The organism is uncultured Cocleimonas sp. (assembly GCF_947495625.1).
In the GTDB taxonomy this organism is placed as follows: domain Bacteria; phylum Pseudomonadota; class Gammaproteobacteria; order Thiotrichales; family Thiotrichaceae; genus Cocleimonas.
In genome coordinates, this window is record NZ_CANLZW010000008.1 from 57,672 (window position 1) to 115,342 (window position 57,671).

Annotated in this window: 45 protein-coding genes, 4 tRNA genes and 1 pseudogene (1 of these 50 only partly in view); 28 read left to right on the forward strand and 22 right to left on the reverse strand. The window is 38.5% G+C overall.

Features of this window, described 5'->3' with window-relative positions; all coding sequences use genetic code 11:
- Nucleotides 1-67: 67 nt before the first annotated feature.
- The 5 genes from ligA (at nt 68) to Q1A31_RS06240 (ending at nt 2,967) form a co-directional block, all read left to right on the forward strand.
- On the forward strand, nt 68-2,125 hold the full coding sequence (gene ligA / locus Q1A31_RS06220) for an NAD-dependent DNA ligase LigA (RefSeq protein WP_299873897.1): 2,058 nt from the start codon (nt 68-70) through the stop codon (nt 2,123-2,125).
- Between the two features lie 75 nt (nt 2,126-2,200).
- Nucleotides 2,201-2,276: transfer RNA gene (locus Q1A31_RS06225), tRNA-Gly, on the forward strand.
- Between the two features lie 254 nt (nt 2,277-2,530).
- Nucleotides 2,531-2,603 (forward strand) — tRNA-Cys (locus tag Q1A31_RS06230).
- Nucleotides 2,604-2,726: 123 nt separating this feature from the next.
- Nucleotides 2,727-2,800: transfer RNA gene (locus Q1A31_RS06235), tRNA-Cys, on the forward strand.
- A gap of 80 nt (nt 2,801-2,880) precedes the next feature.
- A tRNA-Leu gene (locus Q1A31_RS06240) sits at nt 2,881-2,967 on the forward strand.
- A gap of 122 nt (nt 2,968-3,089) precedes the next feature.
- Here the strand turns inward: Q1A31_RS06240 and Q1A31_RS06245 are convergent.
- From Q1A31_RS06245 to Q1A31_RS06260, 4 genes are read right to left on the reverse strand one after another with little or no spacing between them, the layout of a single operon-like run.
- Nucleotides 3,090-3,479, reverse strand: a complete 390-nt coding sequence (locus Q1A31_RS06245) for an Hsp20/alpha crystallin family protein (RefSeq protein ID WP_299873900.1) — start codon at nt 3,477-3,479, stop codon at nt 3,090-3,092.
- 26 nt (nt 3,480-3,505) lie between these two features.
- Nucleotides 3,506-4,870: a hypothetical protein gene (locus tag Q1A31_RS06250; RefSeq protein WP_299873902.1), complete on the reverse strand. Its 1,365-nt coding sequence runs from the start codon at nt 4,868-4,870 to the stop codon at nt 3,506-3,508.
- Nucleotides 4,871-4,929: 59 nt separating this feature from the next.
- Nucleotides 4,930-5,367, reverse strand: a complete 438-nt coding sequence (locus Q1A31_RS06255; RefSeq protein WP_299873904.1) for a hypothetical protein — start codon at nt 5,365-5,367, stop codon at nt 4,930-4,932.
- A gap of 54 nt (nt 5,368-5,421) precedes the next feature.
- The gene (locus tag Q1A31_RS06260) at nt 5,422-5,763 is read right to left on the reverse strand and encodes a hypothetical protein (RefSeq protein WP_299873907.1); all 342 of its coding nucleotides are present in this window, start codon (nt 5,761-5,763) and stop codon (nt 5,422-5,424) included.
- Between the two features lie 573 nt (nt 5,764-6,336).
- Here Q1A31_RS06260 and Q1A31_RS06265 point away from each other — a divergent pair.
- Nucleotides 6,337-7,749: an L-serine ammonia-lyase gene (locus Q1A31_RS06265; RefSeq protein ID WP_299873909.1), complete on the forward strand. Its 1,413-nt coding sequence runs from the start codon at nt 6,337-6,339 to the stop codon at nt 7,747-7,749.
- Nucleotides 7,750-7,830: 81 nt separating this feature from the next.
- On the opposite strand, the gene aat is transcribed toward Q1A31_RS06265, so the two are convergent.
- Nucleotides 7,831-8,595: a leucyl/phenylalanyl-tRNA--protein transferase gene (gene aat, locus Q1A31_RS06270; RefSeq protein WP_299873912.1), complete on the reverse strand. Its 765-nt coding sequence runs from the start codon at nt 8,593-8,595 to the stop codon at nt 7,831-7,833.
- Nucleotides 8,596-8,621: 26 nt separating this feature from the next.
- Nucleotides 8,622-9,581 carry a thioredoxin-disulfide reductase gene (gene trxB, locus Q1A31_RS06275; RefSeq protein ID WP_299873915.1) on the reverse strand — a complete coding sequence of 320 codons (960 nt, stop codon included), beginning with the start codon at nt 9,579-9,581 and terminating at the stop codon, nt 8,622-8,624.
- Between the two features lie 539 nt (nt 9,582-10,120).
- Between trxB and Q1A31_RS06280 the strand changes: the two genes are divergently transcribed.
- The 4 genes from Q1A31_RS06280 to Q1A31_RS06295 all read left to right on the forward strand — a co-directional run bounded on the left by Q1A31_RS06280 (nt 10,121) and on the right by Q1A31_RS06295 (nt 16,364).
- Complete coding sequence (locus tag Q1A31_RS06280) at nt 10,121-12,841, forward strand: DNA translocase FtsK (protein ID WP_299873918.1); 2,721 nt, start codon at nt 10,121-10,123, stop codon at nt 12,839-12,841.
- Between the two features lie 18 nt (nt 12,842-12,859).
- Entirely contained in the window at nt 12,860-13,522 is a 663-nt protein-coding gene (gene lolA, locus Q1A31_RS06285; protein ID WP_299873921.1) for an outer membrane lipoprotein chaperone LolA, read from the forward strand.
- Between the two features lie 124 nt (nt 13,523-13,646).
- Complete coding sequence (locus Q1A31_RS06290; RefSeq protein WP_299873924.1) at nt 13,647-15,212, forward strand: phospholipase D family protein; 1,566 nt, start codon at nt 13,647-13,649, stop codon at nt 15,210-15,212.
- A gap of 201 nt (nt 15,213-15,413) precedes the next feature.
- Nucleotides 15,414-16,364, forward strand: a complete 951-nt coding sequence (locus Q1A31_RS06295) for a TIGR01777 family oxidoreductase (protein WP_299873926.1) — start codon at nt 15,414-15,416, stop codon at nt 16,362-16,364.
- A 256-nt stretch (nt 16,365-16,620) separates the two neighbouring features.
- Here Q1A31_RS06295 and Q1A31_RS06300 read toward each other — a convergent pair whose 3' ends face one another.
- The 7 genes from Q1A31_RS06300 to aspS form a co-directional block, all read right to left on the reverse strand.
- Complete coding sequence (locus tag Q1A31_RS06300; RefSeq protein ID WP_299873929.1) at nt 16,621-17,943, reverse strand: tetratricopeptide repeat protein; 1,323 nt, start codon at nt 17,941-17,943, stop codon at nt 16,621-16,623.
- Between the two features lie 94 nt (nt 17,944-18,037).
- Entirely contained in the window at nt 18,038-18,400 is a 363-nt protein-coding gene (locus Q1A31_RS06305) for a S24 family peptidase (RefSeq protein ID WP_299873932.1), read from the reverse strand.
- Between the two features lie 33 nt (nt 18,401-18,433).
- A complete protein-coding gene (gene cysG / locus Q1A31_RS06310) occupies nt 18,434-19,858 on the reverse strand; it encodes a siroheme synthase CysG (protein ID WP_299873935.1) in 1,425 nt (474 codons plus the stop codon).
- 52 nt (nt 19,859-19,910) lie between these two features.
- Nucleotides 19,911-20,402 (reverse strand): hypothetical protein, encoded by a 492-nt coding sequence (locus Q1A31_RS06315; protein WP_299873938.1) that lies wholly within the window; start codon nt 20,400-20,402, stop codon nt 19,911-19,913.
- 21 nt (nt 20,403-20,423) lie between these two features.
- Nucleotides 20,424-20,660: a hypothetical protein gene (locus tag Q1A31_RS06320; protein ID WP_299873941.1), complete on the reverse strand. Its 237-nt coding sequence runs from the start codon at nt 20,658-20,660 to the stop codon at nt 20,424-20,426.
- A 63-nt stretch (nt 20,661-20,723) separates the two neighbouring features.
- On the reverse strand, nt 20,724-21,854 hold the full coding sequence (locus Q1A31_RS06325) for a hypothetical protein (protein WP_299873944.1): 1,131 nt from the start codon (nt 21,852-21,854) through the stop codon (nt 20,724-20,726).
- 258 nt (nt 21,855-22,112) lie between these two features.
- Nucleotides 22,113-23,888 carry an aspartate--tRNA ligase gene (aspS, locus tag Q1A31_RS06330; RefSeq protein WP_299873947.1) on the reverse strand — a complete coding sequence of 592 codons (1,776 nt, stop codon included), beginning with the start codon at nt 23,886-23,888 and terminating at the stop codon, nt 22,113-22,115.
- A gap of 180 nt (nt 23,889-24,068) precedes the next feature.
- On the opposite strand from aspS, the gene Q1A31_RS06335 reads away from it, so the two are divergent.
- On the forward strand, nt 24,069-25,016 hold the full coding sequence (locus tag Q1A31_RS06335) for a hypothetical protein (RefSeq protein ID WP_299873950.1): 948 nt from the start codon (nt 24,069-24,071) through the stop codon (nt 25,014-25,016).
- A 35-nt stretch (nt 25,017-25,051) separates the two neighbouring features.
- Complete coding sequence (locus Q1A31_RS06340; RefSeq protein WP_299873953.1) at nt 25,052-25,693, forward strand: hypothetical protein; 642 nt, start codon at nt 25,052-25,054, stop codon at nt 25,691-25,693.
- 323 nt (nt 25,694-26,016) lie between these two features.
- Here the strand turns inward: Q1A31_RS06340 and Q1A31_RS20975 are convergent.
- A pseudogene (locus tag Q1A31_RS20975) lies at nt 26,017-27,041 on the reverse strand (IS256 family transposase).
- Nucleotides 27,042-27,234: 193 nt separating this feature from the next.
- Entirely contained in the window at nt 27,235-28,230 is a 996-nt protein-coding gene (locus Q1A31_RS06355) for an adenosine kinase (protein ID WP_299873956.1), read from the reverse strand.
- Between the two features lie 132 nt (nt 28,231-28,362).
- On the opposite strand from Q1A31_RS06355, the gene icd reads away from it, so the two are divergent.
- From icd to clpA, 3 genes are all read left to right on the forward strand, one after another.
- On the forward strand, nt 28,363-29,619 hold the full coding sequence (icd, locus tag Q1A31_RS06360) for an NADP-dependent isocitrate dehydrogenase (RefSeq protein ID WP_299873959.1): 1,257 nt from the start codon (nt 28,363-28,365) through the stop codon (nt 29,617-29,619).
- 88 nt (nt 29,620-29,707) lie between these two features.
- The gene (gene clpS / locus Q1A31_RS06365; protein ID WP_299874082.1) at nt 29,708-30,043 is read left to right on the forward strand and encodes an ATP-dependent Clp protease adapter ClpS; all 336 of its coding nucleotides are present in this window, start codon (nt 29,708-29,710) and stop codon (nt 30,041-30,043) included.
- A gap of 55 nt (nt 30,044-30,098) precedes the next feature.
- On the forward strand, nt 30,099-32,393 hold the full coding sequence (clpA, locus tag Q1A31_RS06370; RefSeq protein ID WP_299873962.1) for an ATP-dependent Clp protease ATP-binding subunit ClpA: 2,295 nt from the start codon (nt 30,099-30,101) through the stop codon (nt 32,391-32,393).
- 150 nt (nt 32,394-32,543) lie between these two features.
- Here clpA and Q1A31_RS06375 read toward each other — a convergent pair whose 3' ends face one another.
- The 4 genes from Q1A31_RS06375 to Q1A31_RS06390 all read right to left on the reverse strand — a co-directional run bounded on the left by Q1A31_RS06375 (nt 32,544) and on the right by Q1A31_RS06390 (nt 37,568).
- The gene (locus tag Q1A31_RS06375) at nt 32,544-33,254 is read right to left on the reverse strand and encodes a hypothetical protein (RefSeq protein ID WP_299873965.1); all 711 of its coding nucleotides are present in this window, start codon (nt 33,252-33,254) and stop codon (nt 32,544-32,546) included.
- Nucleotides 33,255-33,385: 131 nt separating this feature from the next.
- On the reverse strand, nt 33,386-34,816 hold the full coding sequence (locus Q1A31_RS06380; protein WP_299873967.1) for a helix-hairpin-helix domain-containing protein: 1,431 nt from the start codon (nt 34,814-34,816) through the stop codon (nt 33,386-33,388).
- A gap of 61 nt (nt 34,817-34,877) precedes the next feature.
- On the reverse strand, nt 34,878-36,857 hold the full coding sequence (locus tag Q1A31_RS06385; RefSeq protein WP_299873970.1) for an OmpA family protein: 1,980 nt from the start codon (nt 36,855-36,857) through the stop codon (nt 34,878-34,880).
- A gap of 225 nt (nt 36,858-37,082) precedes the next feature.
- Entirely contained in the window at nt 37,083-37,568 is a 486-nt protein-coding gene (locus Q1A31_RS06390) for a paraquat-inducible protein A (RefSeq protein WP_299873972.1), read from the reverse strand.
- A 94-nt stretch (nt 37,569-37,662) separates the two neighbouring features.
- Here Q1A31_RS06390 and acnB point away from each other — a divergent pair, with 94 nt between their 5' ends.
- The 9 genes from acnB (at nt 37,663) to Q1A31_RS06435 (ending at nt 48,432) form a co-directional block, all read left to right on the forward strand.
- On the forward strand, nt 37,663-40,260 hold the full coding sequence (gene acnB / locus Q1A31_RS06395) for a bifunctional aconitate hydratase 2/2-methylisocitrate dehydratase (RefSeq protein WP_299873975.1): 2,598 nt from the start codon (nt 37,663-37,665) through the stop codon (nt 40,258-40,260).
- A gap of 262 nt (nt 40,261-40,522) precedes the next feature.
- Nucleotides 40,523-40,897: a DUF4190 domain-containing protein gene (locus Q1A31_RS06400; RefSeq protein ID WP_299873978.1), complete on the forward strand. Its 375-nt coding sequence runs from the start codon at nt 40,523-40,525 to the stop codon at nt 40,895-40,897.
- Nucleotides 40,898-40,988: 91 nt separating this feature from the next.
- On the forward strand, nt 40,989-41,753 hold the full coding sequence (locus tag Q1A31_RS06405; protein ID WP_299873980.1) for a TSUP family transporter: 765 nt from the start codon (nt 40,989-40,991) through the stop codon (nt 41,751-41,753).
- Between the two features lie 34 nt (nt 41,754-41,787).
- On the forward strand, nt 41,788-42,165 hold the full coding sequence (locus Q1A31_RS06410) for a VOC family protein (protein ID WP_299873982.1): 378 nt from the start codon (nt 41,788-41,790) through the stop codon (nt 42,163-42,165).
- Entirely contained in the window at nt 42,162-42,632 is a 471-nt protein-coding gene (locus tag Q1A31_RS06415; RefSeq protein WP_299873985.1) for a hypothetical protein, read from the forward strand. Before Q1A31_RS06410 ends, Q1A31_RS06415 begins: the two co-directional genes overlap by 4 nt.
- A 198-nt stretch (nt 42,633-42,830) precedes the next feature.
- Nucleotides 42,831-43,979, forward strand: coding sequence for a glutamine-hydrolyzing carbamoyl-phosphate synthase small subunit (gene carA, locus Q1A31_RS06420; RefSeq protein ID WP_299873988.1), 1,149 nt, complete (start codon nt 42,831-42,833; stop codon nt 43,977-43,979).
- The gene (gene carB / locus Q1A31_RS06425) at nt 43,979-47,188 is read left to right on the forward strand and encodes a carbamoyl-phosphate synthase large subunit (protein WP_299873991.1); all 3,210 of its coding nucleotides are present in this window, start codon (nt 43,979-43,981) and stop codon (nt 47,186-47,188) included. The genes carA and carB overlap by 1 nt, the downstream gene beginning before the upstream one ends.
- 60 nt (nt 47,189-47,248) lie before the next feature.
- On the forward strand, nt 47,249-47,725 hold the full coding sequence (gene greA / locus Q1A31_RS06430) for a transcription elongation factor GreA (RefSeq protein ID WP_299873994.1): 477 nt from the start codon (nt 47,249-47,251) through the stop codon (nt 47,723-47,725).
- Between the two features lie 107 nt (nt 47,726-47,832).
- Nucleotides 47,833-48,432 (forward strand): histidine phosphatase family protein, encoded by a 600-nt coding sequence (locus Q1A31_RS06435; RefSeq protein WP_299873997.1) that lies wholly within the window; start codon nt 47,833-47,835, stop codon nt 48,430-48,432.
- Nucleotides 48,433-48,614: 182 nt separating this feature from the next.
- Here the strand turns inward: Q1A31_RS06435 and Q1A31_RS06440 are convergent, their stop codons facing one another.
- On the reverse strand, nt 48,615-48,896 hold the full coding sequence (locus Q1A31_RS06440) for a pyrimidine/purine nucleoside phosphorylase (protein WP_299873999.1): 282 nt from the start codon (nt 48,894-48,896) through the stop codon (nt 48,615-48,617).
- A gap of 163 nt (nt 48,897-49,059) precedes the next feature.
- Here Q1A31_RS06440 and Q1A31_RS06445 point away from each other — a divergent pair, with 163 nt between their 5' ends.
- Nucleotides 49,060-49,959 carry a tetrahydrodipicolinate N-succinyltransferase N-terminal domain-containing protein gene (locus Q1A31_RS06445; protein ID WP_299874002.1) on the forward strand — a complete coding sequence of 300 codons (900 nt, stop codon included), beginning with the start codon at nt 49,060-49,062 and terminating at the stop codon, nt 49,957-49,959.
- Between the two features lie 338 nt (nt 49,960-50,297).
- On the opposite strand, the gene dapC is transcribed toward Q1A31_RS06445, so the two are convergent.
- Nucleotides 50,298-51,494, reverse strand: coding sequence for a succinyldiaminopimelate transaminase (gene dapC, locus Q1A31_RS06450; protein ID WP_299874005.1), 1,197 nt, complete (start codon nt 51,492-51,494; stop codon nt 50,298-50,300).
- A 281-nt stretch (nt 51,495-51,775) separates the two neighbouring features.
- Between dapC and Q1A31_RS06455 the strand changes: the two genes are divergently transcribed.
- Nucleotides 51,776-54,634: a 2-oxoglutarate dehydrogenase E1 component gene (locus Q1A31_RS06455; protein WP_299874007.1), complete on the forward strand. Its 2,859-nt coding sequence runs from the start codon at nt 51,776-51,778 to the stop codon at nt 54,632-54,634.
- Nucleotides 54,635-55,822 (forward strand): 2-oxoglutarate dehydrogenase complex dihydrolipoyllysine-residue succinyltransferase, encoded by a 1,188-nt coding sequence (gene odhB / locus Q1A31_RS06460; protein WP_299874010.1) that lies wholly within the window; start codon nt 54,635-54,637, stop codon nt 55,820-55,822.
- A 184-nt stretch (nt 55,823-56,006) separates the two neighbouring features.
- Here the strand turns inward: odhB and Q1A31_RS06465 are convergent, their stop codons facing one another.
- Nucleotides 56,007-56,492 (reverse strand): hypothetical protein, encoded by a 486-nt coding sequence (locus Q1A31_RS06465; RefSeq protein ID WP_299874013.1) that lies wholly within the window; start codon nt 56,490-56,492, stop codon nt 56,007-56,009.
- A gap of 474 nt (nt 56,493-56,966) precedes the next feature.
- On the opposite strand from Q1A31_RS06465, the gene Q1A31_RS06470 reads away from it, so the two are divergent.
- Nucleotides 56,967-57,671: the beginning of a polysaccharide biosynthesis tyrosine autokinase gene (locus Q1A31_RS06470; protein WP_299874016.1), read on the forward strand. It continues 1,548 nt past the right edge of the window; 705 of the gene's 2,253 nt are visible here — the first part of the coding sequence; it begins with the start codon at nt 56,967-56,969; its stop codon lies beyond the right edge, outside the window.

The window sequence follows — 57,671 nt, forward strand, 5'->3', positions numbered from 1 at the left end:
GTTAAATCAGTACCGATACTGCATTCAAAGGCCATAAAGTTGAATCTTTACTGAAGAAATCCACCCTATGTTTAAACAAGTCTTTCCTCATGTACCTGAGTCTGTTCAACAGCGCGTTGCAGAACTTCACGAAATTTTACACTACCATAATCATCGTTATTATGTTCTTGATGATCCGGAGCTTCCTGATGCCGAATACGATAAACTATTGCGTGAGCTGCAAGACATAGAAGAAAAATACCCAGAAACGTTAACCGTAGAATCTCCCACACAGCGTGTTGGTGCTCTGCCACTCAGTGAATTTACGCAAGTAAAGCATTTGGTGCCGATGTTATCGCTAGGTAATGCATTCAATGAAGAAGAAGTATTGGCCTTTGAAAAACGTTTGTTAGATAAATTGGGTGAGAAGGATATTACTATCGAATATAGCGTTGAGCCCAAGCTTGATGGATTGGCAGTGAGTTTGTTGTATGAAAACGGCGTGTTGGTTCAGGCTGCAACCCGAGGTGATGGCGAAACAGGGGAGAACATTACAGAAAATGTCAGAACAATTAGACAAGTGCCACTTAAATTAAGCGGCAAAAATATTCCACAAAGACTAGAAGTGCGTGGCGAAGTGTATATGCCCAAGGCTTCATTCGAAGCGCTAAACAATAAAGCCAGAGAAAATGGCGACAAAACCTTTGTAAACCCAAGAAATGCAGCCGCAGGAAGTTTGAGACAGCTCGATTCGAGAATCACAGCTTCACGAAATCTTGCTATGTATTGTTATGCCACAGGTTTGATCGAAGGTGGTACGTTAGCCGCTAATCATAGCGATGCAATGAAGCAATTGGCAGACTGGGGGTTGCCAATCTGTCCTGAGAATAAAGTAGTATCAGGAGCGGCAGGGTGCCTGGAATATTATAACGAGATCGGCAACAAGCGAGATAGCTTGTCTTACGAAATAGACGGTGTTGTATTCAAAGTAAATTCTCTGGAATTGCAAAATAAGTTAGGTTTTGTGAGTAGGGCGCCTCGTTGGGCAATCGCCCATAAATTTCCTGCGCAGGAACAAATGACGTTAATAAACGATGTAGAGTTCCAGGTAGGGAGAACAGGCGCATTAACGCCCGTAGCCCGTTTAGAACCCGTTTTTGTTGGTGGTGTGACTGTTACCAATGCAACCTTGCATAATATGGACGAGATCAAACGTAAAGACGTTCGTATTGGTGATACCGTCATCGTAAGAAGAGCAGGGGATGTGATACCAGAAGTGGCTAGAATCGTCCCTGATAAACGCCCGGCAGACGCCAAGGAAATAGTAATACCCTCGCACTGCCCTGTATGTGATTCAACTGTCGAACATATTGAGGGAGAGGCTGTTGCTCGCTGCACGGGCGGTTTGTTTTGTCCAGCACAAAGAAAAGAAGCGATAAAGCACTTTGCCTCACGTAAAGCACTGGATATTGATGGTCTTGGCGATAAATTGGTCGAGATGTTATTCGATGAGAAGTTAATAAAAAATGTGAGTGATTTATATAGTTTAAAAGTAGAAAGTTTAATCAAATTAGACCGTATGGGTGAAAAATCTGCGCAAAATTTGATTAAGGCACTTGAGGATAGCAAGCATCCAGTGCTTGCCAGGTTTATTTATTCATTGGGTATAAGGGAAGTGGGTGAAACAACCGCTAAATCCTTGGCAAATCATTACTGTTCACTAGAAGCAATGAAAGCAGCCGATTTAGATGGCCTGCAAAGCGTAGATGACGTTGGTCCTATAGTCGCTAACCATATCGTTACTTTCTTCCAGCAAGAGCATAACAATGAAGTTATACAGGCTTTGTTGGATGCGGGAGTAGAACCTCAAAACCCTGAAAAAAGACAATCAACAGAAAGTTTGCCTCTTGCTGGGAATACCTATGTGCTAACCGGAACACTGGAAAAGCTAAAGCGAAATGAAGCCAAAGAACAATTAGAAGCATTAGGTGCAAAAGTAAGTGGCAGTATTTCAAAAAACACCACAACTTTATTTGCAGGAGAAAAAGCAGGTTCAAAGCTCACAAAAGCCGAGGAATTAGGCGTTCCGGTATCTGATGAAAATGAGTTGATAAATCTTTTAAAAAAATTGCATTCAGATGCTTGACAGTTTTTAAAAGTAACCTTAATATACGCGCCTCGTTGAGACGGCTCTGGTGGCATGAGTTGTTGATGATACGAAGCGGGTGTAGCTCAGCTGGTAGAGCACGACCTTGCCAAGGTCGGGGTCACGAGTTCGAATCTCGTTACCCGCTCCAAATACAAAAGCCAATCATTTTATTATGATTGGCTTTTTTGTTTCTTGAGTGTTACTTCATAGTTTAAGAAGGAAAATTTAAGAAATAATGTAGAGATTATTCAGTGATTTTTATTATTAGTTTCTTAGAGATGATGATGAAAATAGGTGCTGAAAATTTATACAAATTACTTACCCTCCAATGGTCGTCATAAAAGGTGCCGTTGATCATGGTGAGTATAGTTTGAGCAATGGCTTTTATTTATATTTGTTCACGGCTGGATGGCAGAGTGTTATGCAACGACCTGCAACGTCGGATACCCTGGTTTAATTCCAGGTCCAGCCTCCAAATTTAAATAAGAAAGCCTTAGGATTAATCATTCTAGGGCTTTTTTATTGAAGTAACAAAAAGGTTTGAAATAGGCATTCCATCCGTTAATTTTTGATGCTATCATCCCGCCCCTAGTGAAAAGGTTGAGTAGCAAAATGGTTATGCAGCGGTTTGCAAAACCGCCTATCCCGGTTCGATTCCGGGCTCAACCTCCACTTTTTAAAAGTGTGATTTAAAACAGTGTTAGCCAAACACTAAAACTTAGGCTAGATTTATAAGACCATCTAAGTAGTATGCCCAGGTGGCGAAATTGGTAGACGCAAGGGACTTAAAATCCCTCGGTGGCAACACCGTGCCGGTTCGATTCCGGCCCTGGGCACCATTACTAACAAAGTTATATCTTTCTTTGTTCTTGCAATAATTCTCTTACGTTCTTAAGAAATATTCGCAAACTGTAAATTAAAACTTATATTTTTTCTGGTTTTTTCTAGAGTGTACTTCAATCTAATAGTCTGACTTTTGATTGATTTTGGGGATAGTAAACACAACGAGTTTATCTGAGTTGACTCTCTTTAGGTGTTGCAGATCTGCGTCATTTGGAAATCGATAAGAGTAATTTACAAACTGCCCACCGGCTATAGCATTGCCGGATATCATGCCGCCATTTTGTGCAGTGATTTGTAATTCTGTTTCAATCATTTTTACTTTTAGTTGTGATGATTCAATTCCATCAATGTGTATTTTTAGATAATAAGCCTTATCACTTTCAGTTCGTTCGCTTGAAATAGACAAAGAGTTAACTGATGAGCCAGAAAAAGCGATATCTGCATAAGTCACAAACAAAATAGTGCTTGTTAAAACAAGCACTATTAGTTTTGAAATATAATTAATCATCTTTTCTTTTGTTTTAATCGACCAGTTTACTTTCTCCAGCGAGCTCCTTTTTCAATAGGAACATTTAACCATAATGCTAGGTAAGTATTAGCGCTCAACATATTGTCATTAGAACTTATGATTCTGGCCTTTACGAAGTCGCTATGTAATCGCTTTAACAGGGCGCTATCAGATAGTTTTGAGTAGCTCCTATCTTTTCTATAATGAGCCAGTATGTCGCGTCGTACAGTTGCTTTTCCGTCAATAATGGATTTGCTATCAACAACTTTTCCGTTTACAACTCTACGTTGTACTAAAGTCGTATCTTTTTCTGGGCGTTTTAATAGTTTGCGTACGCCGTCATCATCAACATATTCTACGTTTACGAAATCTGACATGACTTGATTTATTAATAATTTATCTCTCATATCTACTAAAGATACTTTGCTTTTCTTACGTAATACAACTCGAGAGTTTCCTCTATTAAAATTATGGAAATCATACATTTTATTTGAAGAGATTATATCTTTAAATCCAATTTGTCGTTTGTTGTCTGAATTAGGTAGGCATTTCCAGTAGGGCACATAGGTGTATCTTCCAAGAGCTTCGATAATTCCCCATTCAATAAGTAAGCGAATGGCTTTATGTCTTGCATCTACTACAGATCTTTCTCTGCTGTAACCTATAGAGTTTCCATCTATACTTAAGCCGAAGGATAGATCGTTTCCTTTTTGGTAGACCTGAACAGTATTTGTAGAGCTACTGTTATTCACAATATCACCAATGTGAGCGTTAGCTATTCGGAAATCCATAGTCATGCGTGCTACATTTGTGACTTTGTTAGAAGTGGCTTCTAAATTTGTTTCGCCACTACCGCTACCAAATTCAAATGACCCTGTTGAACTATTTTTTCTATTTCTAATAATTCGATCATATTCCGTTAAAGCGCCATATAATTGAATTGTAGCGTAGTTATAATGTGATGCTTTATAACCACCTAAGTATGAAGAGTTTTTTGAATTATTTAGATTTTTATATCGTGCGGCATCAAGTATTTCATTACTGTTAGGGATGTGTGAAATTCTTATTGGTCCACCTATGCGAGTAATCAAACCAAGTGTCATATCTGTGAAATTATTTGGTATTTCACTATCTGGATAAGCACTTGATGAGATATTTGTTGCATCTTTTACATCAATTACTGCTAATTTTAATGGGGCAACATTATTGCCATTAGTGCGATAGGTAGAGAGCATGTCTCCAAAACAACCAAGGTAGTTAGTCGCTCTTGTTTTGGTGTCTGTGGGATATTCAAGGTGCTTGCTAAACTCATTTTGAATATTTGAAGTTGAGCAAGAGCTAATCAAGGCTGTGAAACTCAGAATAGTTATTTTTTTTCTCCACTCTTTCATAATCATATCCTTAAATATTATTTTTATAGTTCTATTTGTTTGTTAAGTAACTAAAAACGCTATCGTTGAATAGCAATAGAGTCGCCTTCGTTTTGATTTAAAATAATAATGGTGTTGGCAGTTGTTCCTGGGGGGATTATTACTGATCCAGCAGATGCGCCTTCTACACCAGAGTTGTTGGTAAAAACAGTAGTATCTTGTAAAAGGCCTTCAACTGTGTCAGTTATCTCACCTACTTCTCTGACTGTTTTTCTTCCGTTATTAATAATGTGGGCCAATAGGAAATCTACATTGAAAATGCTACTGTCGATACGAGAATCAAACTCATTCAATGGTAGCTTTAATGATGGTGCATCAAATCTATTCGCATAAGCAATATTAAAAGAATTGCTAATTACAAAAAAAAGTGTATAGACTGTAAAGATGCTGATCTTTGAAATCTTAAATATCTTAGAAAGCATTATACTTTTCATAAAAAAATATATCTTAGAGTTCATTACCCAAGCTCCTTTATTGCCTATACACTATTTTTTAGGGCTAGCTAAATTAAACTAATTACTGTATCCACCTACGTGAATAGAGCCCGCTGTTGCCGCACCAACTGCTATAGCACCATTACTCGTGTTACTTACTGAATCGAAATCACACGCACAATTTTCTAAATATATTGAGCCCGCGACGGCACGTTCACCAGATGTAGTAATTGTGAAACCACCTAAACCATTTGCGCTACCTGTACTAGAGCCAATAGCTAAAGCATTGGTAGAATTATTGGTTAGAGTTGCTCCTTTATGAGGCATTGGCTTAGGACCGTTTGGTTTTCCTCCCGTAGCAAATGCTGCTGTTGATGTAAACGCTATAACTACTGCTGCTGTTAATAATTGAATTTTCATAATAATTTCCCTCACAAAATAAATTTAAAATTCAAAAGTAAACAATAATGATTTCCTTCATGTGAACTGTTTACTTTTATCTTACGATTTAAAGAAAAAATGAACCTTTTTCCTCAACCGCAGACAAACTATATTCTTACTTATCAATATAGTTAATAGGCCATTAGGTTTAATACTAATGTACTAGTACATTTAGGTATGCTTATAACTTACAATTAAAAGTTATTAATGTTTAATAAAAACAGTTAGTTAGGGATTTAATTGTTACTTGCATTGTTTCTGTAAATAAGTTTTCACTAAGTTTTATCTTATAATTTTGTGACATATTTCACATTATCAGTTGTTGTTTTTGTCTTTGTTTTCTCAATATGGCTATTTTTATAGGGTAACCTCACGCTTTTAATTTAACTTTTTTGCTTTTTTAAACATTTATTTATAAATATATAATTAAAAATGTGGCTAAAAGTAGGGGGGTGACTATTTTTAATAACTATTCATGTTAAAAATCATTTTTTGGCATATATTAGTCTCTTATATTTAAATCACTCATTTCAAATCATATAGAGTCACTTCATGGCTATTAGTATCTTCGATTTATTCAAAATTGGTATTGGACCTTCCAGTTCTCACACTGTTGGGCCTATGGTTGCGGCTAAAACTTTTCTTGATGGTTTAGAGAAGAAGGGTAATTTAGGTGCTGTCGCTAGTATTTCTGTTGACCTTTATGGTTCACTCGGTGCTACTGGCAAAGGACATGGGAGTGGTAAAGCGGTTCTATTAGGCTTGATGGGTGAAAAACCTGATGAAGTCGATGTGGATAAAGTGCCTGCTATTTTTAATCAAATACTCGAATCTAAAAAAATAAAATTAGGGGGTTCTAAAGAAATTGATTTTGATTACGAGGTAGATATTACCTTTCATAGAAAGAGGTCATTACCTTTTCACGCCAATGGAATGATGTTGACTGCGTGTGATACGCATGATGAGATATTGTTGGAAAAAATATATTACTCTGTCGGGGGTGGATTCGTCGTTGATGATAGCGAGAGAGATCAAGCTACATCACCGATAAAACAAAACGATACTGTTTTACCCTATTCATTTACTACAGGTGATGAATTACTCGCACTGTGTAAAAAAGAAAAACTTTCCATTAGTGAAATCATGTTACGCAATGAATGTGTTTGGTTGCCCGAAGCAGAAGTGCGCGAGAAATTATTAAAAATCTGGAAAGTCATGCAGGAATGTGTAGAAGCAGGCTGCAAGAATACAGGTATCTTACCTGGTGGTTTGAAAGTTAAAAGGCGTGCTGCTGAATTGTGCCATTCTTTAGAAAACAAACTCACTAACGAACAATATAATCAAGGCAGTATGGATTGGGTGAATTTATTCGCTTTAGCGGTGAATGAAGAAAATGCTGCAGGTGGGCGTGTTGTGACTGCGCCTACTAATGGTGCTGCTGGTATTATTCCGGCCTTAATTCATTATTATGTACATTTCTGTCGTGCTTATAAGCGTGATGGTGAAGATGGAATCATTAGATTCTTATTAACGGCAGCTGCTATAGGCATCATTATAAAAGAAAATGCATCAATCTCTGGTGCAGAAGTCGGTTGCCAGGGTGAGATCGGTTCTGCTTGTGCAATGGCTGCGGCTGGTTTAACCGAAGTTTTAGGCGGTACGCCTGAGCAAATTGAAAATGCCGCTGAAATAGGTATCGAACACAATTTGGGCTTAACCTGTGATCCTATTGGTGGTTTGGTGCAAGTTCCGTGTATCGAGCGTAATGCAATGGGGTCTGTGAAGGCAATTAATGCATCAAGAATGTCTTTAAGAGGCACGGGCGAGCATTTTGTTTCGTTTGATAAAGCAGTCGCTACCATGCGTGAAACCGGTAAAGATATGCGTTCTAAGTATAAGGAAACATCACGCGGTGGATTGGCGATTCAGGTTATTGAAGTGCCCGTTAATATTGTTGAGTGTTAATGCAGGAAATTGTTTATTAAATACCTTAGAAAATATTAAACAGATATTAATAAAGTCACCCCCCTACTTATAGGGCATTTTTTATAGAGATTCAGTTGGGTCCCAGCGGGATAGATCGATATCCTCAACGAAATCCCAATGGGGTTGCTCGAAGGCTCGGCTTGTTTTAAGTATCTGTAAATATTGTTTTCTTGGGATATCTATCGCGCCCATGCTGCTTAGATGTGAGTTCGCAATTTGGCAATCAATCACCGAATAACCCCAATGCTTAATATGCCAGGCGAGTGCTACAAAGGCGATTTTGGATACATCGCGTTCTCTACTGAACATTGATTCGCCGCTGAATACGCCGCCAGAGGCAACGCCATAAAGTCCACCGACTAATTCTTCTTTGTTATTCCATATTTCAACACTATGGGCAATACCTTGTTCGAATAAGCGTTGATAGGCATCATGCATTTCATTGGTTATCCATGTGCCTCCTGAGAGTGCTCTTGGCGCTGCGCAAGCTTTAACGACAGAAGAGAAGTCGGTATCAAATCTAATTGAATAGCCGCTATTTAGATTTTTTCTTATGGATTTTCTAAGGCTTCTACTTATTTTGATACGTTCTGGAAATAACACGGCGCGTGGGTCAGGACACCACCAATATATCGGTTCATCGGGGTTAAACCACGGAAAAATCCCGGATTTATAGGCGTTGATCAAGCGGGTAGGGGAGAGGTCTCCACCAAAAGCTAGTAAGCCATTGGGTTCATCCCAAGCCATTTCCACAGGTGGAAATGGCTCATCACTGGCGTGAGGATCAAGTAGAACTAAAGAAGAAGATGATTTTTCTGAAGCCATGCTTTTTATCTATTCCGGGTGTTAGATTAGCTCTCTGCCAGTTTGTCCATGAATTTCTCGGCATCTAAAGCGGCCATACAACCAGTGCCAGCTGAAGTAATGGCTTGACGATAAACGTGATCCATTACATCGCCCGCAGCGTATACGCCTTCAACACTGGTTTGAGTGGCATTACCTGCAGTGCCGCTATTTACAGAAATATAACCGCCTTGCATGTCGAGTTGACCTTCGAAGATATCTGTATTTGGTTTATGTCCAATTGCAATAAACACACCATGCACATCTAACTCTTGAGTTTCTTCGGTTTTGACATTCTTAATGCGCATTCCTGTTACGCCCGCATCATCACCTAAAACCTCTTCTAAAACATTGTCCCACATCAAAGTTATGTTACCGGTTTCTGCTTTTTTGAGGATTTGATCGCGTAAGATTTTTTCTGAGCGTAATTCATCACGGCGATGAACAAGGATAACTTCGCTAGCGATATTCGATAAGTATAGCGCTTCTTCAACAGCAGTATTACCACCGCCTATGACTGCTACTTTTTGATTGCGATAAAAGAAACCATCACAAGTAGCACAGGCAGAAACTCCACGGCCTTTGAATTTCTCTTCAGATTCTAATCCCAGATACATGGCAGATGCGCCAGTACAGATGATTAGTGAATCACAGGTATATTCGTTACTGCCACCTTTTAGTTTCAGTGGTCTTGAGCTGAAATCAACAGAGGCAATATAATCAATGATTAATTTTGTATCGAAGCGCTCTGCATGTTTCTTCATGCGCTCCATTAATTCTGGACCTTGTACGCCTTCGTTATCACCCGGCCAGTTGTCTACATCAGTAGTGGTCATCAATTGGCCGCCTTGTTCCATACCGGTGATAATGACCGGATTAAGGTTGGCGCGTGCAGCGTAAACAGCGGCACTATAACCTGCAGGTCCTGATCCTAAAATGATGAGTGGGTGGTGTATCGCGTCGCTCATGGGTGATGCTCCTGGGTAATCTGTTTGATATTAGTTGGTTATATTATTTCTGTATTATATCTGTTTATTTTTGCAGCCATAACAGAAGCTATAACAATTGTTCGCTATGCTATGTAATGTTCGCATTAAGGTAAAGCAATACTTAAATATTCAAGGTTTCCCTTAAGTTTGTGTGTTTAAGAGTTTATGAATTCAATCTTGTAATTACAAATAATGAGATGTTCGTTTATTCATGAACCTAATCGTAAGTACTTGAAACTAAATACGTATAATTTTTAGCATAAGATATAAAACTATAAAGCTGTGGTTTCTACGTAGAAAGCTTCAAATTGGATGTGATTTATGCTAATGTGATGCCAGCATATAAGGGCTTATATGTTAAGCATTTCAGTGTTTTATAGAATACTGTTTATGCATAATTATAAAATAAAACGTAACGTGTTACTTTAACAACGAAAAGGAATAAGGCTTGTTAACTACCTGAGCATAGATAAAGGTAGCATATAAAAAGCTTTCCTAAAGGAAATGGGGATTTTCAATTGGCCACTAAAAAAGCGCCGTCTAAGCGAACTACAAGACGAAACACTAAGTCATCCACGCAATCAAATGAAGCTTCTGGTACAAATCAGGCTGTAGAGAAGGTCGCATTAACTTCCAAGAAAAAAGGCAGTTTAAAACAAACCAGTATCTTTATCTTATCTGGTGTAACTGCTGTTATTTTGCTGGCTTTATTTAGCTATCATCCAGCAGACCCAGGATTGTTTGTTCATGATAGTAACGCCGTCATCCAGAACAAAGCGGGTTCATTCGGTGCTTATCTGGCAGATGTGTTATTTGGATTCTTCGGATATTTATCTTATCTGGTGCCGATCGCGTTTCTAGTCTCTGCTTTTTTACTGTTTAGATCGTCTAAAGAAAGAAACAATGGCATCAATCTCGGTATTTCTGTATTTGGAGTGTTCCTCGCGTTAATCGCAGGTTGCGGTTTAGCTATCCTGCTATGGCCTGCAAGCAACCTTGCTTATGGTGCTGGTGGTCTGTTAGGTCAGGGAATTGCGCGTATATTCATGAAAACACTGGGTGATATCGGCGCTACCATGATCCTGTTTTCAGGTTTCATTGCGGGTGTCACATTATTTGCAGATATTCAGTGGCTGAAACTGATCGATAAAATTGGTGAAACCATACTTAGCACGATAGAGCTCTTTACTAGCAGTAGCCCAAATAAAGAGTCTTACGAGACTGGCACTATCCCTATGTCATTCGAAGCGAATCTTGAGCCTCAGAAACAACCAACAAGCAATAGCGAATCAGCGAGTATTGCAGGTGCAATAGGTGCTGGTTTATCTGGCATGTTCTTATGGAAGAAATCTTCTACTGAAAATGAATCTGGCGTTGGTTTCAATCATCCACGCCTAGATCCATTGGATGATATGACTTCAGCAGATATAGAGCCTGAAAAGCCAAAGAAAACTAAAAAGAAACTTTTAGAGAAAGCTTTTAAAGGCAGAAAGCAGAGACAAGAGCCTGTTCTGGGTGTGCCTGACTACATGACTAATGAAGATGATTATCATGAACAAGATGTACCTGTAGCCGGGTTAGATGATGTTATTACTGCGAAAAAAGTAGCACCTACGAGCAAGAAAGTAGCAAATCATGGAAACTCAAACCAAGGAACTGCTACTCAGAAAAATATCAAACCAGAGAATATTAACCAGGAAAAGACAAGTGCAATAAGAGTTGCGCCTTCTATTTCATTGGATAGAGCTATTACGCTTCCACCGATTAGTCTGTTGAACCCACCTCCACAGGGTCAGGGGCATTTCTCTAAAGAGCAAATTGAAACACATGCTAGAAATATCGTAGAAACTCTCGAACACTTCGGTGTTCGTGGTGTGCAGATTGATAGCTATTATCCTGGTCCAATCATTACTCGTTTTGAGTTGTTATTACCACCAGGAACCAAGGTAAGTAAAATCAGTGGTCTTGCTCAAGATATGGCGCGAAGTATGTGTGTTTCTAGCATACGTATCGTTGAGGTTATCAAAGGTAAAACCACCATTGGTTTGGAGGTTCCAAACGATACGAGAGATCTTGTTGCAATCAGCGAAATTCTTGATTCGCATTTATTTAAAGAAGCTAAATCACCATTAACGATGGTGCTTGGTAAAACAATTGCGGGTAAGCCTGCAATTGCTGATTTATCACGTATGCCTCACTTATTGATAGCTGGTACTACAGGTTCTGGTAAGTCGGTTGGTGTAAATGCAATGCTTATAAGCTTGCTATATAAGTCAACACCAGAAGAAGTCAAACTGATTATGATCGATCCTAAGATGCTTGAATTAAGCATCTACGAAGGGATTCCTCATCTATTGACACCTGTTGTTACCGATATGAAAGACGCGGCGAATAGCTTGCGTTGGGCTGTTGGTGAGATGGAGCGTCGTTATGCTTTGATGTCTCACCTTAAGGTAAGAAATATTGCAGGTTATAACGGTAAGATAAAAGAAGCGATGGATAGTGGTGAACCATTAACTGATCCTACTTTCGATCCAACCATGCATGTTGATGTTCGTCCAAGTATCCTAGAGCAACTTCCATCAATCGTTATAGTTATCGACGAATTTGCCGATATGATGATGGTAGTAGGTAAAAAAGTTGAAGAGTTAATTGCACGTTTGGCACAAAAAGCACGTGCTGCAGGTATTCACTTGATACTTGCTACGCAGCGTCCATCTGTAGATGTAATTACCGGTTTGATCAAAGCTAATATTCCAACACGAATTGCATTTCAGGTTTCTACTCGAATAGATTCTCGTACCATTCTTGATCAGGGTGGTGCTGAATCATTACTGGGTCATGGTGATATGTTGTATCTTCCACCAGGCACTGGATTGCCTCAGCGCGTCCACGGAGCTTTCGTTGATGATAGTGAAGTTGAAGATGTGGTTGCTTATTGGAAGCTCCAAGGGGAACCTCAGTACATAGAAGATGTCATACAAGAAACGGGATCATCAGATGCGATTCCAGGATTGGAGCCTTTGGCTGAATCAGAAACAGACGCGCTTTATGATCAAGCTGTTGCAATTGTTACTGAATCACGAAGAGCCTCAATCTCTTATGTGCAACGTCGCCTGAAGGTAGGTTACAACCGCGCCGCATCAATGATCGAAGACATGGAAGCAGCAGGGGTAGTAAGCGCAGTTCAATCAAATGGAACGCGTGAAGTACTCGCTCCTGAACCTCCTAAAGATTAAGAGACAGAGACATTGTTTATGATTAATTCGTTACTAAGTAACAAAGTTAAATTGACGTTTGCAGCAACTTTGCTAGTAGCATCAACAACAGTAGTTACATCAGTAAGTGCAGCAACTAGCGAAGCACGAGCTCGTTTAAATAACTTTTTTACAGGTGTATCCAGCTTAGAAGGAAGCTTTACTCAGCAGGTGTACAGTAAAAAGGGCAAAGTGATTCAAAATTCTACGGGACTTATTTCAATGAGTCGTCCGGGGAAATTCCGCTGGGTATACAAAACACCAGATCCACAAGTCATTGTAGGTGATGGCAAAAATATCTGGGTTTATGACGAAGACCTGGAGCAAGTTACCATCAAACCTATGACACAGGCTATGTCCAGTGCGCCTATTGCTATCCTTACGCGTAAACAAAGCCCTGATGCTCAATTTGTAGTGCAGCCAATTAAAGGTGGCGGAGGTTTAGACTGGTTTCAATTAACACCAAGAAAACAAAGTAAAGATTTTCGTTATATTGAAATTGGTATAGATAAGAGCGGTGGAATGCGCCAAATGGTTATGCATGATCAACTTGGGCAAAAAACCGTGGTTCAGCTAAATGCCAAAATCAATGTGCCTATAAATGGGAGTACATTCTATTTTAAGATTCCACAAGGCGTTGATGTGATTGGAAAAGCTATCTAATATTCAATAGCTGGAATAATAATCCAGTTATTGAATATAAAATAAATTACTTAACCAGTGCCAAACAAGAACTAAAAATAAGGCACTTAAAACTCAAGTCAACTTGATAGGCATAGAAATTTGTATGGGTAAAACATCTGTTCTCAAACCAGCAACTTTACTCAAAATAATGTGCAAGCTGACGATACCTATATTATTTCTCTTTTTATCTGCTTGTGAAAAAGCTGAAGAACGCGTAACTGAGTCTACACAAAACTTCTGCTCTACTATTGTAAAAAAAGAAGTTGCTTCACTTTCGAAATTTTTAACACCATTTGCCAAAAAAATGGAAAGCAGTACAGGGGTCTATGTATTAGAACAAGGTACTGAGGCGATGATGTCTAGGGCATGGTTAAGTGACCATGCAGAGTATACTATTGATGTACAGTATTTCATTTTTTCTGCTGATAATATTGGTTTAATCGCTACTGATTATCTTGTGAGAGCCGCAGAAAGAGGCGTAAAAGTTAGGATTCTCGTTGATGACCTCATGGTCGATGCGAATGGTGATGAGCTATTAAAGCTGGCTGCACATGAAAATCTATCAATAAAAATTTATAACCCCATGGCTAATATTGGGAAAAACATTGCTCAAAAGTTATTTCATCTATCAACTGACTTCCATGGTTTTAATCAACGTATGCATAACAAAACCTTCACGGTTGATAGTAAGGTATCAATTACAGGTGGAAGAAATGTTGCCGATGAGTACTTTGGTTATGATCATGAATATAACTTTAGGGATCGTGATGTTCTATTGTTAGGAGGTATGATTCAAAACATTCAATCATCGTTTGATCAATTTTGGGACGATTCATTAAGTGTTGATATTGATAGATTAGTAAAGAGTAATGACACATTTAATAGCAATTTTAACGATTTGCATCAATACGCCTGTAACCCAGTTAATTTTGTTCCAAAAGTCCGAGAGATAATAAATAATCTTTCAGCTACTTTTAGTGAAATTCAAAGTGATGGAAAGTTTTACTGGGTTGATGGGGTTGAATATGTGTCTGACATACCGGGTAAAAACGATAGAAGAAAATATTTAGGGGGTAGTGGGATTTCAACCCAGCGTCTTATCTCTCTCGTTAAAAATGCCAAGAAATCGGTCATCATACAAACACCCTATCTAGTGACTACAGATTTAAGTCGGAACATATTTAAAGAGCTTATTCAAAAAGGGGTTGAAGTAAAAATACTGACAAACAGCTTAGCCTCAAACGATAATCTTGAAGCATTTAGTGGTTACCAGAGAGATAGAAAAAAACTGTTAAGCACGGGCGTGGAGATTTATGAATTTAAGCCTGACGCTAAGATCAGACAAAAAGTTATGTCAGGAGACATGCTTGGTCAATTAGATCGTATGCCGATTTTCGGTTTACATGCTAAGTCGATGGTTATTGATGATGAAATTACAGTAATCGGTACATTTAATCTTGATCCTCGTAGCGCAAATTTGAATACCGAAAGCATTACCATCATTCCTTCGAAGGAAATCACTAGAGACGTTAAATCTGGTATGTTAGAAGAAATTAAGCCAGAAAACGCCTGGAGAATTACAACAGAATGGAATCCTGATGGTGAAGTCGATAAAGTTAAACAATTAAGAATTAAAATAAGAAGGGTTATTCCTAAGAATATTTTATAACTCACGTACTCTGGCCTCACATAGTTTGGTAAAGACAAGCTGATTCGATCTAAGAGATGAGATCGTCCTACTAAGTTATAAAAAAAACCTCATAAAAGTAGGGGGGTGTGTTTTAATCCATTAAAGAGTTTTTTCACAACTATTTAACATCTAGTCAGTCATAATAAGAAAACTTTCAAACTAATTTAAGGTGTTTTATCTATGTATCAACAGCGCTATTTAATTACTGGTGGTTCAGGGTTTATCGGCACTGAACTGATCAAGCAATTGCTGTTAGAAAATCATGATGTCACCGTTCTTACTCGCAATGAAGTTAAAACGGCGAAGCACTTTGCATCTGTTATGGATGCTGAACGTGAAGATTTTCAGACCAAGGCTAAAGTTAAAACAATCAGCTCTTTAGATTCAATAAACCCGGATCAGTCTTTCGATGTTGTGATCAACCTTGCTGGTCAAGGTATCGCTGATAAACGCTGGACTGATGAAGTTAAACAGCAACTTATTGATAGTCGTATAAAAACTACACGAGCGTTATATGAATATCTGAAAGAAGCCCTGATAAAGCCGGATGTTTGCATCAGTGGTTCTGCGCTTGGTTATTATGGATTAAGAGAGACGGACGAAAATATTAATGAAAGTGGTGAAACGGATAATAGTTTTTCCAGTCAGTTATGTCAGCAATGGGAAACTGAAGCTCAGGCCATTGAAGCCTTAGGGATTCGCACATGTTATCTACGAACCGGCATTGTCCAGGGAAAAGGCGGTGGTGCTCTGGCAAAAATGCTTCCACCTTTTAAAATGGCTCTTGGCGGACCGATCGGCACTGGTAAACAATGGATGTCATGGATTCATATGGATGATCTTGTTGGTATCATTCGATATGCCATAGAACATGAATCAATAAGTGGCCCTATTAATGGAACGGCACCTGAGCCAGTAACTAACAAAGAATTCTCGAAAACGTTAGGAAAAGTTTTAAAGAGACCTACTATTTTCCCGATGCCTTCTTTTGTGGTGAAGTTATTGTTTGGGCAAATGGGTGAAGAGTTATTGCTATCTGGTCAAAAAGTAATTCCTGAAAAGATTTGTCAGGCTGGATATAAATTTAAATACAATAATTTAGCTGATGCATTAGCAAATATTGTAAATTGATTATAAAGCTTTAGTGAATTCACGGCCATTGGTTAAATCGGTCGCTACTTTTGTAGATAAGTACTAATAAATATCTCTTAAATCTTTATCTCTGAATTGTCGAAGTACTAAACGTCCGTCTCTAATTGTTCTGGGCCTAGAACCTTATATGGTACCTTTACTATTAAATCAGTAAATTCATATCAAAATCATCCATTATGTCCAAGGGAAAAGAATTAATAGGCACAAATCATCTCTTAATCGGAAAATACAATTATTATTGGGCTAACGATTCGGGGGCTTTTGCAACAACGAGATATCCCTGTACCTGTTTACCACGTTCTAACCTGAGTTCCTTAACGATGATATCTTCTATTTTATATCCTGATTCTTGTATCGATTCTGTCAGATAGCTATGTGTATGGCTATATCTACCATGCGGTTCAAGATTGTATCCAGTTAAGGTTTTGCCATCAAATTTTTCCACTGTAAAGATTAGTCTTCCATTTGGATTCAATGATGAAAGTGATAGTTGTAAGAATTTCTTTAAATCTCCAAAATAACAGAGCGTATCAGCAGAGACTATAAGATCAAAGTTTTGAGTTGAATTCTGAAAGTAGAGGTTCAAGTCGCTTTCTATCAGTTCATCATATTCATTACGAAATTTTGCTCGCTGCAACATGCCGGGTGATAGATCCACGCCAATCAAATCAGAGGCAAGCGGTTTCAGAAAATTTCCACAAAGTCCTGTACCGCATCCTGCATCCATTATCCTCATAGAATGAGGTTCTGTTTCTTTGTATATTTCATCAATGATAGTCTGGATGTGCTGCGGAGCTTTATAATCAAGCTGTTCTAAAACGTTGTCAAATGTTAAAGAAAACCCGTCAAACAGATCTTTGACATACTGTTCATCAGGTTTAACAGGAACTTTTTCGCCTGTCATCGCTGCTAGCATATGAGTAGCCATTGGGTCATTGGGATAGATCGACAAACATTTTTCATAGGTGACAATTGCGTTTTTTTTGTCATTCAGTAATAAACAAAGCCTACCGATTGATAATAGTGAAGATTTTTGATCTGTATGGTTGTCTACATGCTTTAAACGTTCTTGTAGTAACTTCATTGCCTGTTCAAAGTGACCAAGTTTGACATACATATCAGCTAGACTTGATATACAGATTACGTGCTCTGGGTTGAGCGCTAGAACTTTATGGAAATTCTTTTCTGCTTCTTCATAGTTTTTTCGAGTTTTTTCGATAACAGCCAAATTGTATAGTGGCTCTTCAGCCTGAGCATCTATGCTTATCGATTTTAAATAATAGATTTCAGCTTGATCAACATCATAGGTTGTCATGTACATATTTGCTAGATTGTTGCAACCGGCAGAGTGCTTAGGGAAGACTTTTAAACAACGCTTGGTTAATTTAATGCCTAAATCATAATTCCCTCTTTGAAATTCCAACATCCCAAGGTAGTTTAAGACATCCGCATTTTTTGGGTTTTTTTTAAGAATTTTCCGATAGGCTGTGTTGGCTTTTTCGATTTTTCCCTGCTTGTGAAATGAAACTGCTTTTGCAATAGTAGAGAGTGAGCTCATAGGCCGATACCCCAATAAATTGATATAATAACTACGTACATAATTTTTATAAACAGTAAATTGTGAAGAGCCCCTTTGTCAAATGGATATCTTTCTAGTCATAATGCTTATGATACGTGCGTCTTTTACCCGCTCGTTGCGTGATCACACCTTCAATTTGCTCCCATTTGATTTCGATAGTTTCATATAGGTCGTTTAAAGGCTGAAGAAAGTATCTTTCGTTTTTGACACGTAATTGACGGAAGATGTATTCACTTTTATTGTCTACGGCAAATACGTAGGAGCCATCGCGAGCAACATGGCCTGGATCGATTATTAGGATACAGCCGGCATCAAATTCAGGTTCCATGCTGTCATCAATCGTTCTCAATGCAAAAGGTTCTGCGGCAGAACAACTGCCTCCCTCACTCATATTTTGACGGAATGCTTCCTGTATATCAATTTTAACTTCATTCATGATGTTTTCCTTGCCTTGATTCGATTCGACTAACTACGTCTTGTGTCTGGTGAATTCAGATTGTTCTTTAACATGCCTTTCTGGTTCATACCAATGCAGTTTGTCATGTAATTTTACAACTTCACCGATGATAGTCAAAGTTGGCGCACGTACACCAGAGTCGATAACAAGCTGCGGTAAAGTAGCTACTGTTCCAATATGCACGCGTTGATTCATCGTAGTGCCTTGCTCAACCAATGCTGCCGGCATATCGCCAGACATGCCATGTGCCTGTAATTGCTCGCTAATGACTTTGATGCCAGTTAAACCCATATAGAAGACGATGGTGTGATTCTTCTGAGTTAATTGCTTCCAGTTAAGATTTATTGTGCCGTCTTTTAAATGACCTGTGGCAAATGTAACTGATTGAGAATAATCACGATGGGTTAATGGTATACCTGCATAAGCAGAGCAACCCGAAGCGGCTGTAACCGCTGGTACCACTTGAAACGGAATATTGTTTTCAGCGAGTTTTTCAATCTCTTCGCCACCACGGCCAAAGATGAAGGGGTCGCCGCCTTTTAAACGTAAAACGCGTTTACCCTGTTTCGCTAAATCAACCAGCAGATCATTGATTTTATCTTGCGGGACCGCGTGATTTTCTTTTTCCTTGCCTACATAAAAACGCTCTGCATCTTTATTCGCCATATCAAGAATAGCTTTTGATACTAATCTATCGTAAACCATCACATCTGCTTGCTGCATTAAACGCGCAGCTTTAAATGTGAGTAAGTCTGGATCACCTGGGCCCGCTCCAACCAGATACACTTCACCATTGGCATGAGATCGATGATTATCGAGTGCTTCATCGAGTAATTTTCGAGCAGCTTTGTCTTGGCCTGCGTAAACCAGTTCTGCAAATGCGCCTTTTAAGGCTGTTTCCCAGAATTCTTTGCGCTGAGATTGTTTTGGAAAAGCATCTTTTACTTTTTGACGATATTCTTCTGTGATACCCGCTAAACGTCCGCATGATGTCGGAATCATGGTCTCAAGGCGAGCTCTGAGTAGACGTGCAAGCACTGGTGAAGCACCACCTGTTGATACGGCAATACTGACAGGTGCACGATCAATCACTGAAGGAAAAATATAACTACCAAGTTCAGGATTATCAGCAACATTCACTAACAGATTGGCATCATTAGCGGCTTTGGCTATGTCTGCATTTACCTGTGAGTCATTTGTTGCAGCAACGACTAAAAATGCCCTGACGATATCGGTTGCTTGATATTTTCGATTAATCAGTGTGATTTTGTTCTCTTCAGACAGTTGATTCAAAGATGTCTCAACTTCTGGTGATATGACTGTAACCTTTGCATTTGATTTGAGGAGGTTTTTTACTTTGCGAGTTGCAACGGGACCACCACCAATAACGAGGCAATGACGATCTTTAATGTCGAGGAATATTGGAAAATGTTTCATATTATTTTCTACTTTATCTAATTTCTACGTTCTACTTTTTATATGCTGTTTACTATTTGTTTTTATTCCGTTTAGGGCGAGATTGGTATTTCACAATACCTTTCACGATTTCTCCATAGGGAAGCATATCAATCGCTGTATAACGATTTAGTGCTTGTTCCATGGTTTGATCAATATTGATTACTGTTTGTTGCTCAGCAGTTTTAAGTTGATCTTGTAGTCCATCTGTTTCTGCTTCGTCACTAAAGATGTTCTGTAACGCGAGCATGCCACCTGCTTGTACTTGCAATTCTTTATTGTGTGGCATGGGGCCATCTATGGTGACAACCTTTAATGAAAAGCGTGAATTATCTCTAATCGCATTTAAAACACTTGTACAACGTTCTAAACTGGTTTCCGATTGGCAGGCTACACATTCGCGGGTTGCTAATACAAACTTACGTTTACGTGCACAATCACAGCGTCTATTGGTGATTGCTTTCTCAAAAATACACCTATTTGGGTTTAACTCTTTATAGGCGTTTCTGAATTCTGTCTCGTCCATGTGAAAAAGTGTGGGCTAAGCCTATTTTTCCCATTCTCTAACAACGGTTTCTTCGCGTTTTTCCTGAAGTAGTTCTTCTGCCTGAAGTTGATTCGCCGCGTGAATCATTTTTACACTGATGGCGCCATTCAACGGTAACTCTGCACGCATCGCACGAGAAAAAGTTTTAGCTTCTTTAAATGTTTCAAACTCTTGTTGGAAGTCGAGGTTTTTTATTATCGGTGTTGGTTGTGTAATTTTAAAAACGTAGTAAGGCATTCTTTATTCCTGAAGATTGTAAATATAGACGTTTGATCTCTCTATATTTATTAACATGGGTCTTCACATAAGTATATCAACTTTTTCTAATAAAGGTGTGGTCAATGGTAATAGACGCTTACGCATTACGGTGCCCACAGAATCGTTTCCACTGAATACAGGGATAAGCGTGTGTTCTCCCATTTGTGCCAGTACCAACATGGCATTCAACAAGGGTAGATGCTGTGAATCTAAAGTATTGATGACGGCTTTTAGGTCTTCATCGATTGGGTGTTCACAGATTTCATCGCTGTGCTGTATAGCAATTTCAATAGATCGCGTGCCTCGTCCATCTTTCACTAGAGTGTTTAATGGAAGATTAAAATAGTGATTAATTGCGATGAATAATGAGATAACGACTTCTTGATCAACAGGCTTATTTAACGATAGCTTTAACGTTTCTAGCCAGGTCTGACCGTCGCTGTTGAGTAATTCAAAAAGTGTAGTCGCATAGATATTATTGTCGTTGATTAAGGTTTTAAGTTTATCTGTAACTTTATCAAAATGGGAACTTGGTTCTTTAGATAGAGGTATTTGCTTTGGATTGCTATGCAAAAAACCCACATAAAACGGGTTGCGTCGTTTCGCTCTTGCCCAGAGTTTTTCTTTTTCTTCTTTGCTTAATATGTCACCCTGAAGACAAAGTCTAACCATGCTGACTATGTTCAATTGCCTTTCTTCAAATGGTAAGAATTCCATCAGGTAGTCAACCAGTTCTTTTCCTAACTCTCCTTGCCAGATTTCAGGGTATTCCATTAAGCGCATCGCAACTTCAGTTGTTGGGTGAGCCCACCATGCGCGCACACCAATATCATGTGACAGTGTTTGTGCATGAACCACTGCAACAACAGCTTCTGGTTCTCCCAGTAACAGCATATGTTCAAGTGTGTTATCGGTATGACCCATCCGTGTCCAGCGTTTGATAAAAATGGGATAGCCGCCAGGTGAGCCAGTAATTTTTAAAGAGAGTAATTCTTTAACCGTGCGTAAGTATTGTTCATCACGTGTATTGGGATTTAGTACGACTTTCGCTTCACCTTGATCGGTGAGTGCATGCACGGTCATTGTGCCTTCGTTGATACGAATGGCTTTTAGGTCTTGAGCAAGTAAAACGTTAAGACGCAGATTGTCTTCATTGGAAAGTGAGAACTCCATCTTAGTAATGTAGCTCTTTGAATTTGGGGTCGAACTTGGGATTGTGTTTGGCGTTAGAAATACTGCTATTTAAATAGCAGTCCGGATACAGAGCGTGAACACTCTGTATCTGAATACTTTTCTTAATGAATAAAAAAAGTGCCCGTCGAGGCGCAGCCGAGACAATCCCGGAGCGCAGCGATGATAACCTGAAGGCTGGGTTGTTTTGAAAAACCCATAAAAAGTAGGGGGGTGACTTAATAAATAAATACTCTTTGATTATTTAGCTTCTACTTCAGGTAATTTTACTTGAATACTCAATTCACGCAATTGCTTGCGTGGCACATCAGCAGGAGCTTCAGTTAGCATACAGGCAGCAGTTTGAGTTTTCGGGAATGCGATAACGTCACGGATAGAATCAGTGTTTGTCATAAGCATCACCAAACGATCTAAGCCAAACGCCAATCCGCCCAATGGAGGACAACCAAACGTAAGTGCTTTTAATAAGAAGCCAAACTTTTCTTCTGCTTCTTCCTCAGAAATACCTAACATATCGAATACTGCAGATTGCATCTCAGATTGGTGAATACGTATTGAACCGCCACCCACCTCGTAACCGTTGATAACCATATCGTAAGCATCTGAAAGTGCTGCACCAGGATTCTCGCGTAACTCTTCAACGCTACAAGTAGGAGCCGTAAATGGATGATGTAGTGCTTGCCAGCGATTTTCTCTGTCGTCCCATTCGAACATTGGGAAGTCGATAATCCATAGCGCTGCCCAATCACCTTGTAATAGGTCGAGGTCTTTAGCTAGCTCTTCACGTAAAGCGCCTAATGCATCATTTACAATTTTAGTTTTATCCGCGCCAAAGAAAACCAGATCGCCATCTTCAGCGCCCGTTTTTTCCATAATGCTCATGGCTACTTCATCAGGTAGGAACTTCAAAATAGGAGAGTTCAAGCCTGCAACGCCATCAGCTAATGTATTAACCTTGATATACGCTAGTCCACGAGCGCCGTAACGAGATACAAATTTAGTGTAGTTATCAATATCTTTGCGTGAAAGCGCAGCGCCTTTAGGCACACGAAGTGCTGCAACACGACTGCCTTCGTCGTTAGCAGGTCCAGAGAAGACTTTAAAGTCCACGTCTTTCATTTGCTCGCTAACTTCAACTAGCTCAAGCGGGTTACGCATATCCGGCTTATCAGAACCGTATTTGTGCATCGCATCGGCATAGGTCATCTGTGGGAATTTATCACCCAGATCAACATTGCCAACATCTTTGAAGAGTTTGCGAATCATGTTTTCCATTGTTCCCATGACGTCTGCGCTTCTAACAAATGCCATTTCGATATCCACCTGAGTGAATTCTGGCTGGCGATCTGCACGTAAATCTTCATCACGGAAACAACGCGCCATTTGGTAATAACGATCAATTCCGCCCATCATCAACATTTGCTTAAATAGCTGAGGAGATTGTGGTAGAGCGAAGAAGTTACCCGGATGCGTACGAGAAGGAACGATGTAATCACGCGCGCCTTCTGGTGTAGCTTTAGTAAGAATAGGTGTTTCAACTTCTAGGAAGTCATTATCGTCTAGGTAACGACGCATATTAGATGTCATTTTTGAACGCGTCTTCATGCGTTTCTGCATCTCATCACGACGTAAATCTACGTAACGATATTTTAGACGTACATCTTCGTTAACATCGTCATCTAACTGGAATGGAGGCGTATCAGAGGCACTGAGTGTTTCTAATTCAAGAGCGAATATTTCGATCTTGCCGCTGGTTAGATTGTCATTGATCATGCCTTCAGGACGAGCACGAACAGTGCCACGAATGCGTAAGATATGTTCATTACGAATCGTTTCAGCCGTTTTGAACATCTCCTGATCATCAGGATCAAAAACTACCTGCACTAAACCTTCGCTATCACGCAGATCAACAAAAATAACCCCGCCGTGATCACGACGACGATTAACCCAGCCACATAAAGTGACTTCTTGATCCATTAGTGATTCATCAACTAATCCACAACGGTGTGTACGCATAAGAAAACCCAAATTTTGTATAAATATAAAGGCGGGAATAGTAAGCTTTGTCGGTGTTTGGTGCAAGTTTTTGCTTGGGAATACAGACAGGTATATTGTCTAGTATAGAGATAGTTGATTAAGACTGTATTAATTGCATTGAGATTATAATGTCCGTTGATTTTAAGGGACATCATATTCATGGTAGTTATTACACATTTGCTTGGTTCGCTTTTGGTGATGCTTTGGTTTGCCGTTAATTTTATGGGTGAAAGCATTCTTAAGATTATTCCTTCACCTTATGGTGAAGATCTTATTCGATATAAGTGGTTAATCTTAGGGCTGGGTATCTTTCTATCTATTACTGGTTTTGCCAACAAGATAAAGTATAAGCGAAATAATAATAGAAACCGCAATGGATCAAGATGGCAGAAGAATGATTCAAAGATTATCCGTAAAGACTTTGAATCAGAACAGCGTAAAGAAAGTTTCATATCCAGTTATGAAGAGAAGTCTGATGGTAACTACAAAAACTACTCAAAAAGAACCAGTAAGCAAACACTAGAATTAAATGACCTTGCAAAAAAAGTCGAGTGGTCACCTATCTCTGGCGGAGGTGCCAACTTTAAAACCAGTTATTTGCATCAGCCCAATCCATCAAGAATAGAAGTAAAAAAGTCTAACGGCGGTAAACTCTTCTCAGCAATCTTCATCTTCATGGGGTGTTTTGTGCCCGGTATCATTGCTTATCAAATGTTTAAGGAGGAAGGTTTTGGTTGGGCAATTTTGGGAATGATAGCGTTTGGTTCAATTTTTGTTGCTGTTGGGGTAGCAATGTTGTTTTACCCCAAGCCACGAATTTTTGATAAACAACTTGGCTGGTTCTGGTCAGGGAGCAAGGGATTAATGAGTGAGCAAGAATTATCAATACTTAAAAAGTCCGCACGTATTGCTGATATTGCCGCAATACAGATAGTATCTGAACGTTTGTCAGGCAAGAATTCCAGCTACACTTCCTGGGAAATTAATATCATTTCTCACGATGCCCAACGACTCAATGTGATGGATCATGGGAACAGAAAGAGTATAGAAGAAGACGCTGAGAAACTAGCTGAGTTTCTGGATGTTCCGGTTTGGGAAAATACTTAAAAAAATTATTTAATCTGATTTTTTAAGAGATATTTGTGATAACAGAAAATCAACAAAAGCTAAAAGTTTTAGCCAAAAGACAAGAACCTCAGTTAACACAACTGGAACTAGAGCTTGATTGGACGCCAATATCAGATAGTGGCTCAAGTTTTAAAACAGCTGCATTCAACCAAGTAAATAATTCACGTATAGTAAGCAAAAAAACAATAGGTGTATGGCTTTTTACCCTTGCTGTTAACTTTATAGCATTATTAATTTCAGGACTTCTTACATACACTATTGTTATAGAAGAAAGTCCTGAATTGTTAATGATTCTTTCATCAATACTAGCATTTTCTCTAATTTTTGTTATTGCAGGAATTTGGTTGATATTTAATCCAAAACCTTGGAATTTTGATAAAAACAAGGAGTGGCTTTGGCAAGGATCTAAAAATTTAAATAATGAGCAAGATTTTTTGCAATTTAAAGAAGCAGCTAGATTATCTACTATTGCTGCAATACAAATATTACCCAAAATAATTTCTGATGAATCAAAATACACATCATGGGAATTTAATCTTGTCTGCAAAAATGGCAAAAGAATAAACATTATGGATCATGCAAACAAAAAGAGTATTGAAGAAGATGCACAAATGCTTGGTGAATTTCTTGATGTCCCTGTCTGGGAAAATACCTAAAAGGTAAAGGTTTACATTAATCTTACGAGCAATATTTTATTTGCCGATTAAAAAAGTGCCCAAAAGTAGGGGGGTGACTTATAATTTTATTGTTATTTTTCTATCTTTAATATGAAAAATGGCATGAACTAAAACTAAGCCCGCTGCCTTTTATGAGTACTATGATTGGTAAACGAATAAACCAGTATTTGAGACTGTAACTAATTCTGTGTAACTGCCCGTTTTAAACATAGTCTTTTAAGCGGTCTTCAAACTCGATAATAAACCTATTCAGTGCTGGCTTCCAATTCCTAATCGGCATCGTCCATTTTTTGGATGCTTACTTATATCGCCAAATAAACCACTTTTTGTGCAGATTCATCCGTGTGAAAGAGCTTTCGCTTTTTCACGGCTTTGCGAATCACGCTGTTGAGTGATTCGATAGCATTAGTAGTATAGATCGATTTGCGTATATCCTCTGGATAGTTGAACAAGGTATTGAGGTTTTCCCAGTGAGCGCGCCATGAGCAACTGATTTGAGGGTATTTGTCATCCCAACGTTCTGCAAAGGTATCTAAGGTGTGCAGGGCTTCTTGCTCGGTGATGGAACGATATATTTGCTTTAAGTCGGCTGCGACTGCCTTGTAATCTTTCCACGGCACATATTTCATTGCATTACGTACCATGTGCACAATACACAGCTGTATCTGTGCTTTAGGGAATACGGTATTGATCGCATCGGGAAAGCCTTTGAGACCATCAACACAGGCAATAAGTATGTCTTTAACGCCTCTGTTTTAAGCTCTGTCAGGACATTAAGCCAGAACTTAGCTCCCTCATTTTCAGACATCCACATGCCTAGCAGTTCTTTGTGACCTTCCATATTCACGCCGAGCGCAAGGTAGATTGACTTGTTGATAACGCGCTTGTCTTGACGTACTTTAACCACAATACAGTCGAGGTAGACGATAGGATAAACACTGTCGAGTACTCTGGATTGCCATTCAATGACTTGTTCTGTGACTGCATCAGTGACGCGTGAAATGAGTTGAGGTGAGACTTCAGCACCGTACATTTTCTGGAAAGTGGCGACAATTTCTCGTGTTGACATACCCTTGGCATATAACCAAAGGATCTTGTCATTCATGGAGGTGAAGCGCGTCTGGTTCTTCTTAACTAGCTCTTGTTCAAACTCACCTTGTCTGTCTCTGGGTGTATTAATTTCAAATTGACCATCTTCAGTACGCAGAGTTTTACGTGAATATCCGTTACGCTTGTTGTGAATATCAGAGGCTTCATGCTTGCGATAGCCTAAGTGCTCTTCAAGCTCAGCATTAAGTGCGGCTTCGACTGTGATCTTGGTTAATATCTACCTGAAATCATTCAGGTCTGTTTCTGTTTTAATACCTTTTGCTGCCTCTTTGGCAAAGGCTTCTAGTTCTGATTTGTTCATAATTTACCTATCCTTATCCTGATGGATTAATGATAGGCAATTACACAGATTTTGTTACAGTCTCGAATAATCTATAAACATTCGTCAGGCTAAAATTCATTTAGCCATTTTAATCCATATATTTAGCAAGCACACTCTGTAGAACTTCTTTGTCTAGTCGTGCACCAAAGGTAGCAACCGTTCTTGCTGCTGACTCGCTGGCTAACTTGCCTGCATCATGATCACTCATGCCTTGCGTTAAACCATACATGAAGGCACCTGCGAACATATCACCAGCACCGTTAGTATCTATAGCTGTTACTTTATTAGCTTCGATATTTACTTGTTTATCTTTTGATATAACCATTGCACCTTTACTTCCTAAAGTAACAACAAGTTTATCTGTTATTTTTTGCAGATCTAAAATTGCATCATCCAGATTTTCTTTACCGGTGTAAGTACAAGCTTCTTCTTCATTACAAAATAAGACATCAACACCTTCGCCAATGATTTCACTCACACCTTCTTTAAAGTAGGTGACCATGGCTGGATCAGAGAATGTAAATGCAGTCTTTACATTGTTTTGTTTAGCGATATTTCGAGCTTCTATGGCAGCATTACGAGATACGTCTGATGTAACCAGGTAACCTTCGATATATAAAAACTCCGAATTTATCAAGTCTTCAATGTGTAAATCATCTACCGAGAAGTCTGAGGTAATACCCAAATATGTGTTCATGGTTCTTTCTGCATCATCAGTAACCATAACCAGGCATTTACCTGTTATGCCATCACCCTTAATTTGATCTAATTTGGTTGTGACACCTGCTACAGCGAGATCTTTCATATAAAAATCGCCTGTTTCATCATCGGCAACTTTACACGCATAAAAAGTATTACCACCTAGCTGGCTTATTGCAACAATGGTATTTGCCGCAGATCCGCCGCCTGCTCTTTTCTTAAGGCCAAAACTTTCTTTTAAGTTCGCCAATAAGTTGCTTAATTGATCTTCTTCAATTAGCGTCATGAGACCTTTTTCGATGCCGTTTTCAGCAAGAAAAGATTCAGTAACTTCAAATTCTTTGTCTACTAATGCGTTGCCAATGCCATATACATGGTATTTCATAAATGTTATCTCTTGATATAAATTTAATATTTGGCGCGTAATTTAACAGATTTTGGTAAAAACAAATACTTGAATTACGATACAATAGCTACATTATCTTATTAATAATAATATGGAGAATGTAGAACTTAAATGAATTACCAACACATCGAAATACCTGAGTCAGGAACAAAAATAACGACAAATAGTGACTTCTCATTGAATGTTCCGGATATGCCTATTATTCCTTACATTGAAGGGGATGGTATTGGTATTGATATCACCCCAGTAATGAAAAAAGTGATAAATGCCGCTGTTGAAAAGGCTTACGGTGGATCGAAACAAATCCAGTGGATGGAAATATTCGCAGGCGAGAAAGCGACTAAAGTGTATGGTGCTGATGTCTGGATGCCAGAAGAAACCATGCATGCAATAAAAGATTATGTGGTTTCTCTTAAAGGACCTTTAACTACTCCCGTTGGTGGTGGAATTCGTTCATTAAATGTAACACTCAGACAAGAATTAGATTTATATAATTGCTTGCGTCCAATCCGTTATTACGAAGGAACACCAAGTCCAGTGCGTGAACCTGAAAAAACAGACATGGTAATTTTTAGAGAAAACTCTGAAGATATTTACGCAGGTATTGAATGGGAAAGTGGTACTCCAGAAGCGAAAAAAATTATCGACTTTTTACAGAATGAAATGGGTGTTACAAAAATTCGTTTTCCTGAGACTTCTGGAATTGGTATAAAACCAGTTTCAAAAGAAGGTTCAGAAAGATTGATTCGTAAAGCTTTGCAATATGCAATTGATAATGACAAAGCAAGTATGACCCTTGTTCACAAAGGGAATATCATGAAGTTCACCGAAGGTGGCTTTAAGCAATGGGGCTATGAATTAGCAAAGAATGAATTCGGTGCGACTGAATTAAATGGCGGTCCATGGCTTTCATTCAAGAATCCTAAGACTGGGAATGAAATTATAGTTAAAGATGTTATTGCTGATGCATTTTTACAAAACATCTTACTTCATCCAGAAGATTACGATGTAATTGCTACGCTTAATTTAAATGGCGATTATATTTCGGACGCATTAGCAGCACAGGTAGGTGGTATTGGTATTGCTCCAGGTGCAAACATGTCTGATACGATTGCACTATTTGAAGCAACTCATGGAACTGCTCCTCCAATAGCTGGTCTTAATAAAGCGAACCCTGGTTCACTAATTTTATCGGCTGAAATGATGCTTCGACATATTGGATGGCTAGAAGCGGCGGATCTTATTGTTAAGTCATTGTCAGGCGCTATAGCAGCAAAAAAAGTAACCTTTGATTTCTCGTCACAAATGGATGACGCAACCGAAGTTAGTTGTTCTGAGTTTGGTGATCATATGATTTCTCATATGTAAATTCTTAATGATCATTTATGAACAACAAGAGAGTACAGAGAATTTAAAAATGTCAGTAAAGCAGTTAATGAATCAATATATAAACAGCATGAATGAAATCGTAAACCATTCAGATGATGATATTGACCATGAGTCAGGTTTGGTGGTGCAAGAATCCCGCCCGGAAGTAGCCGAACCTAAACGATATATGGTTATACTAGTCAATGATGATTTTACTCCAATGGAGTTTGTCGTAGAAATTTTACGACAGATTTTCAATCTGGATGAAGAAGCAGCGACACGTATCATGCTTAATGTTCATACTAAAGGTAAAGGTGTCTGCGGTGTTTATTCTAAAGATATAGCTGAAACCAAAGTTGTCATGGTAAATGAATTTGCAAGAGAGCATGAACATCCATTGTTATGCACCATGGAGCAAGCTTAGTGGTAACAAGTAAAGTATGTAAAGTTGTAAGAAGGGCTAATGTAAGGAGATACAGATGTTAAGTACTGAAGTTGAATATTCTATTAATAAATTATTCAGGGATGCTAGAGATAAGAACCATGAATTTGTAACAGTGGAACATCTATTATTGTCAATGACAACCAACCCTTCTGCTGGTAAGGCGCTAAGGGCGTGCGGTATAGATATACCCATTTTACAAACAGAATTAGAGAGCTATATTGAAGAGAGCACCCCCCTACTTACAGAGGAAGATAAGCGTGAAACACAACCTACATTAGGTTTTCAACGTGTAATTCAAAGAGCTGTTTACCATGTTCAAGCAACAGGCAAGGGTGAGGTAAGTGGGGAAAATATTCTAGTCGCAATTTTTGGTGAACCAGAGTCGCATGCCGTTTATTACCTAGCTAGACAAGATATGTCGCGTCTTGATTTAGTGAATTATGTTTCTCATGATATTCGCAAAGATGAAGCAATGCTTTCTGATTTTAGTTTAGATGAAGCGAATAGTTCATCAGAAGATTCAGATTTAAATCAAGAAGCCGATCAAGACTCTGAGGAAGCTCAAGAAAGCCCTTTAGAGAAGTTTGCTACCAACCTTAATCAACAAGCTATTGAAGGCAAGATAGATCCTTTGATCGGACGTGAATTAGAAGTTGAAAGAACAGTACAGGTTCTTTGCCGACGTAGAAAAAACAATCCACTTTTAGTGGGCGAATCTGGTGTGGGAAAAACAGCCATAGCTGAAGGTCTTGCTAAGAGAATCGTTGATAAAGAAGTCCCTGAAGTATTAGAAGAAGCCATTATTTATTCCCTAGACTTAGGGGCCATAGTTGCGGGCACTAAATACAGAGGAGATTTTGAGAAGCGCTTAAAAGGTGTTCTGAATCAAATCAAAAAAGAAGAACACGCGATTTTATTTATTGATGAAATACACATCATGATAGGAGCTGGCGCTACTTCTGGTGGAACGATGGATGCGTCTAACTTACTTAAGCCTATGCTGGCTACGGGTGAGCTTAAGTGTATCGGATCTACTACTTTTCAGGAATACCATAGTATTTTTGAAAAAGAGAGAGCACTTTCTCGACGTTTCCAGAAAATCGATATCAAAGAGCCAAGTGTTAATGAGACTGTCAAAATACTTAAAGGCTTAAAGTCTAGATTTGAAGAGCACCATGGTGTGACTTATACGATACCTGCACTAGTGTCAGCAGTAAAATTGGCAGAAAGATATATCACAGATCGTTTCCTTCCTGATAAAGCTATTGACGTGATTGATGAAGCTGGTGCAAATAGACAGCTGCAGCCAAAATCTACCCGTAAAAAGAAAATTACAGTTAAAGATGTTGAAGCAATAGTTGCTAAAATTGCTCGTATACCGCCGAAAACGGTTTCAAGCACAGACATGGAAGTACTTAGAAACTTAGACCTCAATTTAAAACGCGTTGTCTTTGGTCAAGATATGGCTATCGATCAATTAGTTACTGCGGTAAAAATGTCCCGTTCAGGCTTGCGTGATGACTCAAAACCTATAGGATCATTTGTATTTGCTGGACCTACTGGTGTTGGTAAAACTGAAGTCACCAATCAACTTGCTGAAAATCTGGGCATAGAATTACTTCGTTTCGATATGTCTGAGTATATGGAACGACATACGGTTTCACGATTAATTGGTGCACCTCCCGGATATGTTGGCTTTGATGATGGCGGCTTATTGACTGATGCGGTTAATAAAAACCCTCATGCGGTTTTACTGCTAGATGAAATTGAAAAAGCACACCCAGATGTTTTCAATCTACTATTGCAAGTAATGGATAATGGTTTCCTTACTGATAGTACTGGACGTAAAGTCGATTTCAGAAATGTCATTCTTGTCATGACTAGTAACGCTGGCGCTGAAAATATCAGTCGAAGCTCTATGGGTTTCACTAAACAAGATCATTCCTTGGATACGATGAAAGCTATTGAACAGGTTTTCACTCCTGAGTTTAGAAATCGTTTAGATGGTGTTATTCAATTCAAATCTCTGGATGAGAGCGTCATCATTTCTATTGTTGATAAGTTCCTAATTAGGCTTGAGGCTCAACTTCAAGATAAGAAGGTGACTCTTATTGTGGATGATAAGGCTAAGCGTTGGTTAGCAAAAACAGGTCATGATCCAGTGATGGGCGCACGCCCAATGGAACGATTGATTCAAGAGAAGATAAAGAAGAACTTGGCCGATGAGATTCTTTTTGGCAAGCTAAGCAAAGATGGCGGTACAGTAAGAATTACAGAAAAGGCTGATGAATTAAAACTCACTTTTGAGTCTAAGGCAGTACCTGCTTAATGCTTTTTTAAGTTTATAATTAGATGAGTTTTAAATTTCTGTTCAATAAAAAAGCCAAAGTATAAACTTTGGCTTTTTTATGTTTGTTCTTAATAGTTAGTTGTTAGTTTTAGCTACTGATCGCTTTAAAAACTTAAGTAGCGTCTTTAATTACACTGAAGATTTATGTGCAAATTTATTATTATGCAGATATATTACTTCAGCAATATGTCGATTATCTTTGTTTTCATTCGGATATAACTTTTCATTGATATTAGAATCTATTCTGTCGAATGTTGTATCGTCAACAACACCTGAGTTATATAAACACTCCAGGTTGTATATCAAGTTGTTATATTGTTCTTCGGTATTATTTTGGTGTGTAGATACATCAATAACGCTATCTAAATTGTCGTCTTTTGATATTCTTTTAGTTAACTCATCAACAAAATCTTTAATTTCATCATTATTAGATGAATCCGCATCTAAACTAAATTTGTACATGTATTGATTGTTAGATGGTCTGTGAAGTGAATATATTCTTTTTGATTTTGATTTAAAAAACAAAAGTACCATGCTGGACAATATTAGAGAAAAACTTAATAAAGTTAATATGAATTCCAGTCTATTGGGAAATGTAAATTGAAATAAAGATATACTTCCAGCCACTATAAGCAGCGAAGCAATTAAAATATGATTGTGCTTATTTAGTTGAGTTTTTTGAACATTCAGATATGCGTCAGTTAAATCGATTTTGTGATGAACGCTACCTATGGCAGATATTTCATTGACCTCTAGATTATTACTTGTAGATATCTTTAATTCGGTAGTTTTAAATAGACTACTTAAATAGATAAAATGTGAGTAGAGTTCTTTTTTCATCTTAAGAATCAGCTTTCAAAAGAATGAATATACTTCACATTTCCCCTTAATAATTTTAAAACTACCTTGTCCGTATTGTTACTCTGATTAAGCAAGTAAACGCTGATATATAGCAGATGAATGGCATCCTGCTACTTTCGGCCGCCAATTAATTCATTCTGTAATTTCTGCAAATCTTCCCACCTACCTTCACTCGCAAGTTTCGCTTGTTGCGGCCAACTCTCTGGCTCATGAACTCTATATTGAGGGCCACCTTCATCTAATAAATTCTTTAAGAAATCTCTTTCTTGTTTAGATAAGTCCTTGAATGTATGTATTCCAGATTTTCCTAATAATTCTTGTATTTTAGGCCCAATGCCTTCAATTTTTTTCAAGTCATCTTTAGCTTTGGTTTCAGAATCCAGGGAGATATCTTTATTTTCGCTTATAAGTGATTTTTGATAATCTGCTAGAGCTTTCCAATCATTGTTGTGTGCCATCCCAGCTTGATGCGGCCAAGTGTCTGGGTTATGCATATTAAATGAATTGCCAGCGCTTTCCAGAATGTCTTTCAAGCGTTGTTGTTTAGAATTATGAAGTTGACTGAAGGTGTAAATACCATTTTTATTTAAAAGCTCTTCAATCTTTGGTCCTACGCCCTCAATTCTCTTCAGATCATCGTAATCTTTTAATTCATTTTCGTTAAAGTTTTCATCATGGTTATCATTTGATGAAGGACTAATATCTGGATTCACTGTTGTTTCAGAATGCATGAACTCCTGATAAATGTTTAATTCTTCCCATTGACCTTTTTCAGCCATGGCAGCTTGATGGGGCCAGGATTCAGTTTCATTATTACTAAACCGGCTATCAGCATCTACAATGTAATTTTTTAATACCTCAGTATCCGAATTACTTAGCTGTTGGAACGAATTAATTCCCTTTGAGTGTAATATTTCTTCAATTCTGGGACCTATACCTTCAATAACTTTTAAATCGTCAGAGGCAATTGATATTGGTTGATTTGCGATATTTAGAGAAGCTTTCTGTGAACGGGAAATAAAAGCTTGATATTCGTTTAGTTTATTCCAATCACCTTTGGCAGCTAAACTAGCCTGATGAGGCCAGGTTTCTATTTCTTTTCTATTTGTGTTTTTGGAGATAAATTTATCTTGAAGACTTTGTAAAGTTTGTCTTTTAATATCTCTTAAATCAGTGAAAGAATTTACACCTTCCTGTTTTAGGATAGTCTGTACCTCGGGTGTTATACCACTTATTTTGGTTAAGTTATCAATACGAGGAGTTGTGTATGGTTGATCGTTATTATTTTTTACAACTCGAACTTCGCCTGTAGTTTGAGGCACATATTTTTTTTCTACAAATTTAGGAGAATTAAGTGATTGTTTAAAGTTATCTGTAGTTGAGTGATCAGGATTTATACCTTGAACTTCATTGCTACTGAATAACTTTTTAAGTAACCAACACAATATACAACCAAGTAAAAAAGCACCGAGTAGCATTATTAAGATTTCACTGGTGGCATCTTGATTATTAAAATTTCTGGTTACATCATTGTTAAACATAATTACTTCCTTAATACGCTTTAACTATCTAGTTGTATAATTTTTTAATGAATATCTAGTTCTATATTTTTTGCAAAGGAACTATTTCTACACGCCTATTCATTAATCTTCCTTTTTCTGTTTTATTATCTTTAATGGGATCTGACTCACCGCGAGACATTATGTCTATTTGAGCTATCGGTGCACCTTTGTTTAACAAAAACTCACGTATAACCATGACTCTTTTTATGCCTAGGGCGAGATTTGCTTTTTCTGATCCAATATTGTCAGTGTGACCCGTTAAAGTAATTGTGTTTTCTGGGCTTTTAGTCATCCACGCAGCAATCTCATCAAAGTACTTAATTGCATCTTCGCTGTATTTGGGCTTTGCTGAGTAAAATGGGAAGTACAAACGAGCAGACTTGATATCTGCCTTTGTGGTGGAATCAATATATTCTATATTTAAGCTTTTTGAATCTACCTCTGCTTCAACTATTTTTTGTTCTTTTGAAGCGTTAGTATTTGTAGTATCAGTTTCTACTTTCTCTTTAGCTTCATCTTTTTTGATGTCATTAACTGTAGCTAAACCTTTAGTCATATCTTGAGTATCACTATCAGTAGTATCATCAGAAACAACTACTTTTACAGAATCACTTTTATCGTCTTGTAAGGCATCAATGGTGCCATTACCATCAGAATCTAATGGTTCATCAATGTTACTCCCATATTCTTCTGCATCTGGTTTACCGTCATCATCCGAATCAATTTTTAAAGGGTTTGTACCATGCGTGATTTCAGTAGATGTTGGTATACCATCGTTATCATCGTCAGGGTCTACCGGATTAATTAACTTATCAGCATCAGTATCTTGCAAGTCATTACTATCAGGGCTTCTTACTTCATCATTGTCTTTTAAACCATCACTGTCAGTATCATCAGACAATGGGTTAGTACCAATTCTAATTTCATAACGTGTAATAAGTTTATCGTTATCATCATCTTTATCGATTACATTAAGAATACCGTCAGAATCAGTATCTAAGGGTTCATTGATGTTTTTACCAATTTCTTCATTATCATTGATACCATCATTGTCCGAATCAGCTTTCTCGGGATCACTGCCTAACTTCTTTTCTATAGCGTCACTAATACTGTCATTATCCGAATCAGTATCGTCTATTGCATCGATAGCATCGATTATTCCATCGAGATCAGAATCCAGTGGGGCATCGATATTTCCACCAATTTCTTCAGAATCACTAATTCCATCATCATCAGAATCAGCTTTTTTAGGGTTGGTATTCAGTTTTGCTTCAAGAGAATCACTTAAACCATCATTGTCTTGATCTGTTTCTTCTTCAGTATCAATGGCATCAATGATTCCATCTTTATCAGTATCAATAGGCTGATCTAGATTTTCGCCAATTTCCTTAGCGTCAGATATGCCATCACCATCAGTGTCTAATAGCAGAGAATTAGTTCCCAGCAATATTTCATTACTAGTGCTTATTGAATCATCATCATCATCTGCATCTAAGGCATTAATGATCCCATCAAGATCTGTATCTATAGGTTCTTTGGTGTTTTTACCTATCTCTTTAAAATCATTTATTCCGTCATCATCAGTATCCTGACGTAATGAGCTAGTGCCTATTTTTTCTTCAATGGATGTCTGAATACCATCATTATCATCATCCTTATCTAATGCATCTATTATTCCATCTGAATCAGTATCCAGAGGCGATTCAACGGATGCGCCAACTTCTTCGTTGTCAGGTATGCTATCTTCATCGGTATCTAAAAGTAGGGGATCAGTACCTAGTATCTTTTCTTCTTCATCACTAAGACCATCAGAATCAGTATCTATTACCTGGTTAGATGTGATATTTACCTTTTTATCAGGTTTGGTTTCAGTCTTAGGATTAGCAGCAAACGTTTCTTCCGAATTAGAACCACAAGTATTTTTTATATTACAGGTGTAATGCCACCAGCTTCCAACAAACCACAGTGAAGCCGCTATCACCGTTAGCAAAATATAAAATTTATTGGTACTTTTCTTCATAAAGACTAATCCTTTAACTACAAATCCAGTATAAATTTCCCCATATCTTTCTGCAGAAGATTTAACAGGTAGTTGAAAACTGGTGATGCACAGATTGCATATATAACTGCACAGACTCTTTATATCTTTGCAGTTAGATTTTAGTGAATGTTATTCTGATTAAAACTGAATATTAATTGATAAGTGGCATGAGTAATTTATTACTCACCCTTTTTAGTTAACTAATTATCTGGATAGTTTATGAATCCAGAAACTAATTCCCATTGTTAACAAGACCGATGTCGCGAAAACATATAAGCCATAATGTACATCCACTTTAGCTAATACTCCTAGTTTTACAGAAACTAGTAAAAGCGCTACCACGAACACATCAAGCATTGACCATTTTCCAAAAGTTTCTATAATTTGAAGGGTTTTGTCTAGAAAAGATCCTTGTTCAAAATGCATATTAGTAATTAATACCAAGCTTGCGATTTTAATGGCGGGTATACATAAACTAAAAATAGCGATGACATAAAATAAAAACCATTCTTTTTGTAAATAAAGGCCTTTAATCGTCGAAAGTAATGAAACAGTATTTTCAAAAAAATACATTTTTTCAAGTGTTAGTAGGGGTGCTGAGACACCTATAACAAGACAAGCCAAAGAAGCCATGAGTAATAAATTTATTATTATTCCCTGCCTAGGAAAATTTCTTATGATAGATTTCATTCATTTAATACCCATGATTTAAAACTTATACTTGCCTCATATGCCTGTATAGATGATGATTATCTACTGTTTTTCAAGTTTTGAGGAAATTATTGTGTTAAAAGCTTACCACCAACATATCGCAGAACGCGCTGAGCAGGGAATTCCACCTTTGCCTCTAAGTGCAGAACAAACCGCTGAATTAGTAGAACTACTAAAAAACCCTGAAAGCGGCACAGAAGAAGAATTATTAGATCTTATTACTAATCGTGTTCCTGCTGGTGTAGACCAGGCGGCATACGTTAAAGCTGGCTTTTTAGCTGCCTTAACAACGGGAGAAGCTTCTTCTCCATTAATAGATGATTTAAAAGCAACACAGTTATTAGGAACAATGTTAGGTGGTTACAATATAAAGCCTCTTGTTGATTGCTTAAGTAATGACAAATTAGCGCCATTGGCTGTTGAAGCATTATCAAAAACATTATTAATGTTTGATGCATTTTATGATGTTAAAGATTTGGCTGATGCAGGTAACGATTATGCTAAACAAATCATGCAATCCTGGGCTGATGCTGAATGGTTTACATCAAAACCTAAACTAGCAGAGAAAGTTACTGTTACGGTATTTAAAGTACCGGGCGAAACTAATACTGACGACCTTTCACCAGCACCTGATGCCTGGTCACGCCCTGACATTCCATTACATGCTTTAGCAATGTTGAAAATGCCTCGTCCTAACTTTGTGGACAAGCCATTAGAAACGATTGAAGAGTTGAAAGAGAAAGGTCATCCAGTTGCATACGTTGGAGATGTTGTAGGTACAGGTTCATCACGTAAATCAGCGACTAACTCAGTGCTTTGGACTATGGGTGATGATATTCCGTTTATTCCAAATAAACGTGAAGGTGGTTACTGTTTCGGTAATAAAATCGCACCGATATTCTTTAACACGATGGAAGATTCTGGCGCATTACCGATTGAAATGGATGTTTCAAAAATGGAAATGGGTGATGTTATTGATGTTTATCCATACGAAGGCGTTGTAAAACGTTCAGGAACAGATGAAGTTATTGCTGAATTTGAATTAAACACACCTGTATTACCGGATGAAGTGCGTGCAAATGGACGTATACCTCTAATTATCGGTCGTGGTTTAACAGCAAGAGCTAGAGAAGCATTAGGCTTAGAGCCTTCTGATGTATTTGCTAAGCCAGACGAGCCAGCTTCATCAACTAAAGGTTATACTTTAGCGCAGAAAATGGTTGGAAAAGCATGTGGTTTACCAGGCGTTCGCCCAGAACAATACTGTGAGCCAAAAATGACAACGGTAGGTTCTCAAGATACTACGGGTCCAATGACTCGTGATGAACTGAAGGACTTAGCGTGTCTAGGTTTCTCTGCAGATTTAACCATGCAGTCATTCTGTCACACAGCGGCATATCCAAAGCCAGTTGATATCGATACACAACACAACCTGCCTGATTTCATTATGAATCGTGGTGGTGTATCACTTCGCGCAGGCGACGGTATAATTCACTCTTGGTTAAATCGTATGCTTCTTCCTGATACTGTTGGTACAGGCGGTGACTCTCATACACGTTTTCCATTAGGTATTTCTTTCCCTGCAGGATCTGGTCTCGTAGCATTTGCTGCTGCGACAGGTGTTATGCCATTAGATATGCCTGAATCAGTACTGGTTCGTTTTACAGGTGAAATGCAACCGGGCATCACTTTACGTGACATGGTTAACGCAATTCCACTGGCGGCGATTAAGTCAGGTGATTTAACGGTTGAGAAAGAAGGCAAAAAGAATATCTTCAGTGGTCGTATTCTTGAAATCGAAGGTTTGCCAGATCTAAAAGTAGAGCAAGCTTTTGAATTATCAGATGCATCTGCAGAGCGTTCAGCTGGTGGTTGTTCTATTAAGTTAGGCAAAGAGTCTATCGCAGAATACCTAACCTCAAACATTACAATGTTGAAGTGGATGATTTCTGAAGGTTACGGAGATATTCGTACAATCGGTCGTCGTATTACTGCGATGGAAGAATGGTTAGCAAATCCAGAATTAATGGAAGCTGACGAAGATGCAGAATACGCAAAAGTATTCGAAATCAATATGTCTGAAATTAAAGAGCCTATCTTAGCTTGTCCGAATGACCCTGATGATGTGAAAACCTTATCAGAAGTTGCAGGTGCTAAAGTTGATGAAGTCTTCTTGGGTTCTTGTATGACAAATATCGGTCACTTCCGTGCAGCGGGTAAATTACTTCAAAAAGCAGGAAAAACCGTTCCTACACGTATGTGGATTGTTCCACCGACTAAAATGGATGAGCATCAGTTAATGGAAGAGGGCTACTACAGCATCTTCGGTAATGCAGGTGCACGTACAGAAATGCCGGGTTGTTCATTGTGTATGGGTAACCAGGCTCGTGTAGCTCCTGGTTCGACGGTTGTTTCTACATCAACGCGTAACTTCCCTAATCGCTTGGGTGATGGTGCAAATGTATACCTTAGCTCAGCGGAACTAGCATCTGTAGCTGCTTTAATTGGCAGAATTCCTACTACTGAAGAGTATATGGAATACGCTAAAGAGTTAGACACCATGTCAGCTGACATTTACCGTTACCTAAACTTCAACGAGATTGAGTCATATCAAGCTTCTGCGAAAATTGGTGAAGGTAAGTTACTGGATATTCCAGTAGTGGCTGCTTAAGTTAAAAGCTAGCAAACTAAACATAGTGACTTTTGGTCGCTATGTTTAAATACTCTTTTTACTTCATTTAATACTTCTATAAATGAGGTGAAAAGAGATACAAAATAAAAGGTGTTCCAGAAATGGAGCGCCTTTTTTTATGAGCAGAACAGTTCATTGCTGCTAGTATATTATTAATTTAACTTAGATCAATTTAAATGAGATTGAATTTAATTAGCAAGGCTTAACTAAATTTAACTACTAACGATAAAAAATCTTCACTATGAATAAAAGCAACCCATACGGTGTCGCATCGAATACAACAGAAAAACAAGCCGTTAATTATGCTCCTGTAAAAAATAATACATTAGCTATCACTACTTTGATTCTAGGTATTTTATCGATCTTTCTATCATTATTTACCGCATTACCAGGAGTTATCACAGGTCATATGGCTTTATCAAAAATAAAAAAAGCACCTAATGATAATGATGGAAAGGGTATGGCAATTACTGGTCTGGTTTTAAGTTATATATTCCTAATTTTAGCTTTGCTCATCATTTTCACATTGATTTATATGTCTATTGCTGTGCCAGGCTTTAAAGAGTCAATAACAGAAGGTTATAGCGAAGGACTTCAACAAGGTATGCAACATTGAAGCATTTCTTTAAGGCTATGATAAAAAAGTGCCTAAAAGTAGGGGGGTGTGTTTTATAACTATTACATTAGTTATTACACTATCGTTTTAAATGGATACACTAAACAGCTTCTTGAATAATGATTTAACGGCTTTTCAGTTGATGGCTATTGCTGCCATCTTTATCTGGACTGGTTTTGTAAGAACAGGAATAGGTTTTGGTGGAGCTGCACTAGGTTTACCTTTATTGCTTTTAGTCGATGATAAACCGTTAGTTTTCCTCCCTATCATTGGTACACATTTATTGATATTCACCACTTTTACGGTGGCGACAAGAATCAAAGATGTAAATTGGCCAGTTGTAGGAAAGTCCATGTCGATAATTATAGTTCCTAAAATACTGGGGCTCATTGGTCTTTTAAGTTTGCCGAATTACTGGCTGATTATAATTGTGTTCAGCATTACGCTTTTTTATGGGACAACCTGGTTATTCAATTACACCATACGCAGTCAGTCAAAAACTGTAGATGTAGCATTACTGTCTTTGGGTGGTTATATTAGTGGCACGTCATTAACCGGCGCGCCACTGATTGTTGCTGTACTGGCGCGTTATGTGAATAAAATTCAGTTACGAGAAACACTGTCTGTGCTGTGGATTATTCTAGTTACCTTTAAAATGACGGCCTTCATTGTTTATGATGTAGAACTACAATGGCAATTTAGTCTAATTCTGATACCTTTTGTGGCAATAGGGCACTTGATAGGATTGCGTGCTCATGACTATTTTATTAATTCTGATAGCAATACTTTCCACCGTGTTTTGGGTATTGCACTCATCGTTATTTCAAGTACTGGATTGATCAAACACATTTTTTAAGGACATTAACTAAGGTTGTAACTATAAAAAACTCATGACTGAAAAAGATAATTTTATATCGATACACCACATTAGCTTCATCATTTCCAACCTTGAGAATTCTCTTGAATTTTACGCGAGCGTTTTAGGTTTAGAAATCGATGAAAGCCGTCCAGAATTATCTTTTGGTGGCTATTGGCTAACTATCAATGACACGCAACAAATTCATTTATTATTAGTGAATAACGTTGATCCTAAAGAAAGACCTGAGCATGGTGGACGAGATAGACATGCTGCTTTTAAAGTGAGGGACCTTTCCAGTATAGCGTTGCGTCTGAATGACAATAATATTTCGTATACAATTAGCAAGTCAGGGCGAAAAGCACTTTTTGTAAGAGATCCTGATGGAAATACTCTGGAACTCATGCAGTGAAACAAAATACAACATCAGAACAGCAGATTCTTCCCATAGAATCAACTTTCAAAGAACGCTTCAAAGGTAAGTTCTACGGCGTATTACAGTGGAAGCAATTAGATCATATATGGGATGTGGTTAAATCAGATAAAGCAGATAGTTGGTTTATTTATGAAGTTAATTTAACTCCACCAAGTTCGACCATTAAACAACAAGATATAGCTTTAGAAATTGACAAAATCGATCACTACTTAAGAAAAGAACACAATGAAGACTATTGTGGGATTGTTTATGCAGATGATTTAGAGTCACCTGAATTTATCAAAGTGTTTGATCCGAAAAGTTTAGGCTCGTCATGCAGTATTGCAAAGACGCCACCCTTACCAAAATGGATAATCAGCAAGGTTAAGCCACAAGATCTGACGCTAGCAAAAGAACAAACCAATAAACCGAAACGCTGGCTAGGAAATTTATTTTCAAAATAATGCCTAAATTGCACTATTGATTCGATCTGCCACGTAGACACTTGTAATTCTTTTCGAGTAGAATACCCAACATTATATTATAGTATTTTTACCGGGATGTTGTTCTTCAGGGAGCACCATCCCGTTTTGTGTGTAAGCAATTTATAGCATTGTATTTTTGAAACCCCTTTCTTTAATACAAGGCAAAGTGGAGGCAGCTTGAATAAGAAGGCAATCCTAATTCTTGAAGATGGAAGTAAGTTTCATGGCAAGTCTATAGGTTACGATGGTAGCAATGTCGGAGAGGTAGTTTTCAATACTGCAATGACGGGATATCAAGAAATATTGACTGACCCATCTTATGCAAGTCAAATGGTTACTTTGACTTATCCTCATATTGGTAACACTGGAATCAACAAAGAAGATGAAGAAGCTGATACCATTTTTGCTACAGGTTTAATCGTAAAAGACGTACCGAGATTAGTCAGCAATTGGCGTTCAGAAGAATCTTTACCAGACTATTTAAAGCGCAAAGAAGTCGTCGCTATAGCAGATATAGACACTCGTAGACTTACACGCATTCTTCGCGAGAAAGGCGCACAACGTGGCTGTATAATCGCTGGTGATCTTGATGATAACAGCGCTGCTGAAGCTGCAAAACACATAGAATCATTTGCTGGTCTTAAAGGGGCTGATCTAGCTAAAGTTGTATCGACTAAAACAGCTTATGACTGGAACGAAGGTACTTGGGATCTTGATCCTGAAATTAACAAGACTAAAGTTCTCGCTAAAGCAGACGCTGACTACAAAGTCGTTGCTTATGACTTTGGTGTTAAGAAAAATATTCTACGCATGTTGGTTGATCGCGGTTGTGACGTAACCGTTGTGCCTGCACAAACGCCAGCTGCTGATGTGTTGGCGATGAATCCTGATGGCGTGTTTTTATCAAACGGTCCGGGTGATCCTGAGCCATGTGATTATGCTATCGAAGCGATCACAACTATCTTAAATAAGAAAGTGCCTACTTTTGGTATTTGTTTAGGTCATCAGCTACTTGGTTTAGCGAGTGGCGCAAAAACCGTTAAAATGAAGTTTGGTCATCACGGTGCAAATCATCCTGTACAAGACTTATCTACAATGAAAGTAATGATCACCAGTCAAAATCATGGTTTCGCGGTCGATGAAGAAACACTACCTGCGAATCTTGAAGCAACACATCGTTCTCTGTTTGATAAAAGCTTACAAGGTGTTCGTCGTACAGACTGTCCTGCATACAGTTTCCAGGGACACCCAGAAGCAAGTCCAGGCCCACATGATATAGCTCCAATCTTTGATGATTTTATTGCTTTAATGAAGGAGGCTAAATAATGCCTAAGCGTACCGACATAAAAAGCATCCTAATTATTGGTGCTGGCCCAATCGTCATTGGTCAAGCGTGTGAGTTTGATTACTCTGGCGCACAAGCGTGTAAAGCGCTCCGTGAAGAGGGTTACCGAGTTATCTTGGTTAACTCTAATCCTGCAACCATCATGACTGACCCTGAAATGGCAGATGCGATTTACATCGAGCCTATAAGATGGCAAACCGTCGAAAAGATCATCGAGAAAGAACGTCCTGATGTTCTATTGCCTACAATGGGCGGTCAGACCGCTCTTAACTGTGCATTAGATCTAGACAAACATGGCGTATTAGAAAAGTACGGCATCGAAATGATCGGCGCGAAGAAAGAAGCCATCGATATGGCGGAAGATCGTGAGAAATTCCGTGTCGCAATGGATGAGATCGGTCTTAACTCGGCTCGCTCTGGTGTTGCGCACAGTATGGAAGAGGCTAAGCAAGTTCAGTCTGGCTTAGGTTTCCCAACGATCATTCGTCCATCATTCACCATGGGTGGTTCTGGTGGTGGTATTGCTTACAATATGGATGAGTTTGTTGAAATCGTAACACGCGGTTTGGACTTTTCACCAACTACCGAAGTATTGCTTGAAGAGTCGCTATTAGGCTGGAAAGAATACGAGATGGAAGTGGTTCGTGACCACGCGGATAACTGCATTATCATTTGTGCGATTGAAAACCTTGATCCAATGGGAATTCACACGGGCGATTCGATTACAGTAGCACCAGCACAAACGCTCACTGATAAAGAATACCAAATCATGAGAGATGCCTCGCTTGCGATTTTACGCAAGATAGGTGTTGAAACGGGAGGGTCGAACGTACAAATGTCGATCAATCCAAAAGATGGCCGTATGGTTATCATTGAGATGAATCCACGTGTATCACGTTCATCTGCATTAGCATCGAAAGCGACTGGTTTCCCTATTGCTAAAATAGCGGCTAAATTGGCTGTTGGTTTCACATTAGACGAATTGCAAAACGATATTACAGGTGGAGCAACGCCAGCATCATTCGAGCCTAGTATCGATTATGTTGTTACTAAGATTCCACGTTTTACGTTTGAAAAATTCCCGAAAGCGGATAGCCGTTTAACCACACAAATGAAATCTGTTGGTGAAGTAATGGCGATTGGCCGTACTTTCCAGGAATCTTTCCAGAAAGCGCTTCGTGGTCTTGAAACTGATATCGATGGTTTGGACGAGAAGGTTGACCTTTCTGCTCCAGATGCGAAAGATGAATTACGTCGTGAATTAAGTTCGGCTGGTCCTGAGCGTATTCTATACGTTGCCGATGCTTTCCGTTACGGCATGACACAAGAAGACTTATTTGAATTGACCTCAATTGATCCTTGGTTCTTAGATCAGATTGAAGAGTTAATCGAATTAGAAACATCAGTAAAAGGAAGAGCGACTAGCAGCATCGAAAAAGATGAAATGTTCGAGCTGAAACGTAAAGGTTTCTCTGATCGTCGCTTGGCTAAATTGTTAAATGTAAAAGAAGACGAAGTTCGTAAATCTCGTCAGAGTATGGATATTCGCCCTATTTACAAGCGTGTTGATACATGTGCGGCGGAGTTCTCGACAGATACCGCTTATATGTATTCTAGTTACGATGAAGAATGTGAAGCAAAACCAAGTAACAAAGACAAGATAATGATTTTGGGCGGGGGTCCAAATCGTATCGGTCAAGGTATCGAATTTGACTATTGTTGTGTACATGCTGCTTTAGCAATGCGAGATGATGGTTATGAAACAATCATGGTTAACTGTAACCCTGAGACTGTTTCTACTGATTACGACACATCAGATAGACTCTATTTTGAGCCGCTCACACTTGAAGATGTTCTCGAAATTGTTGACCTTGAAAAGCCAAAAGGTGTAATCGTTCAATACGGTGGTCAAACTCCACTGAAATTGGCAGAAGCTCTTGAAGCTAACGGCACACCAATTATTGGTACAAGTCCAGATTCAATCGACTTGGCAGAAGACCGTGAACGCTTCCAGGAAATGATCAACAGATTAGGTTTAAAACAGCCGCCAAATCGTACGGCTACTGAAGTAGAAGAGGGTGTTCGTTTAGCTGAAGAAGTAGGGTATCCATTAGTTGTTCGTCCATCTTATGTATTAGGTGGTCGTGGAATGGAAATCGTCCATAACGAAGAAGATCTTCGTAACTACTTACAAACTGCAGTTAATGTATCGAATGACTCGCCTGTATTATTGGATCGATTCCTGGATGATGCGATTGAAGTGGATGTTGATGCTATTTGTGACGGTAAAGATGTTTTAATCGGCGGCATCATGCAACATATCGAACAGGCGGGTGTTCACTCAGGTGACTCGGCATGTTCATTACCTCCATACTCTTTAAGTGAAGAAATTCAAGATAAGCTACGCGAGCAGTCTCGTGAAATGGCATTAGCACTTAATGTTGTTGGTTTAATGAATGTACAGTTCGCGATTAAGGGCGATGATGTTTATGTGCTTGAAGTTAATCCTCGTGCATCAAGAACGGTTCCTTACGTATCAAAAGCAACTGGTAGACCACTTGCGAAAGTAGCAGCACGCTGTATGGCGGGGATTTCATTAGCCGATCAAGGCATGACAGAAGAGATTATTCCTGAGCATTTCTCTGTGAAAGAAGCGGTATTCCCTTTCATTAAATTCCCTGGCGTTGATCCCATTCTTGGTCCTGAAATGAAGTCAACTGGCGAAGTGATGGGTGTTGGCAAAACCTTTGCTGAAGCATTTTGGAAATCACAGTACGGTGCGAGTATAGAGTTCCCCGAAAAAGGCGGAACAGCATTCTTGAGTGTTCGTGAAAATGACCGCGTGGCAGTTTTAGAAGTGGCTAAATTATTAAATGAGCTTAACTTTAAACTAGTCGCAACACGTGGTACTGCTAGAACTTTGGTAGAAGCAGGTTTTGAATGTAAGACCATAAACAAGGTTCGTGAAGGCCGCCCAAATATTGTTGATTTGGTTAAAAATGAACAAGTTAATTTAATCGTAAATACCACGGAAGGTAAAAAAGCGATTGAAGATTCATTTGAAATCAGACGCGAAGCATTACAAGGTAAGGTTACCTATGCTACAACCATTACTGGCGCCTGGGCATTATGTCAGGCGATGACACATGTTGATGAAGAACAAGTCTATAAATTACAAGACTTGCACTAGAACTTCATAGAATACATAAACTTAATAAAACCAAGAAATAAGGTATAAAGGAATTTCCACATGGATAGACCTCCAGTCACAAGCGTTGGTGCTGATCGCTTAAAAGAAGAACTTAATGTTCTTAAAACAGTAACCCGTCCTCAAATTGTTGAAGCTATTGCTACAGCAAGAGAACACGGTGATTTAAAAGAAAATGCCGAATATCATGCTGCCAGAGAGCAGCAGAGTTTTGCAGAAGGTCGTATACAAGAGCTAGAATCTGTACTCTCAACTGCTCAAATTATAGATATCACTACTTTAGGCGTTGAAGGCCGTGTCGTTTTCGGTGCAACGGTAGAGCTAGAAGATCTTGATACTGAAGAGACTGTAACGTACCAAATAGTAGGAGACGTTGAAGCAGACATTAAACGAAATCTTATTGCAGTTTCATCACCCATTGCCAGAGCATTAATTGGTAAAGAAGAAGGTGATGTTGCAACGGTTAAAGCACCAAAAGGAATTCGTGAATACGAAATTGTTGATATTAAATATATTTAAACAATTTAGTCAGTCTTTTAAATAATCTAATAGCATTCTCGCTTCTACATAATAAATGGTTAGAGATGCATACGTATCTCTAACTATTTAACAGGCTCTAATAATAAATGACATCCACAACAACAATAATAGATTTACTTCGCCACGGTGAAGTTGAAAATGATGCAGTTTTTTGCGGCAGTACTGACGATGTGCTTACTGATAATGGCTGGCAACAAATGGTCAAGTCTTTAGAGAACAAAGGAGAATGGGATTTAATTGTCTCTGCCTCTCTAGAGCGCTGTCAGGAATTTTCAGAACTCATCGCTAAAGAAGATGATATCGATATAGAAGTCGATGAAAGCATGAATGAGATGGATTTTGGTCTATGGGAAGGATTAAGCCCAGAACAAATCATGCACGAGGAAGGCGAACTCCTCAATTCATGGTGGCAATCACCTACTAAAATTGTTCCTCCTGAAGGTGAAGACTTCCACGTATTTCAAGCGCGTGTCTTAGCTTACTTCAAACATGTTGTTGACAATAACCAGGGAAAACGCATTCTATTCGTAAGCGATACAGGTCCCATTCGATTAATCATCATGTATATTTTAGGCATGCAGGATGAAAATATTTTCAGACTGAATGTAGATTATGCGTGCTTTTCTCGTCTTCATATTTATCATGATGAAGTAGGTGAAAGAGGGTGCTTGATCCAGCACGGATAGTTCTAGATAATTTTCCTTTATACAGATCTATTTCTATAGAGTTTTAAGAATAAACACACCCCCCTACTTATAGGCACTTTTTTAAAGTGCCTTCATTCAATATCTATAAGTCTAAAGGTTTAGACCGAGTCTATCGGTCATCTAGCACTACCTAACTAGTTTTGCTAGATTTTAGCCATTGTTTAACCGTAGGTACAAAGATAAGCAGTTTCTTGCTTTACCACGACATCAAAAGAACTGTTTGCTTCTACATCAAAAGATTCTCCCGCTCCAAATGTTTTTGACTCAGTAGCGTCTTTAAAAGTAATTTCTAAAGCACCTGTGATGACAGTCATGGTTTCTTTATCAGCGGTATTGAAAACATATTCTCCGACTGACATAACACCTACAGAAGCTGGAAGCGATTCCGTTTTATAAGCAATTGACTTAACTTTTCCATCGAAATATTCATTTACGTTTAACATTAATGCGTCTCTTTTATTTATCTATTAAAAAAAACGTCAAAGTTTATCAGAGTAGTGATTTAAACCAGAGAATTTATGCAAAACTATCCACGTTGAAGGTAAGAATCTGTATACTTTGCTGCAATTAAATTTAAATAATATTCTTAAGCTTAGTGAGACATATATGACAATTAAACGAATAGGCCATCGATTTACTGATGCAGCGAGTGGCAAGACTTTAGATACCTGGTTTCCGCGTTCTAATAAAGAAATCGCAAGAAGCTGTTTAGCATTAAAAGTTGGCATGTTAAAAAGTGATTTTGTAGAAGTTGAGATTGAATCATTAGACGATGCACCTAAATCAGTCGAAGAAGCTTACCTACGTTTACATTTATTATCTGAATGTGAAGTTAAACCAAACAGCCTGAATCTTGATGGCGTTTTCGGTTTACTCGCGAATGTTGCATGGACTTCAGCAGGACCGGTTTTACCAAGTGAAGTTGAAAATCTACGTGGCTTGATCGCAGAAGAAAATCATCAACTAAATGTAACTTCAATAGATAAGTTCCCGCGCATGACGGATTACGTAATACCCGAAGGTGTTCGTATCGGTAATGCTGACCGAGTACGTCTGGGTGCACATTTAGCATCAGGCACAACTGTTATGCATGAAGGCTTTGTTAACTTCAATTCAGGCACATTGGGTGATTCCATGGTTGAAGGTCGCATTAGTGCTGGCGTTATTGTGGGTGAAAATTCTGATATTGGCGGTGGCGCTTCTATTATGGGAACGCTATCTGGTGGCGGTAAGCAGGTAGTATCGATGGGCAAAAGAAACCTATTGGGTGCAAACGCCGGCTTAGGTATTTCTTTGGGCGATGACTGCATTGTAGAGTCTGGACTATATTTAACAGCAGGTACAAAAGTAAAAACTCCTGATGGAGAGATTGTTTCTGCGCGCGATTTATCGGGTCAGTCTGGTCTATTGTTTAGAAGAAATAGTCAGACCGGTGCAGTAGAAGCTATTGTTAGTGATTCATCTGTGTGGGGCGGTTTAAATAGTAGTCTACATAGTAATGACTAATTTACTCCACTAAAAAACAGGTCGGCTCTGCATAAATTTTATTTACGTTTTTAAAAAACTAAAACGAACCGAGATTTATCGAGACAAAAGCATTGTTGTTTAATGCTGACCCGAAGGAAAGGCGTAGCCGCATAAATATCATTCAGCCGAAGCGTAGCGGAGACCATGTCGAAGTATAACGACGACTACTCGAAGAGTGAGGTTTGAAAAACCTCATATAAGTAGGGGGGTGACCTTTTAATAGAACTAAAAGGTCATTTCTCTAGTAATAAAAAAGCGCTCATATTTGAGCGCTTTTTTATTGGTTTTAGCATTGTTATCATCGCTATTAAGTCCGATTATTTAGCCTTGATAAAATCTCGTAAACGTTCAGCGCCTTCAATACACTCTTCAATAGTAGCAACCAAGGCCATACGGATTCTGTTTTCACCCGGGTTGATGCCGTCAACATTTCTCGCCAAATAACTTCCGGGGACCACTTTCAGGTTTTGCTGTGCGTATACATCGCGTGTAAAGATTTCATCATTCATCTTCACGTCTGGCCACAGATAAAATCCAGCTTCTGGTTTATCTACTTCCATCACTTGTTGAAGAATCCCCAGTACTGCATCAAATTTTGCACGATATTGATCCCTGTTTTCTTTCACGTGCTGCTCATCATTCCAGGCCGCAATGCTGGCCATTTGAATAGGTTGAGACATCGCGCAACCATGATAGGTACGAAATAACAAAAACTTCTTTAATATCTCAGCATCGCCTGCGACAAAACCAGAACGTAATCCGGGGGCATTAGAACGTTTAGAAAGACTATGAAAAACAACGCAGCGTTTAAAGTCGTGATTGCCTGTTTTAGCCGCCACTTCTAACAATCCTACTGGTGGCTTTGATTCGTCAAAATAAATTTCGGAATAACATTCATCGCTGGCAATAATAAAGTCATGCTTTTCTGCTAATGCGATCAACTGCTCAATTTGTTCAGCATCAATGACTGAGCCCGTTGGATTCCCTGGGCTGCATAAATACAGTAACTGACAGTCATCCCACTGTGCAGCTGTAACCGCTGAAAAATCAGGAGAGAAATTTGTTTCTTTGGTACATGAAAGAAACACCGGTTTTGCACCAGCTAGAAAAGCCGCACCTTCGTAGATTTGATAGAACGGATTCGGCATTAGAACAGAAGCGTTGGACTTTGTTGTATCTACAACTGCCTGTGCAAAAGCAAATAAAGCTTCACGGGTGCCATTAACCGGAATGATATTTTTATCTTCTTTTAAATGACTATCGTCAAGATGAAAACGTTGAATCAGCCAGTTCTTAATCGACTCTCTTAACTCTGTAGATCCAGCCGTGAGCGGGTAATTTGAGAAGCCAGCCAGATTATCTTGAACCGCGTCTAAAATGATATCTGGTGTTTTATGTTTAGGCTCACCAATGGCAAATGAAAGCAGATTTTTATCTGCTGGTTCTACGCCCTCGTAGAGCTCTGCAATTTTTTGAAAAGGATAAGGGTGTAATTTATTTAGATTAGGATTCATCAGAAAATATTAAGCTATTTATCAGGTCGGTTAGTATATTGTTAATTGAAATGATATTCACGCGATAGTCAAAATTAGTGTTTTTTAATCAAATAATTGGCAAAAAATGGTCTATAAGTAGGGGGGTGACCATTAACAATATTAATACTATTATTAGAAACATAAGAATTAATCATCTGTATTTAAATTTAAGTGATGAACTTTGCGGCTCTAGCTTGACTCTTTTGCTCAAGCAAACTAAAAACCGTATAGGCATATGACCTCAACTAGGAATTTATTCAATGACAGAAAACGTAGACAACAATAATAATAAAAACATACAACAAGAAACATTATTCGACGGTGATAATGCAGTTTATCTTGAAATGCTTTTTGAAAGTTATTTACAAGATCCTAATACTGTAAGTGAAGGATGGAGAAGATATTTTTCTGATTTACCTGTTCCCGCTGATTTTACTAATGGTGCAAGTCACTCAGAGATGCGTGAGCAATTTAGTAGAAAAAAACTCCATACATTACATGCGAGTTCAGCTACATCAGCAAACTATGGTGAAATCGAAACAGAACGTCAGCAAGTTCATGTACTCCAACTGATTAACAATTACCGAGCTTTAGGTCATTTAGTGGCTTACACAAATCCACTGAGAGGAGATGAAGTTCTTGCTAATCTCCCTGAGTTAACTTTACAAAACTTCGGTTTGGATAAAGTTGATAAAAATACGGTTTTTGATCCTGGAACTTTCCAGATGAAAGAAAAACCAACACTCGATAATATATTCCGTGCTTTAAGACATACCTATACCGAAAGTATTGGTATCGAGTATATGCATATTCTCGATACAGAAGAGAAGCGCTGGATTCAAAGCAGAATTGAACCTTGTGAAGCTCGTCCTGATTTTAATAACGACAAGAAATGTGAATTACTTGATGACTTGGTTGCCTCTGAGACACTTGAGCGTTATTTACATAAAAAGTACGTTGGTCAAAAAAGATTCTCACTGGAAGGTGGAGAGTCTTTAATTCCCATGCTGAATGAGATCATTCATCACTCCGCTAAACAAAATACGCGTGAAATCGTTTTAGCGATGGCTCATCGTGGTCGCTTGAATGTACTCATCAATGTTATGGGTAAATCACCTGAAGAACTATTCAGTGAATTTGAAGGCAAAAAAGTAGAAGCGCTTTCAGCTGGTGACGTTAAATATCATCAAGGTTTCTCATGCGACATTGAAACCAGTCATGATCCAATGCATTTGACACTGGCATTTAACCCATCTCACTTAGAGATTGTTTCTCCGGTAGCTTGTGGTTCTGTTAGAGCCAGACAAGAACGCAGATCAGAAAGAGAAGATGATCATAACGGTAAAGTAATCGCTGTATGTATACATGGTGATGCGGCATTTGCGGGGCAGGGCGTGGTTATGGAGTCTTTCAATATGTCTCAAACCCGCGGCTATACGATTGACGGCACGATTCATATCGTAGTGAACAATCAAATTGGTTTTACTACCAGTCAACAATTCGACAGTAGAAGTACTTACTATGCAACGGATGTTGCAAAGATGGTGAATGCACCGATTCTTCATGTGAATGGAGATGATCCTGAAGCAGTAGCTTATGCGGCTCAGGTTGCTCTTGACTACCGTTTACAATTCAACAAAGACGTTGTTATAGATTTAGTGTGTTATCGCCGTCACGGCCATAATGAGGCGGATGAGCCAGCAATGACTCAGCCAGTTATGTATTCTGCCATCCGTAGCAAAAAAACGACTCAAGAACTTTATGCCGCAAAATTAGTTAATGAAGGTTTATTGTCTGAAAACCAAGCTGCAGAAAAGATCAATGAATACAAAGATAAACTTGCTGCAGGCAAACCAGCGGTTGAAACGTTAAGTTATAGCAGTGTGCCTCCACACTTAATCGTCAACTGGCAAACCTATATTGGTAGAGAATGGACGGATAAAGCGGATACGCGTTTTGATCTTAAAACCATGCAATCCATGGTTAAACGTTTTCATGATGTGCCAGATCATATGGTTATTCATCGCCAGATAAGAAAGATTTTAGATCAGCGTAATGAAATGGCTGAAGGTAAACGTCCTGTCGATTGGGGAATGGGTGAAACTTTAGCTTATGCCACACTGGTTAGTGAAGGTTACGATATTCGAATAAGTGGTCAGGATAGTGGTCGTGGTACGTTCTCTCATCGTCATGCAGTACTTCATAACCAGGAAAAAAGACAGGCTTGGGTTCCTTTAAAACATGTTGCTGATAATCAAGGTCGATTCACTGTTATTGACTCTGTTCTCTCTGAAGAAGCTGTTCTTGCTTTTGAATATGGTTTCGCTACTACTTCTCCTAACACCTTAAATATCTGGGAAGCACAATTTGGTGACTTCGTGAATGGTGCGCAGGTTGTTATTGACCAGTTCATTAGTTCAGGTGAGCAAAAATGGGGTCGCTTATGCGGTCTGGTTATGTTTTTACCACATGGCTATGAAGGTATGGGAGCAGAACATTCATCTGCTCGCTTAGAACGTTTCATGCAGCTTTGTGCTGAAGATAATATGCAGGTATGTGTGCCAAGTACACCGGCTCAAACATTCCACATGTTACGTCGACAAATGCTTAGACCGTATCGTCGTCCGCTAATCGTAATGACTCCCAAGAGTTTATTACGTAATCCTGCTGCTGTAAGCACCATGGAAGAGTTGGCTGAAGGTAATTTCAAAACTATTATTGACGACGCTAGATTCTCTCAATCTAAACAAGATGTAGAGCGCGCAGTTATGTGTAGCGGTAAAGTCTATTACGATCTTCTGGCTAAATCTGAGGAAGAGAATGTTAAGAACATTCCTTTGATTCGCTTAGAGCAACTTTATCCGCATCCAGAAAAGTTAATGAAGAAGATTCTGGAATCTTATCCTAATTTGAAAGAACTGGTTTGGTGTCAGGAAGAGCCACGCAATCAGGGAGCATGGGATAGCGCGAAACATAGATTCAGAAAATTTGAAGATCAATATGAAGTAACGTGTGTGAGTAGACCTAGTGCAGCAGCACCAGCCGTAGGATCGCATAAAGTTCACGTTCAACAACAAAACGAATTAGTACAACAAGCACTTAAATTAGAGACAAAATAAATGACTATAGAAATCAGAGTACCACAATTACCAGAGTCAGTGAGTGACGCTAGCATTGCTGCATGGGTTGTTAAAGTAGGGGATTCAGTAACTGAAGACCAAAACATTTTAGAACTTGAGACGGACAAAGTTGTATTAGAAGTTCCTGCTCCAGCTTCAGGCGTTATCCTTGAGTTAAGTGTTGAAGAAGGAGATACCGTTTTAGCGGGAGATTTGTTGGGTAAAATTGATGAGACTGCTACCGCAGCACCTGCAGCAGAAGCTACCGCTGAAGCAAGTGCTCCAGCGTCTGGTGATGCTGCAAATGCGAGCCCTTCTGTTAGAAAGACAATGGCAGAGAATGATATATCAGGATCTGATGTTGCTGGCAGTGGTAAGAACGGCCGCATCCTGAAAGGTGATGTTGAGAATCATCTACAAAAACCAGCTGCTGCCGCAGCGCCTGCTAAAACAGCACCTAAAATTGAAACTATGCTTAACACGGAAGGCCGTGAAGAGCGTCGTGTTCCAATGACACGTTTACGTGCAAAAATTGCTGAAAGACTTTTAGATGCTCAACAAACTGCAGCAATATTGACGACGTTCAACGAAGTTGATTTAACTGAAGTTATGAGATTACGTAAGAAGTATCAAGATCGCTTTACTAAAGTTCATGATATTAAATTAGGCTTTATGTCTTTCTTCATCAAAGCGGCTACTGAAGCATTAAAACGTTACCCAGAAGTTAATGCAAAAATTGATGATGGCGATATCATCTATCAAGGTTTTTACGATATAGGTGTGGCAGTATCATCTGAGCGTGGACTTGTTGTTCCAATTATTCGTAATACCGATGGCATGGGTAATGCAGACATAGAAAAAGCGATTGCAGACTACGCTACACGTGCCCGTAGTGGTCATTTAGAGCTAAACGAACTAACAGGTGGAACATTCTCTATCACTAATGGTGGTACTTTTGGTTCAATGCTTTCAACACCAATATTGAATCCACCACAAAGCGCGATTCTTGGAATGCACAATATTCAGCAACGTCCTATGGCTATCAATGGCCAAGTTGAAATTCGCCCAATGATGTATCTTGCGCTTTCTTATGATCACCGCTTAATTGATGGTCAGGCTGCTGTTAGCTTCCTGGTAAAAATCAAGGAACTACTAGAAGATCCAGCTATCTTGTTCTTAGAGCTATAATAGCTCTGAATTAAATAGCAAGAGTGTCAGTCATGACACGCGGTCTAGTATTTATGCGACTAATTAATTAAGTCATATAAAATACGACCAAAAGTAGGGGGGTGTGTTTACACCTCCCTTTTTTTATTTACTGATATCTTATTTATGTATTTATGTATTTATGTATTTATGTATTTATGAATAACTAATACTGAACTGCGAAATTAATCTTATTTAAAGAGCCATTAGTCAATCTAACAACTCTAGGATTTTCTGACTGAATAATTGATCCTGTGGGTAAACTAGCCGCATCAATTTTTACTATAAAATTTCTGGAAAGTTTAGGATTAATCTTATTATCTGGAATGTGATATCTACCGTAACCATCTGTTTCTAAAAGCAAACCTGACACTGTCGCAAGTCTGACTCCTGGTATGCCATATTCATTCGTATCTTGAATGCCATTATTGTTTTCGTCATGAAATACTTTTCCAATGATCGTAGCGTTGTCAAAGTCATGTTTTGTTTCCATCGCTCCAGAAGGACTAAAGATTACAGGTAAAACCACAAAACAAATTGAGATAGGCAACGTTTTAAACTTTTTTCTCACAGAATTTAAAACTTTGCTTTTCGTTATCTGTTTTCTTTTCTGGGCTTGAGTATTTGTTTTTATATTGTTGACTGATCTCATTCTAGATTCCTTTCTAGTGATTCACTGGTATTTATATTAATTAATAGCTATTAACATTTTATAAATATACCTTTCGTCAAAAATAGATCTTTAAATTAAACGGATCTAGTCACCAAACTACTAACAGTATTAGAGTGAAGATAGTCGGTATTTTCGTAATTTCAGAAAATTCACTGTCATTAGTTTAAAACGCAAAGTTATCAATATTTTACGAGTAAATTGCTAAATAAATACCCATTCATCTAGTAATCACTTACGTATAGATAAGAATTGTTTAATATGGAATTCGCATGACTTAATATAATCACAGTATGTAACGTTTAAGTCGCAATTAATTGTTTCAATATGAATTATGAGGCAAATGATAGCTCAGTGATTATCGTAACTAATACTAAATTAATTAGTAATAATTTACGTTTTAGTTTTCGTAACAAATAAAGTAATAATAAATTTAAATTTTAAGGTTAACAATAAATGTCAGTTCTTACAAAGCAGACGAATAATACTCATTTACAGCCAATTGATGGGAAAATATTAACAGTTCCTGCTTCGCAGCATACGGCACCTATGCTGGAAGCCCCCAAAGAAATGTCATTGCGTGATATTTTCGGAATACTTCGTCGTCGTAAATTTACTATATTGTTAACTCTCCTGACTACACTGGCTTTAGCCCTATTGTATACTTTTTCGATCAAGCCTAGTTACCGCGCAAATGCGATTATTCAAATTGAAAGGGAAGGTACTGAAATTGTAAATTTCGGTAACACACAACAAACAGCAGGTTATTCAGAAAACGATCCTTTTTTCAGAACCCGTTACGAAATGTTACGTGGTCGTGTCATTGCTCAAAGAGTCATTGATGATCTTGATTTAAAAAGTAGTCTTGTGCCAAAACAGACTAAAGAACCAACATTCTCTTTATCAGGTCTTAAGAAAGCTATAGGACTTGGCGGTGAAAAGAAACAAGTTACAACCGGTGCAGCAGCAATTGACTACACTGCTATTTTTCTTAAAAACCTTTTTGTTCAACCTATAGGTGGTACGCATTTAGTAGAAGTATTTTATGAAGCGCCTTCACCAGATGAAGCCAAGGCTATCGTTTCTAGCTTATTGGATAATTTCATTAAGTTACAGATTGAATCAAAAAGCGAGACAGGCGAATACGCTAAAGAGTTCCTG

What these genes read in the sequence shown, in the direction of transcription:
- ligA (WP_299873897.1), top strand. Translation starts at nt 68, where the DNA reads ATGTTTAAACAAGTCTTTCCTCATGTACCTGAGTCTGTTCAACAGCGC.
- Q1A31_RS06245 (WP_299873900.1), bottom strand. Translation starts at nt 3,479, where the DNA reads ATGATTAATTATATTTCAAAACTAATAGTGCTTGTTTTAACAAGCACT.
- Q1A31_RS06250 (WP_299873902.1), bottom strand. Translation starts at nt 4,870, where the DNA reads ATGAAAGAGTGGAGAAAAAAAATAACTATTCTGAGTTTCACAGCCTTG.
- Q1A31_RS06255 (WP_299873904.1), bottom strand. Translation starts at nt 5,367, where the DNA reads ATGAACTCTAAGATATATTTTTTTATGAAAAGTATAATGCTTTCTAAG.
- Q1A31_RS06260 (WP_299873907.1), bottom strand. Translation starts at nt 5,763, where the DNA reads ATGAAAATTCAATTATTAACAGCAGCAGTAGTTATAGCGTTTACATCA.
- Q1A31_RS06265 (WP_299873909.1), top strand. Translation starts at nt 6,337, where the DNA reads ATGGCTATTAGTATCTTCGATTTATTCAAAATTGGTATTGGACCTTCC.
- aat (WP_299873912.1), bottom strand. Translation starts at nt 8,595, where the DNA reads ATGGCTTCAGAAAAATCATCTTCTTCTTTAGTTCTACTTGATCCTCAC.
- trxB (WP_299873915.1), bottom strand. Translation starts at nt 9,581, where the DNA reads ATGAGCGACGCGATACACCACCCACTCATCATTTTAGGATCAGGACCT.
- lolA (WP_299873921.1), top strand. Translation starts at nt 12,860, where the DNA reads ATGATTAATTCGTTACTAAGTAACAAAGTTAAATTGACGTTTGCAGCA.
- Q1A31_RS06290 (WP_299873924.1), top strand. Translation starts at nt 13,647, where the DNA reads ATGGGTAAAACATCTGTTCTCAAACCAGCAACTTTACTCAAAATAATG.
- Q1A31_RS06295 (WP_299873926.1), top strand. Translation starts at nt 15,414, where the DNA reads ATGTATCAACAGCGCTATTTAATTACTGGTGGTTCAGGGTTTATCGGC.
- Q1A31_RS06300 (WP_299873929.1), bottom strand. Translation starts at nt 17,943, where the DNA reads ATGAGCTCACTCTCTACTATTGCAAAAGCAGTTTCATTTCACAAGCAG.
- Q1A31_RS06305 (WP_299873932.1), bottom strand. Translation starts at nt 18,400, where the DNA reads ATGAATGAAGTTAAAATTGATATACAGGAAGCATTCCGTCAAAATATG.
- cysG (WP_299873935.1), bottom strand. Translation starts at nt 19,858, where the DNA reads ATGAAACATTTTCCAATATTCCTCGACATTAAAGATCGTCATTGCCTC.
- Q1A31_RS06315 (WP_299873938.1), bottom strand. Translation starts at nt 20,402, where the DNA reads ATGGACGAGACAGAATTCAGAAACGCCTATAAAGAGTTAAACCCAAAT.
- Q1A31_RS06320 (WP_299873941.1), bottom strand. Translation starts at nt 20,660, where the DNA reads ATGCCTTACTACGTTTTTAAAATTACACAACCAACACCGATAATAAAA.
- Q1A31_RS06325 (WP_299873944.1), bottom strand. Translation starts at nt 21,854, where the DNA reads ATGGAGTTCTCACTTTCCAATGAAGACAATCTGCGTCTTAACGTTTTA.
- aspS (WP_299873947.1), bottom strand. Translation starts at nt 23,888, where the DNA reads ATGCGTACACACCGTTGTGGATTAGTTGATGAATCACTAATGGATCAA.
- Q1A31_RS06335 (WP_299873950.1), top strand. Translation starts at nt 24,069, where the DNA reads ATGGTAGTTATTACACATTTGCTTGGTTCGCTTTTGGTGATGCTTTGG.
- Q1A31_RS06355 (WP_299873956.1), bottom strand. Translation starts at nt 28,230, where the DNA reads ATGAAATACCATGTATATGGCATTGGCAACGCATTAGTAGACAAAGAA.
- icd (WP_299873959.1), top strand. Translation starts at nt 28,363, where the DNA reads ATGAATTACCAACACATCGAAATACCTGAGTCAGGAACAAAAATAACG.
- clpS (WP_299874082.1), top strand. Translation starts at nt 29,708, where the DNA reads ATGAATGAAATCGTAAACCATTCAGATGATGATATTGACCATGAGTCA.
- clpA (WP_299873962.1), top strand. Translation starts at nt 30,099, where the DNA reads ATGTTAAGTACTGAAGTTGAATATTCTATTAATAAATTATTCAGGGAT.
- Q1A31_RS06375 (WP_299873965.1), bottom strand. Translation starts at nt 33,254, where the DNA reads ATGAAAAAAGAACTCTACTCACATTTTATCTATTTAAGTAGTCTATTT.
- Q1A31_RS06380 (WP_299873967.1), bottom strand. Translation starts at nt 34,816, where the DNA reads ATGTTTAACAATGATGTAACCAGAAATTTTAATAATCAAGATGCCACC.
- Q1A31_RS06385 (WP_299873970.1), bottom strand. Translation starts at nt 36,857, where the DNA reads ATGAAGAAAAGTACCAATAAATTTTATATTTTGCTAACGGTGATAGCG.
- Q1A31_RS06390 (WP_299873972.1), bottom strand. Translation starts at nt 37,568, where the DNA reads ATGAAATCTATCATAAGAAATTTTCCTAGGCAGGGAATAATAATAAAT.
- Q1A31_RS06400 (WP_299873978.1), top strand. Translation starts at nt 40,523, where the DNA reads ATGAATAAAAGCAACCCATACGGTGTCGCATCGAATACAACAGAAAAA.
- Q1A31_RS06405 (WP_299873980.1), top strand. Translation starts at nt 40,989, where the DNA reads ATGGATACACTAAACAGCTTCTTGAATAATGATTTAACGGCTTTTCAG.
- Q1A31_RS06410 (WP_299873982.1), top strand. Translation starts at nt 41,788, where the DNA reads ATGACTGAAAAAGATAATTTTATATCGATACACCACATTAGCTTCATC.
- carB (WP_299873991.1), top strand. Translation starts at nt 43,979, where the DNA reads ATGCCTAAGCGTACCGACATAAAAAGCATCCTAATTATTGGTGCTGGC.
- greA (WP_299873994.1), top strand. Translation starts at nt 47,249, where the DNA reads ATGGATAGACCTCCAGTCACAAGCGTTGGTGCTGATCGCTTAAAAGAA.
- Q1A31_RS06435 (WP_299873997.1), top strand. Translation starts at nt 47,833, where the DNA reads ATGACATCCACAACAACAATAATAGATTTACTTCGCCACGGTGAAGTT.
- Q1A31_RS06440 (WP_299873999.1), bottom strand. Translation starts at nt 48,896, where the DNA reads ATGTTAAACGTAAATGAATATTTCGATGGAAAAGTTAAGTCAATTGCT.
- Q1A31_RS06445 (WP_299874002.1), top strand. Translation starts at nt 49,060, where the DNA reads ATGACAATTAAACGAATAGGCCATCGATTTACTGATGCAGCGAGTGGC.
- dapC (WP_299874005.1), bottom strand. Translation starts at nt 51,494, where the DNA reads ATGAATCCTAATCTAAATAAATTACACCCTTATCCTTTTCAAAAAATT.
- Q1A31_RS06455 (WP_299874007.1), top strand. Translation starts at nt 51,776, where the DNA reads ATGACAGAAAACGTAGACAACAATAATAATAAAAACATACAACAAGAA.
- odhB (WP_299874010.1), top strand. Translation starts at nt 54,635, where the DNA reads ATGACTATAGAAATCAGAGTACCACAATTACCAGAGTCAGTGAGTGAC.
- Q1A31_RS06465 (WP_299874013.1), bottom strand. Translation starts at nt 56,492, where the DNA reads ATGAGATCAGTCAACAATATAAAAACAAATACTCAAGCCCAGAAAAGA.